Origin of the sequence: Paenibacillus sp. PastM-3 (genome assembly GCF_029893965.1) — a bacterium.
Classification (GTDB): Bacteria; Bacillota; Bacilli; order Paenibacillales; family Paenibacillaceae; genus Paenibacillus_AQ.
Genome location: NZ_JARXXP010000034.1, coordinates 1 through 48,810, shown reverse-complemented (window position 1 = coordinate 48,810; position 48,810 = coordinate 1). Strand labels below are relative to the sequence as shown.

General features: G+C 51.5%; 45 protein-coding genes. 32 read left to right on the top strand and 13 right to left on the bottom strand.

Annotated elements, in window-relative coordinates; all coding sequences use genetic code 11:
• Positions 1 to 130: 130 nt before the first annotated feature.
• The gene (locus M2108_RS27905; protein WP_277472676.1) at positions 131 to 535 is read right to left on the bottom strand and encodes a CBS domain-containing protein; all 405 of its coding nucleotides are present in this window, start codon (positions 533 to 535) and stop codon (positions 131 to 133) included.
• Positions 536 to 751: 216 nt separating this feature from the next.
• A complete protein-coding gene (locus M2108_RS27900) occupies positions 752 to 1,183 on the bottom strand; it encodes a VOC family protein (RefSeq protein WP_277472675.1) in 432 nt (143 codons plus the stop codon).
• Positions 1,184 to 1,303: 120 nt separating this feature from the next.
• Between M2108_RS27900 and M2108_RS27895 the strand changes: the two genes are divergently transcribed.
• The 5 genes from M2108_RS27895 (at position 1,304) to M2108_RS27875 (ending at position 10,959) form a co-directional block, all read left to right on the top strand.
• Positions 1,304 to 2,152: a hypothetical protein gene (locus M2108_RS27895; protein ID WP_277472674.1), complete on the top strand. Its 849-nt coding sequence runs from the start codon at positions 1,304 to 1,306 to the stop codon at positions 2,150 to 2,152.
• 148 nt (positions 2,153 to 2,300) lie between these two features.
• On the top strand, positions 2,301 to 2,669 hold the full coding sequence (locus M2108_RS27890; protein WP_277547426.1) for a GNAT family N-acetyltransferase: 369 nt from the start codon (positions 2,301 to 2,303) through the stop codon (positions 2,667 to 2,669).
• 98 nt (positions 2,670 to 2,767) lie between these two features.
• Positions 2,768 to 3,934 carry a small-conductance mechanosensitive channel gene (locus M2108_RS27885; protein WP_277472672.1) on the top strand — a complete coding sequence of 389 codons (1,167 nt, stop codon included), beginning with the start codon at positions 2,768 to 2,770 and terminating at the stop codon, positions 3,932 to 3,934.
• A gap of 13 nt (positions 3,935 to 3,947) precedes the next feature.
• Positions 3,948 to 9,377, top strand: coding sequence for a diguanylate cyclase (locus tag M2108_RS27880; RefSeq protein WP_277472671.1), 5,430 nt, complete (start codon positions 3,948 to 3,950; stop codon positions 9,375 to 9,377).
• A gap of 115 nt (positions 9,378 to 9,492) precedes the next feature.
• Positions 9,493 to 10,959 carry an amino acid permease gene (locus tag M2108_RS27875; protein WP_277472670.1) on the top strand — a complete coding sequence of 489 codons (1,467 nt, stop codon included), beginning with the start codon at positions 9,493 to 9,495 and terminating at the stop codon, positions 10,957 to 10,959.
• A 152-nt stretch (positions 10,960 to 11,111) separates the two neighbouring features.
• Here the strand turns inward: M2108_RS27875 and M2108_RS27870 are convergent, their stop codons facing one another.
• Positions 11,112 to 12,149 (bottom strand): asparaginase, encoded by a 1,038-nt coding sequence (locus M2108_RS27870; protein WP_277472669.1) that lies wholly within the window; start codon positions 12,147 to 12,149, stop codon positions 11,112 to 11,114.
• 149 nt (positions 12,150 to 12,298) lie between these two features.
• Here M2108_RS27870 and M2108_RS27865 point away from each other — a divergent pair, with 149 nt between their 5' ends.
• The 6 genes from M2108_RS27865 (at position 12,299) to M2108_RS27840 (ending at position 17,855) form a co-directional block, all read left to right on the top strand.
• Positions 12,299 to 13,243 carry an MBL fold metallo-hydrolase gene (locus tag M2108_RS27865; RefSeq protein WP_277472668.1) on the top strand — a complete coding sequence of 315 codons (945 nt, stop codon included), beginning with the start codon at positions 12,299 to 12,301 and terminating at the stop codon, positions 13,241 to 13,243.
• A complete protein-coding gene (locus M2108_RS27860; RefSeq protein ID WP_277472667.1) occupies positions 13,243 to 14,094 on the top strand; it encodes a GNAT family N-acetyltransferase in 852 nt (283 codons plus the stop codon). Before M2108_RS27865 ends, M2108_RS27860 begins: the two co-directional genes overlap by 1 nt.
• Positions 14,084 to 14,629, top strand: a complete 546-nt coding sequence (locus M2108_RS27855; RefSeq protein WP_277472666.1) for a hypothetical protein — start codon at positions 14,084 to 14,086, stop codon at positions 14,627 to 14,629. The genes M2108_RS27860 and M2108_RS27855 overlap by 11 nt, the downstream gene beginning before the upstream one ends.
• Before the next feature lie 128 nt (positions 14,630 to 14,757).
• Positions 14,758 to 15,963 (top strand): helix-turn-helix domain-containing protein, encoded by a 1,206-nt coding sequence (locus M2108_RS27850; protein ID WP_277472665.1) that lies wholly within the window; start codon positions 14,758 to 14,760, stop codon positions 15,961 to 15,963.
• Positions 15,964 to 16,005: 42 nt separating this feature from the next.
• Positions 16,006 to 17,046 (top strand): ABC transporter substrate-binding protein, encoded by a 1,041-nt coding sequence (locus M2108_RS27845; RefSeq protein ID WP_277472663.1) that lies wholly within the window; start codon positions 16,006 to 16,008, stop codon positions 17,044 to 17,046.
• Positions 17,043 to 17,855 carry an alpha/beta hydrolase gene (locus M2108_RS27840; RefSeq protein WP_277472662.1) on the top strand — a complete coding sequence of 271 codons (813 nt, stop codon included), beginning with the start codon at positions 17,043 to 17,045 and terminating at the stop codon, positions 17,853 to 17,855. The genes M2108_RS27845 and M2108_RS27840 overlap by 4 nt, the downstream gene beginning before the upstream one ends.
• A gap of 135 nt (positions 17,856 to 17,990) precedes the next feature.
• Here the strand turns inward: M2108_RS27840 and M2108_RS27835 are convergent, their stop codons facing one another.
• A complete protein-coding gene (locus tag M2108_RS27835) occupies positions 17,991 to 18,419 on the bottom strand; it encodes a PH domain-containing protein (protein WP_277472661.1) in 429 nt (142 codons plus the stop codon).
• Positions 18,420 to 18,551: 132 nt separating this feature from the next.
• On the opposite strand from M2108_RS27835, the gene M2108_RS27830 reads away from it, so the two are divergent.
• The 6 genes from M2108_RS27830 to M2108_RS27805 all read left to right on the top strand — a co-directional run bounded on the left by M2108_RS27830 (position 18,552) and on the right by M2108_RS27805 (position 25,041).
• Positions 18,552 to 19,511 carry an ATP-binding protein gene (locus M2108_RS27830; protein ID WP_277472660.1) on the top strand — a complete coding sequence of 320 codons (960 nt, stop codon included), beginning with the start codon at positions 18,552 to 18,554 and terminating at the stop codon, positions 19,509 to 19,511.
• Positions 19,512 to 19,534: 23 nt separating this feature from the next.
• Positions 19,535 to 20,410 (top strand): tetratricopeptide repeat protein, encoded by an 876-nt coding sequence (locus M2108_RS27825; protein ID WP_280777277.1) that lies wholly within the window; start codon positions 19,535 to 19,537, stop codon positions 20,408 to 20,410.
• Between the two features lie 297 nt (positions 20,411 to 20,707).
• Positions 20,708 to 22,297 (top strand): methyl-accepting chemotaxis protein, encoded by a 1,590-nt coding sequence (locus M2108_RS27820; protein WP_277472657.1) that lies wholly within the window; start codon positions 20,708 to 20,710, stop codon positions 22,295 to 22,297.
• 23 nt (positions 22,298 to 22,320) lie between these two features.
• Positions 22,321 to 22,746, top strand: coding sequence for a chemotaxis protein CheW (locus tag M2108_RS27815; RefSeq protein WP_277472656.1), 426 nt, complete (start codon positions 22,321 to 22,323; stop codon positions 22,744 to 22,746).
• 16 nt (positions 22,747 to 22,762) lie between these two features.
• Complete coding sequence (locus M2108_RS27810; protein WP_277472655.1) at positions 22,763 to 24,736, top strand: chemotaxis protein CheA; 1,974 nt, start codon at positions 22,763 to 22,765, stop codon at positions 24,734 to 24,736.
• Positions 24,737 to 24,858: 122 nt separating this feature from the next.
• The gene (locus M2108_RS27805; protein ID WP_277472677.1) at positions 24,859 to 25,041 is read left to right on the top strand and encodes a hypothetical protein; all 183 of its coding nucleotides are present in this window, start codon (positions 24,859 to 24,861) and stop codon (positions 25,039 to 25,041) included.
• Between the two features lie 90 nt (positions 25,042 to 25,131).
• On the opposite strand, the gene M2108_RS27800 is transcribed toward M2108_RS27805, so the two are convergent.
• Entirely contained in the window at positions 25,132 to 25,500 is a 369-nt protein-coding gene (locus M2108_RS27800) for a hypothetical protein (RefSeq protein ID WP_277472654.1), read from the bottom strand.
• Between the two features lie 208 nt (positions 25,501 to 25,708).
• On the opposite strand from M2108_RS27800, the gene M2108_RS27795 reads away from it, so the two are divergent.
• From M2108_RS27795 to M2108_RS27785, 3 genes are all read left to right on the top strand, one after another.
• Positions 25,709 to 26,860, top strand: a complete 1,152-nt coding sequence (locus M2108_RS27795; RefSeq protein WP_277472653.1) for a copper amine oxidase N-terminal domain-containing protein — start codon at positions 25,709 to 25,711, stop codon at positions 26,858 to 26,860.
• A 49-nt stretch (positions 26,861 to 26,909) separates the two neighbouring features.
• Positions 26,910 to 27,461, top strand: a complete 552-nt coding sequence (locus M2108_RS27790; protein ID WP_277472652.1) for a hypothetical protein — start codon at positions 26,910 to 26,912, stop codon at positions 27,459 to 27,461.
• Between the two features lie 105 nt (positions 27,462 to 27,566).
• Positions 27,567 to 28,340: a CPBP family intramembrane glutamic endopeptidase gene (locus tag M2108_RS27785; protein WP_277472651.1), complete on the top strand. Its 774-nt coding sequence runs from the start codon at positions 27,567 to 27,569 to the stop codon at positions 28,338 to 28,340.
• A 637-nt stretch (positions 28,341 to 28,977) separates the two neighbouring features.
• Here M2108_RS27785 and M2108_RS27780 read toward each other — a convergent pair.
• Positions 28,978 to 29,922, bottom strand: coding sequence for a serine hydrolase domain-containing protein (locus tag M2108_RS27780; protein ID WP_277472650.1), 945 nt, complete (start codon positions 29,920 to 29,922; stop codon positions 28,978 to 28,980).
• A 264-nt stretch (positions 29,923 to 30,186) separates the two neighbouring features.
• Here M2108_RS27780 and M2108_RS27775 point away from each other — a divergent pair, with 264 nt between their 5' ends.
• From M2108_RS27775 to M2108_RS27765, 3 genes are all read left to right on the top strand, one after another.
• Positions 30,187 to 30,738, top strand: coding sequence for a polymer-forming cytoskeletal protein (locus M2108_RS27775; protein WP_277472649.1), 552 nt, complete (start codon positions 30,187 to 30,189; stop codon positions 30,736 to 30,738).
• Between the two features lie 128 nt (positions 30,739 to 30,866).
• Complete coding sequence (locus M2108_RS27770; protein ID WP_277472648.1) at positions 30,867 to 31,667, top strand: YhfM domain-containing protein; 801 nt, start codon at positions 30,867 to 30,869, stop codon at positions 31,665 to 31,667.
• A gap of 2 nt (positions 31,668 to 31,669) precedes the next feature.
• Positions 31,670 to 31,951, top strand: coding sequence for a GNAT family N-acetyltransferase (locus M2108_RS27765; protein WP_277472647.1), 282 nt, complete (start codon positions 31,670 to 31,672; stop codon positions 31,949 to 31,951).
• 8 nt (positions 31,952 to 31,959) lie between these two features.
• Here M2108_RS27765 and M2108_RS27760 read toward each other — a convergent pair whose 3' ends face one another.
• The 5 genes from M2108_RS27760 to M2108_RS27740 form a co-directional block, all read right to left on the bottom strand.
• On the bottom strand, positions 31,960 to 33,756 hold the full coding sequence (locus M2108_RS27760; protein ID WP_277472646.1) for an ABC transporter ATP-binding protein: 1,797 nt from the start codon (positions 33,754 to 33,756) through the stop codon (positions 31,960 to 31,962).
• The gene (locus M2108_RS27755) at positions 33,753 to 35,555 is read right to left on the bottom strand and encodes an ABC transporter ATP-binding protein (RefSeq protein ID WP_277472645.1); all 1,803 of its coding nucleotides are present in this window, start codon (positions 35,553 to 35,555) and stop codon (positions 33,753 to 33,755) included. Before M2108_RS27755 ends, M2108_RS27760 begins: the two co-directional genes overlap by 4 nt.
• A gap of 53 nt (positions 35,556 to 35,608) precedes the next feature.
• Positions 35,609 to 36,727 (bottom strand): ArsR/SmtB family transcription factor, encoded by a 1,119-nt coding sequence (locus M2108_RS27750; RefSeq protein WP_277472644.1) that lies wholly within the window; start codon positions 36,725 to 36,727, stop codon positions 35,609 to 35,611.
• A gap of 126 nt (positions 36,728 to 36,853) precedes the next feature.
• Positions 36,854 to 37,774 (bottom strand): DMT family transporter, encoded by a 921-nt coding sequence (locus tag M2108_RS27745; protein WP_277472643.1) that lies wholly within the window; start codon positions 37,772 to 37,774, stop codon positions 36,854 to 36,856.
• Complete coding sequence (locus M2108_RS27740; RefSeq protein ID WP_277472642.1) at positions 37,771 to 38,625, bottom strand: AraC family transcriptional regulator; 855 nt, start codon at positions 38,623 to 38,625, stop codon at positions 37,771 to 37,773. Before M2108_RS27740 ends, M2108_RS27745 begins: the two co-directional genes overlap by 4 nt.
• A 60-nt stretch (positions 38,626 to 38,685) precedes the next feature.
• Between M2108_RS27740 and M2108_RS27735 the strand changes: the two genes are divergently transcribed.
• The 3 genes from M2108_RS27735 to M2108_RS27725 are packed head-to-tail and all read left to right on the top strand — an operon-like array spanning position 38,686 to position 40,966.
• Positions 38,686 to 39,255, top strand: coding sequence for a hypothetical protein (locus M2108_RS27735; protein ID WP_277472641.1), 570 nt, complete (start codon positions 38,686 to 38,688; stop codon positions 39,253 to 39,255).
• A 17-nt stretch (positions 39,256 to 39,272) separates the two neighbouring features.
• Positions 39,273 to 39,962 carry a response regulator transcription factor gene (locus M2108_RS27730; RefSeq protein ID WP_277472640.1) on the top strand — a complete coding sequence of 230 codons (690 nt, stop codon included), beginning with the start codon at positions 39,273 to 39,275 and terminating at the stop codon, positions 39,960 to 39,962.
• Positions 39,959 to 40,966, top strand: a complete 1,008-nt coding sequence (locus tag M2108_RS27725; protein WP_277472639.1) for a sensor histidine kinase — start codon at positions 39,959 to 39,961, stop codon at positions 40,964 to 40,966. Before M2108_RS27730 ends, M2108_RS27725 begins: the two co-directional genes overlap by 4 nt.
• Here the strand turns inward: M2108_RS27725 and M2108_RS27720 are convergent.
• On the bottom strand, positions 40,958 to 41,896 hold the full coding sequence (locus M2108_RS27720; protein ID WP_277472638.1) for an amidohydrolase family protein: 939 nt from the start codon (positions 41,894 to 41,896) through the stop codon (positions 40,958 to 40,960). The genes M2108_RS27725 and M2108_RS27720 overlap by 9 nt on opposite strands.
• 213 nt (positions 41,897 to 42,109) lie before the next feature.
• Here M2108_RS27720 and M2108_RS27715 point away from each other — a divergent pair, with 213 nt between their 5' ends.
• From M2108_RS27715 to M2108_RS27705, 3 genes are all read left to right on the top strand, one after another.
• On the top strand, positions 42,110 to 42,865 hold the full coding sequence (locus M2108_RS27715) for an ABC transporter ATP-binding protein (protein ID WP_277472637.1): 756 nt from the start codon (positions 42,110 to 42,112) through the stop codon (positions 42,863 to 42,865).
• Entirely contained in the window at positions 42,862 to 44,802 is a 1,941-nt protein-coding gene (locus M2108_RS27710; protein WP_277472636.1) for an FtsX-like permease family protein, read from the top strand. Before M2108_RS27715 ends, M2108_RS27710 begins: the two co-directional genes overlap by 4 nt.
• A gap of 186 nt (positions 44,803 to 44,988) precedes the next feature.
• Positions 44,989 to 45,876 carry an alpha/beta hydrolase gene (locus tag M2108_RS27705; protein WP_277472635.1) on the top strand — a complete coding sequence of 296 codons (888 nt, stop codon included), beginning with the start codon at positions 44,989 to 44,991 and terminating at the stop codon, positions 45,874 to 45,876.
• On the opposite strand, the gene M2108_RS27700 is transcribed toward M2108_RS27705, so the two are convergent.
• Positions 45,868 to 46,683, bottom strand: coding sequence for an alpha/beta fold hydrolase (locus M2108_RS27700; protein ID WP_481856955.1), 816 nt, complete (start codon positions 46,681 to 46,683; stop codon positions 45,868 to 45,870). The two genes, M2108_RS27705 and M2108_RS27700, sit on opposite strands and share 9 nt — an antisense overlap.
• 92 nt (positions 46,684 to 46,775) lie before the next feature.
• On the opposite strand from M2108_RS27700, the gene M2108_RS27695 reads away from it, so the two are divergent.
• The 3 genes from M2108_RS27695 to M2108_RS31710 all read left to right on the top strand — a co-directional run.
• Positions 46,776 to 47,465 (top strand): HAD family hydrolase, encoded by a 690-nt coding sequence (locus M2108_RS27695; RefSeq protein ID WP_277472633.1) that lies wholly within the window; start codon positions 46,776 to 46,778, stop codon positions 47,463 to 47,465.
• A 212-nt stretch (positions 47,466 to 47,677) separates the two neighbouring features.
• Positions 47,678 to 48,454 (top strand): SDR family NAD(P)-dependent oxidoreductase, encoded by a 777-nt coding sequence (locus tag M2108_RS27690; RefSeq protein ID WP_277472632.1) that lies wholly within the window; start codon positions 47,678 to 47,680, stop codon positions 48,452 to 48,454.
• Positions 48,455 to 48,701: 247 nt separating this feature from the next.
• A partial coding sequence (locus M2108_RS31710) for a helix-turn-helix domain-containing protein (protein WP_481857223.1) occupies positions 48,702 to 48,810 on the top strand: 109 nt, incomplete at its 3' end.

Below are 48,810 nucleotides of genomic sequence, written 5' to 3'. Positions count from 1 at the left end.
TCTCCCACCCCCTGTTTTTTTTTTTTATTTCTTTTTTTCTTCTCTTGTCCACACCCAATTAAAACCCCCCCCCCCACACACAATAAAACCCCCCCCCCCCCCCCCCCGCCCCTGTTTCCCTGTTTCCCAGTTAGTCTGTTATATTCCTTGTGTAGTACTCAATAATATCCTTACGTCGGATAATGCCGAGAAAAACGCCTTCACGGTCCACGACCGGTACGAAGTTCTGGTCTGCAGCAAGCGTCAGCATATCCTCCATTTGCGCTTTGATGTAGACACTCTCATTATGCACATGCCGCTGGATGTCGCTGACTTTAACCTCACGCATGTTGTCGAAGCTGAGTCCTGCCGTATTTTTCAGCTTCCAGAGCAGGTCTCCTTCAGCCAGTGTTCCAACGTATTTCCCCTCGTGGTCAATGATCGGTATGGCGGAATAATAGTGCTGCTCCAATTGCTCCATTGCTTCAAGCATAGAGATTGAGGAGGTAATATAAGCGACCTGATCCTTGGGCAGCAGAAAGGCAGAAATTTCCATGGCTAGTCTCCTTTACATTAGAATGAGTGCTAGGCAGTATAATCATTAAACCACATATTCTCTTGTAAGCGCATAATTATTTATGAGGCAGGGCCGGAAAATATACAGCGGCCGTCGTGCAACAAAAAAGGATACGCCACACTAAGGCGACGGTCTTGCCGCTGCCAAGCATGTCATATCCCTGTTATTTTTAATCATGAAGCTGGACGGTATAGCCTATTGGGCTGCTGCTTCCGTGCTTTCAAGGCTAACCTGCCATTCAATGCCGAATTTATCCTTCAAGCTGCCATAGAGTTTGCTCCAAAAGGTCTGCTGCAAATCCATCGTCACGGTTCCGCCTTCCTTCAGCTGATTGAACCAGGATTTCACATCCTCCTCGCTTCGTGTAACCAGCGCAAGACTGATGTTATTGCCTTGTGTAAAGGGCATTCCCGGGAACACATCAGAGAACATGACGTTGCTGCCGTCCACGTTCAGCCGTGCATGCATAACCAGGGCTTTTGCTTCTTCCGGAAGCGGGTAGTCGGGGTTCGGCGGTGCTTCGCCAAAGGTCATAATCTGCGGATCACTGTTACCAAATACCTTGGCGTAAAATTCAACAGCTTCACGGCAGTTTCCATTGAAATTCAAATACACATCAACTGACACTGGCTTCACTCCCTGGTTGATAAATTAAGGCAAGCACTTTATTTCCACATTGTAGCATGGCCTTGTCCAAAGAGAAATATACTTTTGCGGCCTGCAGCTGCCTTGGCAGGAGCCGGATGTATGCTTAGTATGAATATGAAGGGGGAGTGGGACAACATAATCATTTACGGCTGTGATTTCAGCGGAGCGAAGAACCCGGAAGGCAAAATATTCGTAGCCTCGGGCCGGCTGGACGGTGACAGCTTCACCGTGGAAGAGGTGTCCAGCTGTGAGGACAGACTGGATTTATACTATCTTATCAGGAACAGCAGAGCCCCGTGGGGCGTAGATTTCCCTTTTTCCATTCCGGAGTATTATCTCGGGCAGCATTATGATTCCTCATGGGACAAGTACATCCAGGGAGCTTATGAGGATAGCCGAGAGCAGTTCAAGCAGCGCTTCGGCCAGATTCACAGCGGCAAAAACAGCCGGGATCTCCGGGTGACAGACATCGCTGTGGACGCCAAAAGCCCGGTATCCTCCACGCCGATTGCGATGCATGCCATGCTATATGGGGCGAGGCGGCTGCTGCACAATCTGCGCGGAGAAGCAGCGGTCTACCCTTTTCAGCCGTACCGGGCCGGGGTTCCAAGGTTGTATGAAGTTTATCCCGGCCACGGCTGGAAGGCATTGAAGCTCAAGAGCAGTGCGCCTGATGCGCTCCGCGGTATTTCCGCCAGCTTTAAAGCACAGGTAGACAGCGAATTTGAGGTTACCATCAGCCCGGAAGCTGCTGCAGCGGCAGCGGATGCCCGCGGACAAGCCAATCTGCATGCCAGAGACGCCGTGATGGCCTGTATTCAGATGGCTTATTGTCTGCGTAAATATAAGCTGGAGAGCAGCGAAGAAGAGTGCAGGCCGGCATTCGCCTCCCAGGAAGAATGGGAGAAGCGCATGCTTGAAGGACTGGTTGTGCGGATGTCTCCCTGAAAGGTCAGGCTTGGAAGTAATGGTAAAGACACTAGAAATAACTGGTGTCTTTTTATTTTATATTGGGTAAAATTAACTCTGAAACAACATATTCAACATAAGCACAGGAGTTACTGAATCTGCTGTTACAGTAAAGGAGATGCATGAATTGCTGGACATTGCTCAGCTCGTTCCCGGAGAGGAATCTGAAATTGTTAGCCTTATCCGGGAACGTTTGAACAGCGGCAGTGTCATTTATATTGCCGGAACCAGCGGTACACCCGCTGGCGTAATTGAAGTGTACAATAACAGTCATATTTTCCTGCTGTTCATAAGTAATGAAGCGAAAGGTACCGGCGTCGGGAAAATACTGCTTGGTTATGTAAAAGGCAGGCTGGCACAGCTAGGAGTAGAGAGGATTACCGTGAATTCATCGCCTAACTCTGTAGGCTTCTATAAGTCTCAAGGCTTCCTACAGCTTGCCGGGGAAGAAGAAGTGCACGGAATCAGGTCTGTAAAAATGCAACTTTTGCTCTAGGTCACGGGGAAAATAAGCAGGAATAATCTGGAGGCGTAGCGAATAGATAACGGTCAACAAAATTCGACTTTTAGACTACGTATTAGAGGGGCATGGTCGTGAAAAAAGGGCAGAAAACATTTTTCTTGATTACAACGTTTATTTTGATTTTTTTGCTGCCGCTGCTTGGCAGTCTGGCCAAGTTTAAGGGCTTGCCTCCCGGTTACGGGGAATTTCCTGCGCAAAAAGTAGAAGCTGATCCCGGGTTCAGCCAGCTGTATTTCATCCTTGCCTGTATCGTAGCCGTTGTTATAACGCTGGTGCTTGTATTTCCCCGCATGTTCGGATTCAAAAAAGTCCCGCCGGCACCGCAGCCCCGGGCAGGCAGCACCGCTTATCCCGTGTGGTTCTGGTGGAGTTTACCCGTGCTTGCACTCAGCTGGTTCCTTATGTGGGCACGTCTGGACCTGCTTGAGCCGGTCGGAAATTACACCTTTGTCCCGTTGTGGTGGTCCTTCATTCTGATTCTGGACGGGATCGTATATAAGCGGACGGACGGTAATTCAATTCTATCCCGCAAGCCTAATCTGATGCAGCTGCTGGCCGTAGTTTCCTGCTTCAGCTGGTTTGCGTTTGAATACCTGAACTTTTTTGTAGTAGAGAACTGGTATTATCCCAATGAGGACGTATTCTCCAACTTCGGCAATGTCTTCTGGTTTTCATTATCTTATACAACCGTGCTTCCGGCGATAGTGGAATGGTATCTGCTGCTGCGCACCTTCAAAGGGCTCAAAGAGCGTTACAGCAGCGGGCCTAAATTTAACGTATCCCGAACTCTTTTGATCCTTTATTTTGTAATCGGGTTATTTCTGGCGTTCGGTATGGGTTATTATCCTTATCTGCTCTTTTGGGTGCTGTGGGTCGCCCTTGTGCCGATGCTTTCGGCTGCAATGGCACTCTGCGGCTACTGGACGCCGTTCAGCCCGATTAAGAACGGTGACTGGTCACAAATTATCCTGATTGCGCTTGCCACCTTGTGCAACGGGTTCTTCTGGGAGTTTTGGAATTTCGGCAGTGAATGGTTCCATGATTCCTTGCCAACCAATCCGAATTATTGGAAGTATTCCGTGCCGTATCTGGATAAAATTCATATTTTCTCTGAGATGCCGATTCTGGGCTATTACGGATATCTCTTCTTTGGGGTAAACTGCTGGATTGTGTGGCTGATTGCTGCCTACGTATTCAAATTTGATGCTGATTTCGAGTTAAAGGGAAAGAATCGCTAAAGGTGGAGTGGGCATGATTGCGTTGGACAACTATCAGGTTTTGGAAACCATTTCGGATCAGTATGCGAAAGCGGTGTACAGATGCAAGGATGCTCTTACCGGAAATACAGTCATTATAAAAGTATTAAAAGCCGAATTTACCGGACCAGAGGCCGTAATGCGTTTCAAACAGGAGTACAGGCTGCTCAAGGAGCTCAACGCACAGATTGAAGGGGTAATAAAGCCCCATATGCTTGAAGAGAAGAACGGCTATTATACGATGGTGCTGGAGGATATCCGCGGGCGCTCCCTGAAAGAGATCACGGAGTCCGATCCTCTGGATACGGCAACCATTTTGAGGCTGGCTATCAAGATTGTGGATATTCTCGGTGCGGTGCATGAGCATAACGTTATTCACAAGGACATTAAGCCCTCTAATATAATCTGGAACAGGGAACAGGACGTGGTGCAACTGATCGACTTCGATCTGGCCGTCAAGCTGCCGAAGGAGAAGCAGGAGTTCCAGAACAGCGGGGTGCTCGAAGGCAGCATCCAGTATATTTCGCCCGAACAGACCGGACGGATGAACCGCAATATCGATTACCGGAGCGATTTTTACTCTCTGGGTGTTGTGCTCTATGAGCTTATTACCGGAAGCAGACCCTATGCTGCGCAGGAAATGCTCGAGCAGATTTACTCTATTATCGCCAAAGAAGCCGTCCCGCCCCGCCAGCTGACCGGGGGCAGGGTATCATCCGAGCTGTCGGATATTATTATGAAGCTGATGGAGAAGTCTTCTGAGCAAAGATACCGGAGTGCTTACGGGATAAAGTCCGATTTGAAAAAAGTGCTGGCCGGTGAGACCGGCTTTACCATTGGAGCGGATGACCGGCATAACATGTTCCGGATTCCGCAAAAAATATACGGCCGCGATGCAGAGCTGGCCCGGTTGACGTCGGCCTTCCGCCAGAGCATAAGCGGGCAGCCGCAGCTGATGCTGGTCACCGGAGAAGCCGGTGTGGGGAAGACAGCGCTGGTACATGAGCTGTACCAGCCCATCAGTCAGGAAAAAGGGCTGTTCGCCGAAGGAAAGTTTGACCAGTATAACCGGAATATCCCGTACAGCGCAATTATCCAGGCTTTCCGCCGGCTGATCAGCCAGCTGCTGGATACGCCTGACGGGGAATACAAGCGGCAGTTAGCCCAGTCTCTGAGCGATGAGCTGGACGGCAACGGCAGTCTGATCGCCGGACTGATTCCGGAGCTTGGCGACTGGATCGGGACACAGACTGAAATGGAGCCGCTAAATCCCGCTGAGGAGACGAACCGGTTCTTTTTAACCTTTGCCAAGTTTATTGAAGGCATTACTTTCAATGAACAGCCGCTGGTGCTGTTCCTGGATGATCTGCAATGGGCGGATTTCTCCAGCCTGCAGCTTGTCGAACGGCTGCTGCTGGATCATCAGCTGCGCAGACTGTTCATTGTCTGCTCCTACCGGTCCAATGAGATCCATGAGGGTCACCCCCTGTTTGCTTCTCATGCCAAGATTGAAAAAAGCCGGGAAGTCGGCATTATCAGGCTGGAGCCGTTGACGGTCCTGGATGTGAATCAGCTTATTTCGGATACCCTGTACAGCCCCCGCGAGCGTGTAGACATGCTGGCGGAAGTGATTTTTAAACGGACCAAGGGCAATTCATTTTTTATCAGTGAACTGCTCAAGGATCTGTACCGCAGCGGTTATTTATATTTAGATGAGCTGCAGGGAAGCTGGAGCTGGCGGCTGGAACAGATCCTGAGCCAGCCGGTGAATGAGAATATTGTTGAGTTCCTGATGATCAAGCTGAACAATCTGCCGGAGGAGACCCGCACCACGCTGATGCTGTGCGCGGCAGCAGGCAGCAGGTTCGACCTTAGCGTGCTGAAGCTAATCAGCGGGGAGCCGCGGAGCCGGATTGTCAGAGCAATTGCCGCAGCTGTTGACGATGAACTGATTGTACCGTCCGATGCCGGCTATGCCATGTTTTCCGGTTATCTGGACGAGACCGAAACCGATACGGAACCGCTGCAGAATATCAAAATTTCGTTCCGGTTTGCCCACGACCGGATTCAGCAGGCCTTTTACCAGATGATTGATGAGCAGGAGAGTAAAGAGCTGCACCTAAGAATCGGGCGGGTGCTGCTTGCGAATCTGCCTCCGGAGGAAGCGGAGGAGCTGATCGTTGATATTGCCGCCCATATGAACAAAGGGATGGAGTTCATCCGCAGCCGGGCGGAAATGAACGAGGTGATCCAGCTTAATCTGCGGGCTGCCCGCAAGGCAAAGGCGGCCTTCGGTTACGACTCCGCGTATGCACTGCTGGAAGCGGCTTTGCCGCAGCTGCCGGACAACGCCTGGGAGAATAACGAGCTTCCGGCAGCGGAGATTTACCGGCTGCTGGCCCAGTGCGGGTATCTTACTCATCATATTAATGAAGCGGATGCTGCATGCGCGGTACTCCTGGAGTATACAGCCGGAAAAATGGACCGCGCCGGGATTTACGAGCTGCAGGCTGACCATTATATGTATCTCGGGATGATGAAGGAAGCGATCGCTGCCGGGAGACAGGGCCTGCAGGAGATGGGCATCCAGATCCCTCAGCGTGTGGGGATGGCTTCCGTGCTCAAAGAGCTGGTAAAGGTCAAGACCGCACTCCGGGGCAGAACAGCCGATGATATCTTTGCCTGTGGTGAAATGAAGGACCCGGAAATGCTGCTGGTCATGAGACTGCTGATTAATTTCATCCCGCCGGCTTTCATCTCCGGTGAGACTTCGCTATTTGGCCTGGCTGTACTCAAGAAGGTCGGCTTGACGCTGAAATACGGCAATTCCCCTGAATCGGCATTAGCCTTTATAGGTTATTCCATGCTGCTGTCCGGTTTCGGTGATGTGAAGGGGGCGTTCGAATTCGGCCGGCTTGGCATCAGAATCAATGACAAGTTCAATGACCTGCAGTGGCGGGGCGCGGCGCATGTGCTGTACACCCTGTTCAGCCACGCCTGGACAGAGCCTTGGGACACTCTGCAGGACTGGTTCACCACCTCGATTGAAGCCAGTCTGCGGACTGGAGATCTGCTCTACCTGGCCCATTCCTGTTTCTATGTCAATCTGTGGAATCCGGAGATGGATTTGCTTACGAACCTGCAGGAAAGCAGCCGGATGATTGCCATGATTGAGAGCACCAAATATAAGGAGTCTCTGGCGACTGCACTGCTGGTCCGGCAGTATTACCGCAATCTGCTGGGGGAAATGGGCGATAACCGCTCGTTCAGCGACGGCTCTTTTGATGAAGAAAGCATGCTGCGGGATCTGGAACAGGCTAAATACAATTCCGGTATTGCGATTTATTATATCTACAAAATGAAGCTTTTGTTCACCTATGAAAGCTACCAGGAAGCTTTAGTGTACATCGACAAAGCCTACGATATCATCGGGGCGCTTTCCGGGTCTGCTTTTATGGAGGAATTCTCCCTTTATACCTTTCTGAATCTGTCTTACAGCTATCCTAACCTGCGCGGAGGGGAGCGGAGTAAAGCAAGAAGAAGAATGAAGAAGGAGCTGGGCAGGGTCCGTAAATGGGCCAGGCATGCACCCGGTACCTTCAGGCAGCATGAAATGCTGATGAAGGCGGAATGGGCCCGGATCTCGGGCCGGGATGATGAAGCAGGGAAGTATTACGATCTGGCGATTGAGGCCAGTGAGCAAGGGACGTTCGTCAGGTATAAGGCGCTTGCCTACGAGCTTGCGGCTAAATTTTATTACACCAAGCAATTTAACGAGTTTGCCGCTTATCTGCTCAGACAATCCGTTTATTATTATTCAGTGTGGGGTGCCAAGGCCAAAATCCAGTTCCTCAAGGAGCGGTATCCCGATATCATCCGCAAAATCAACACCAAGGAGTTTCTGCATGGACGGACGTTGTCGGATTATACCGAAAGCATCGATCTTGATTCTATGATCATGGCTTCCCAGGCGATTTCAAAGGAAATTGAGCTGGACAACCTGCTGGAGGCGCTTATGCAGATCGTCATTAAGAATGCCGGGGCACAACGCGGCTGCATCCGAATGACCGGAGGCTCAGGTCTGCTGGTAGAGGGCGAATATCTGGCGGATGAGGATAGAATTTCTGTTGGAATCCAAAACCGGAAGAGCTGTAACAATCTGCCCGATTCCATCCTGCGTCAGGTTGAGGAGAGCGGCGAGACGCTGATTTACAATGACGCTTTTTCAGAAACGCAGTTTGTTAATGATCCGTATATCGTTAGGCATCGCCCCAAATCTATGGTCTGTATGCCGCTTATCAACCAGAACAAGACGGTTGCCGTCATCTATCTGGAGAATAATCTGCTAACCGGCGCATTCACCAAGGAACGGATGAAGATCATCAACCTGCTGTCCCGGGAAATGGTGTTCTCTCTGGAGAATGCCAGCCTGTACTCAGAGCTGGAGCGTTCAGAGGAAAAATACCGCGAGCTGGTTAACAATATGCAGGACGGAATCTTCATTACACAGAACTTCATATGCAAATACGTCAATGAGGCGCTGGCCGGGATGCTCGGCTATGAGGTGGAGGAGATGCTGGAGCAGCCGTTTGAGAGCTTCCTCAGTCCGCCGGAGCGGGAAAAGGTTATGCATTATTATAACCGGAGGGTAGAGGGCAAACCCTCGCCCTTCGAGTATGAGACCAGACTGCTGCATAAAGACCAGGTTCGTGAAGTTATCGTCATTCATAAGGTTACGCTGATCAATTATATGAACAACATGGCGATTCAGGGAACGGTAAAAGATATCACCCAGCGCAAACAGGCGGAGGAAGAGCTGCTGCGGCACAAGGAGCATCTGGAGGAGCTGGTTGCCGAACGGACAAAAGAACTGGAGCTGAACAACGAGGAGCTCAACCGGTATATCGGAATGATTGAGCAAATTTCCAATACGGACGAGCTGACCGGCCTGTATAACCGCAGATATTTCAACAAAGTCTTTGCAGAGGAAGTTGAAAGAGCAACGGTTACGCAAAAGTATCTGACCTACCTGATGCTCGACATCGATTATTTCAAAAAATATAACGATACCTACGGCCATTATGAAGGCGATAAGGTGCTGCGCAGAGTGGGCGGTTTGCTCCTGCAGCTTGCGCAGCGGGCTGACGGCTTTGCCATCCGGCTTGGGGGTGAAGAGTTCGGCATTATACTCACCGGCTTCACTCCTGTGCAGTCCCGGGAATATGCGGAGACCATCCGCCGCAGCATCACCGATTTAAAGATACCGCACGCCCTGAGCCCGCAGTTCGGCATTGTGACCGTTTCGATCGGTATCGCGTGTGTCCAGGTAGGCGATGCCGGGGAAGAGGATGTTTACAAGCTGGCTGACGATGCCCTGTACCAGTCCAAGGCCGAAGGCCGAAACCGCGTTACGCTGTTCCAGTAATGTACCCAAACCCTCCGGTGCTTTTATGCCGGAGGGTTTGCTGTGCTGGAGTGGTTGTGTGTAAAACTCCCGGTCTTTGCAAATACTTTCCCTAAAAGACCGGGAGGCTTACATTATGAAACAAGGGGAAAAGGGGTTATCGGTATGGCATCTGACGATGCTCGCACTTGGGACGGTAGTTGGGGGTTCCTTTTTCCTCGGCACATCGGTGGCAATCCGTGCAGCAGGGCCTTCTGTCATACTGGCCTATGTCATTGGCGGGATTCTGGTTTACTTCATTCTCTCGGCCTTGTCGGAAATGACGGTAGCGAGTCCGGCAGCAGGCTCATTCCGTACCTACACTGAACAGGCATTTGGCAAGGGGGCAGGGTTTACCGTAGGCTGGGTATACTGGACAGGTCTCGTGCTGGCGATGTCCAGTGAAGCAACAGCAGCATCCATTCTCCTGCGCGGCTGGTTCCCGCGTCTTCCTCTGGGATTGCTCGGTGCTGCAATTATAATTGCTGTTACCCTGTTGAATCTGCTGGGGGCAGCACGGCTTAGCAGGCTTGAGAGCGGGCTTGCAGCCTTTAAGCTGCTGGCCATTGCCGGCTTTATCCTAGTTGCTGTCAGCATTGCAGCAGGGTTATGGTCAGGGGGACAACAGAACGCAGGTGTACAGGTTCTGCAAGGGCAGGCCTGGATGCCGGGAGGCATTGCCGGGATCGCCGGGAGCATGCTGATGGTTATGTTTACCTATGCCGGATTTGAAGTACTCGGGCTTGCCGCCTCGGAAGCAGGCAATCCGGGTGTGACGATTCCCAAGGCGATCCGTTATACCCTCGTGCTGCTGGTCGGCTTATACATCGCAGCAATAGTAGCCCTGTTCCTCCTGCTGCCAGCAGCCGCTGTCTCCGAGCAGGTCAGTCCGTTCGTGACAGCGCTGAGCCGCTTCGGTCTTGGCTGGGCAGGCAATGTAATGAATGTTGTCCTGGTATCCGCTATCCTGTCTACCATGCTGGCTTCGGTCTTCGGCCTGGGCCGGATGCTGCGGTCACTGGCTGAGGAGGGGCACACTCCGTCCTGGATGCGTGACCGGACGGATATCCCGTACCGCGGTATTCTGATCTCCGGCGGCGCAATGCTCGCTGGACTTGGTCTGGGGATGCTGCTCCCGCAAGGCGTCTACCTGTTTCTGGTAAGCTCAGGGGGATTCTCCCTGCTGTTCTCTTATCTGATCATTATGGCCAGCCATTACCGGCTGCGCAGACGCCATGGCAGCCCGCTTACCGGGCGGCGCGGCTTACGCGGCTATCCGTACACGTCATGGCTTGCGATCGCAGGTCTGCTTGGCATCCTGGCAAGCATGCCTCTGATCCCCGGTCAAGGCGGCGGGCTGGCGGCCGGGTGCACGCTGGTTGCGTTCTTCGCCGCGGTCTATGCGGCAGGCAGGCTGCGCCGCAGGGTGGGCGGACACAGCCAGGTCAACCCTGGAGCAGGTGGGGACGGCAAGGTACAAAGGCCGCAGCTGCTTGTGCCCGCTGCCCGGGCGCAGATGGAGGCCGGGGAGGAGCCCGGGAGGAACAGCAGGGACGGCGAGTGAGCGGGGGTTGGGCGGGAGCCAAGCAGCCCGAGCGGCTCAACGGGCGAAATGAAGGGCAAAAATGCCCTTGAATTCGGCCCAAGCGGCCTAAGAGTAAGGAGCAATACCAAAAAATAAAGCCGCCCGTTCAATTTCAACGGGCGGCTTTATTTTTAATACACATTAAACATCGCGGCGATTTCATCGTAATGCGTCGTCTGGGTCAGAGCCAGCGAGAGCAGGATGCGCGCTTTTTGCGGGACCAGGCTGTTGCAGGGAATCGAGTTGGCAGAAAGGTCGATATAGGTATCTTTAAGGGTGATACCGCTGGAAATCCGCGAGCAACGAACAACCGGGATGTTGTTATCCTTGAGCTCACCGACTTTATCAATCCACGGCTTACTGTAGATGCCGCCGCCTGCTCCGGCGATGACAATCCCTTTGGAGATCGTGGACAGGTAGTCGAGTATGCCGGGATCGGCATCGACATGGAAATAGGCGACGGACACCTCAGGCAGCCCGCTGAGCGAGGCTACATCGAACTGGGCGGCGGTGGTATGCTTTTTCAGGGAACGGGTATAGAAAAAAGCTTCACTGTCACGCATATATCCCAGGCAGCCAAAGTCCCGCTCATCAAAAGCGTTGGCTTTGAACGTATTGACCTTCTGCACGTCCCTGCCGCTATAAATGCCTTCTGCGAACACAACCATGACACCCTGACCGGTCGCCTCCGGATTGGCAGCGAGAGCAACCGACTGGAACAGATTCAGGGGACCGTCCGGACTGATGGCGGTAGCAGGACGCATGGAACCGGTGATAATGACCGGCTTATCGGTTTTGATGACGAGATTCAGAAAGTAGGAGGTTTCATCGAGCGTATCGGTTCCGTGGGTAATGACAAAGCCGTGGATATCCTCCCGCTGCGCCAGCGTGTTAATAATGGAGGCAAGCGTCAGCCAGTGCTGGCTGGTGATGTCGGCGCTGCCTAAGTTACTCACCTGAATACCGACACAGTTGGCTACACGCTCCAGGTGGGGCACGCTGTCCAGCAGATCCTGGATTGGAAGGGCACCGGGCTCGTAATTTAAGGTTTTATGCGCTTCGCCGCTTCCGGCAATCGTCCCTCCGGTGGCGAGAATAACGACATTCTTCAGATTGGGATTATAGAAGGGGGAGGCTGTAAAATTGACTTCCGGCGTTGGAATGATCATGTGTACGTTCCTTTCGGTCTAAACTATTATGTGAGAAAGCTAACTTATAATAAGAAAGAAGTCAACTGATTTTTGTTAAAGGAAAAAATTGCCTTACTGCCGAATATATAGAAAGGTAAAATCCATGAGTTAGGCTAAGGGGGCTGGGCATGAATCCATTTTTTAATTTACATACAGTGGCAGATGGAGTCTGGGCGGCAATAGTTGTCCCAGGCAGCGGTGCATTAGGAAATGCGGCGATAATTGATCTGGGAGACAGCACGGTAGTTGTAGATACCTTCAGTCTTCCGCAGGCGGCGGAGCTTTTGAAGCAGGCGGCTGAGAAACTGACTGGAAAACCGGTACAATACGTTATAAACACCCACTATCACGGGGATCATCATTACGGGAACCAGGTTTTTACGAACAGTCAGATTATAACGACAGGTATAACCCGTGATTGCCTCACCAAAGAAGCTGCTCCAACTACGGAAGCTTGGCAAGAGGGATTACAGCAGGTAATTACTACCTTGGAAAAAGGCAGACAGGCTGCGCAGGACAACAGGCTGCAAACGGCCTTTGCCAATGAAATCGCGGATAAAAAAGCTTTGCTGAGAGCTGTTCCGGATATCCGCAGAGTGACGGCATCCATAACCTTTTCCGATAAAATGATAATTCATGGCAGTGCGCGCACCGCTACCGTGCTAACTTTTGGCGGAGGACATACAGAAAGTGATGCGATGGTGTACGTAGAGGATGCTGGCGTATTAATTGCCGGGGACCTTGTACTTAGCCGGACACATCCGGCTATGCTGAGCGGCAGTCTGGAGAATTGGCCGGGGATTGTTGAGCGGATCGGGCGTGAGCTTGAATTCAGCAAGCTGATCCCCGGACACGGGGAAGTGACGGACCGCAGCAGTCTCGGGGAAATGATCCGTTACCTGACTGCCATTCCTGAGTATGCCCGGCAGGCGGCAGCAAGCGGTGAGACGGAAGCTTATTGGCTCGAAGGCGGTGTACCTGAACCCTTTGCGGCATGGGAAATGTCCCATGTATTCGGCTGGAATTTCCGCTGGCTGTACCAGCAGTATAAACAAGGAGAAGGGGTGAAGTAATGATTGAACTGGAAACCGGCAAGTACGCACAGGTTCTCCCGTTGCTGGATTTAGTAGAGATCAACACCTTGTTCGCAAGAGCGGTTCTGGAGCATACGATCACAGGTAAAGTCTATACGGACAACCCGGACGATCCTCGCGCTTATTATATAGCTCATCCCTACGGGATGTCGCTTGTGCTTGGGGATACCGGTAATGATGCTTTTGTTGGCGCGGTCTGTGAGTACATAACGAACAACAAAGGCGGCAGGCGTACGGCAGAATGGCTGCAGGCAGATCCGGCAGGAGAGTGGACAGGGATTATCGACGCCGCTGCTGCCTTACATAATAGTACAATTGGACTGGGTGAAGGCTTCACTGCAGAGAACTGCTCCAGAGCTGTCCAGTGCAATACAAGAGTCAATTTTATCCTGGACCGCACCGCCTTCGCAGCTGCCAAAAAAGCTGCCGGCAGGCAGCCAGCTCACATCGCACGTCTGGATGGAGAGCATTTTACGGCGCTGGAGCAGGGAGTGGTTCCCCGCTTTTTTTGGCGGGATGCTGCACATTTTACGGCGGAAGGGGCAGGCTTCGTACTGCTGACAGAGGAGGGGGATGTGGCTGCCGCCGCGTTCTCTTCCTGCCGTGCCGGGGGCCAGCTGGAGATTGGGATTGAGACGCTGCAGGCACACCGGGGAAAAGGATACGCTTTTGCGGTCAGTCTGGCGCTGATTGAATATTGTCTGAATCACGGTCTGGAGCCGGTCTGGGCCTGCCGGCTGGAGAATACCGGATCATACCGTCTTGCGCAAAATCTGGGCTTCCGCCCGGTGCTGACCCTTCCTTATTACGGTTTGGCTTATGAAGCGTAGCTTATGTGTACTGCTGCTGTTTGTCCTGACGGCCTGCAGCCCGTGGAATCAGGAGGAGGATTCAGCAGGAAGGGCGGTTACCGTAGTGGCGGACGGCGCTGAATTTCCGCTGGCGGTCCGGGCGGCGGGTGACGGGCAGACAGACCGGGAACGCCATGAGCAGCAATACCAGGCCCTTGTTGAGCAGATAGAACCGGGGGATATCCCATATATTCAGCTTGGAGAGCCGATCGAGGTCCATCTGGCGGAGGAAGAGGATGCTGATTATGAGCTGACAGATGTAATTCTGCTGCCGGACGGCAGCTACAAATACAAAACGCCCGATAACAGGCCTCAGACGGTTGTGATTAGCGGAGGGTCAGGGTCTTTTGAGCTTGGCATCAATCCGGCTGCCTTTTTAAGCTCAAGTGCATCGGATTATGAGCCTGGTGCCACTCTCCGCGGCTTCCGCCTGAGCGGGATGGGCGGGGGAGAGCTGCAGAACATTTATTTTGTGCTCCGGACAGATGCCGGAAGCGTCGGACCGAGCCTGTAATAAACAGCGTATGTTCATATTATGATAGGAGAGGGGCGCCTTGGGGCGTTCTTTTTTATTGAAATCTGTTAAGATAATGATTATCATTATCACTAACGAGAAGCTGTGTTTTGAATGGAGGGATACCAATGGAGCGGGTGCAACCGCTTGATATAAGCGATACAGACACTGGTGAACGGAGTGGCATGGCTGGTATCCGGGCTTTTATGGCGAATCACTTTCATGAGCCCTTGTCCATTGATCAGCTGGCCGCTATGGCCGGCTTCAGACCGAAATATTTTAGTGAGCTGTTCAAAAAAACATACGGGCAGAGTGCAATGGACTACCTGACCGATCTGCGGATCAGCAGGGCAAAGCAATATTTGCAGGAGTCCGGCTATCTGCTGCGGGAAATCGCCCATAAGGTCGGGTACAGTGATGAATTCTATTTCAGCCGGAAGTTTAAAAAAGAGACCGGGGTACCGCCGTCCGCCTTCCTCCGCCGTCAGAAGCAGCGGATTGCCGCCTGCTCTGCTGCGGCCACCGGACAGCTGCTGGCGCTGGATATCATTCCGGCGACGGCGCCGCTCGATGCGAAATGGACCCATTATTATTACAACAAATATTATTCCCTTATCGAGACCCATCTGAGGGTCGATCTTCTTGAGCAAGAGACGGAGGTTGACAGGCTGATCCGGTCGAGGCCTGATGTTATCATCGGACATGCCGGGATGGCTGGGGACTGGCGGGAGTCGCTGCTTCGTAATGCTCAAACCCTGTTCATTCCCGGAGAGCAGGGCCGCTGGGACGAACAGCTGCTGGAGCTGGCGGTTTTTCTGGACAGGGAGCAGCAGTACAGGCAGTGGTTAGAGCTGTATGAGCAGAAGGCAGAGCAGATTACACATCAGGTATCAAAAGCGGTAGGCCGGGACAAAGTGATTGTTCTGCGGCTAAGCGGCGACCAGCTGTATGCCTATTGTAACCGGGGGATAAAGGCCGTACTGTATGAGCAGCTTGGATTCTGCCCGGCTTATAACCATTCAAGCGAGCTTTATAATGAACCTGTCTCTATTGATGAACTTCAGGCCCTGAACCCGCAGCGGCTGCTGCTGCTGATCTGCCCGGATTCCCGGACAAGGATGAGCTGGCTGTCCCTGCAGCACAATGAGCGCTGGTGCTGTCTTCAGGCAGAACGCAACAGGCAGGTTTATCTGCTGCCCTCTGACCCTTGGTTTGAATACTCGGCGGTGGCAATCGACCGGATGCTGGAGGAAACACAGCTGATGTTTACCGGAAATTGTCCAAACCCGCAGGAGGACAGAGTCCATGGTTACCCGCAGGCCTATCCTATATAATCTCCATTAATGAGAACGATTATCATTAGGGGGAGATCAGACATGCAAGACATAACCGTATCGGCAGGTAAAATTAGAAAGGGATTGCTGCCCGCTTCACTCAGCCTGCTGCTGGCAGCTGCGCTGCTGAGCGGCTGCAGCTCAGATTCAGCAAATCACGGGGCAGACAATGCAGCCTCGGCAGCTGCTGCCGCAACCGCACAGCCTACTGCTGAGCCGTCTGAAGCTGCAGCACAAACAGCTGAAACGGTATATCCGCTCGCTGTTACAGATGAGCTGGGCCATGAGCTGACATTGGAAGCGGCGCCGCAGCGCATTTTTGCCCCGTATCTGGAAGATTCTCTCGTTGTGCTTGGCGTCAAGCCTGTGGCCCAGTGGGCGAACAACGGACAGGGGCAGGCCTATCTGCAGGACAAGCTAGCCGGCGTGCCGCTGCTTGATTTCAACAGCGGTCTGCCTTCACCGGAGGTCGTTATGGATCTGCAGCCGGATCTGATTGTGCTGCATAACGCCAATTATGCCGAGAACGGGGTATACGAGCAGTACTCCAAGATTGCCCCGACCTATGTATTCAAACAGGCGGCTGGTGATTTGGACAGCTCTGTAACGATGCTGGGTGAACTCATCGGGAAGCAGGAGGCGGCAGCTGAAGGGCTGGCTGCCTATCACCGGAAGGTTGAAGCTGCCAAAGCAGCACTTGCTCCGCATATGGACGGCAAAAAAGCGCTGATCATCCGCTTCAATTCGCGTGGAATGTTCCTGATGGGCGGAGTATACGGCGGGTTCGTGCTGGCGGATCAGCTGGGCATTGCCAAAAGCGATCTGGTTGCGACAGAGAACAGCCTGGAGCTGTCGCTTGAGCTGCTGCCGCAGATAGATGCCGACTACATCTTCCTGGCCAATGACACTGCTAACAGCGGGGAGAATTTCTACAAGGAGCTGACGGAAAGTGCCCTCTGGAAAAGCATCCCTGCCGTTCAGGCCGGGCATGTATACAATGTGGATGACCGGTACTGGCTGGGCGGGGGAGTTGTCGCCTACAGCAATGTTATAGATGATGTGCTGGAGATTATCGTGCCATGAGCAGCGTGAAGGAACTAACCTATCCGCATCAGGGCTGTGAGGAAATTGTCATTACCGCCGGTCCGCATAAGGCCGAATACCGGCTGCTGCTCTCACATCCGTCCGGTGAAGCTCCGCCGGACGGTTACCCGGTGATTTACGCGCTGGACGGGCACGCTGTATTTCATACCCTGGCGGAAGCCGCACGGCTGCAGACCCGCAAGCCGCACGGCTTCGACCCGGTCCTGATCATCGCCATCGGCTATCCGTCCGGTGAGCCGTTTGATATGACCCGCCGCTGCTACGATTTCACGATGCCTGTAGAGGAAGAGACATTGCTCAAGCGGCCGGACGGCAGCGCCTGGCCGGAGCACGGCGGTGCAGGCAGCTTCCTGGATATCCTGCAGAAGGAGATCATGCCGATGGTTGCCGGCCTGTTTCCGGTAGATCAGCAGCGGCAGGCTGTATTTGGCCATTCCTTTGGCGGTTTGTTCGTCCTGCATGCCCTGTTCACCAGGCCGGAATTGTTCACCCATTATGCGGCCGGCAGTCCATCCGCCTGGTGGGGGGATTATGAAGTGCTGCGGGAGCTTGAGGCCTTTACGGCTGAGTATCCTCTGCTTGCCCTGCAGCGGAAGCTGCTGATTACAATCGGGACCGACGAGCTTGACCATATGGTCGAGGATGCCGGGAAGCTTCCCGTGCTGCTGGAGCCGCTCGCCGGGCAGGGACTCGAGGTCAGTCTGGCCAAATTCTCCGGGGAGAATCATGTCAGCGTCCTGCCCGCAGCGCTCAGCCGGCTGCTGAAGTTTGCGCTGGAGAAGCAGTAGGGCTGGCTGCAGCCGGCAGATCAGGTCTGGGAACCTCAAAGGAAAGCATCAAAAAACCTCTCTTTATCAAATGGTAACTGTAATACTGCCATTTGTATAAATGAGAGGTTTTCTTTTTTTCTCTTAATTTTTTAATTAGCCATTCAACCGTTTATGATTCTCATGGGCGATGCTGATAAGGGCAGTATAGAGCGGCTGTACGTTGAACTTTTTGCCGAATTCAAATTTATAGGCTGCAGTCTGCAGATTGTTGGATTTATGGTAGGGAGAGGTAATATAGTGCAGGTTGATTTCACAATCATCGAACCCTGTACCCCCGGTTTCCATGGTCACTTCATAAATCGAACTGAGATGTATGGAAGCAACCCGCGTTTTCTTGCCGGTAACCCCCTGATGATCAATCAGAATCAGCCGCTCATCTGTAATGATGAACGCATCACGGACCAGCTTGAAGCCTGTGCGGATCTGTTCCTGGGGCATCAGATAAGCCCCGTACTGGTTCATGAGCTCCGGAATCGTCACCTCTGAATAATTGCCCATTAAACCGCCAAACAAGTTAGCCATTATATTCCCTCCTGAGTCCACCGAGGTGGAAATGCTGGTGCATAGTTTCCTGTTAATATTCTCCAAACTCATGACTAATCCTGCCTGGAATTATGGTAAACTTATTTCAATAATGATAGGGGTGAGAGGCATATGGCGGACGAACATGATAAGCTCGCGGAGAAAAGACGCAAAAATCTGAAGCTCATACAGTTCAGTAAAGAGGACGATGCGCTGATTGAATCGGACAAGCCTAAGGAGACCTTTGCCGATGTTGGCGGGCTGGAGGATGTGAAGAAGAAGATCCGGATGAATTTCATCCTGCCACTGCAGCAGCCGGAGCTGTTTGCCGCTTACGGCAAAGAAGCGGGAGGCAGCCTGCTGCTCTACGGTCCTCCGGGCTGCGGAAAGACCTTTTTGGCCCGGGCTGTAGCCGGAGAGATCGAAGCTAATTTCATGCATATCGAGCTTCAGGCAATCCTTGCTATGTACGTGGGACAGAGTGAGAACAATCTGCACAACATTTTTGCAAAGGCACGGGAAAACAAGCCCTGCGTCATCTTCATTGACGAGCTGGACGCCATGGGAGGCAGCCGTCATCAGATGCGCCAGCACCATGACCGGATGCTGGTGAACCAGCTGCTGCTGGAGCTGGACGGGCTGCAGGCGGAGAATGACCAGGTGTTTGTGATCGGCGCGACCAATACACCGTGGTATCTGGATTCGGCGCTGCGCCGTCCGGGGCGTTTCAACCATCTTGTATTTGTTCCGCCGCCGGCGGAAGCGGAGCGAGAAACCATTCTCGGCCTGAAGCTTGCCGGCAAGCCGGTTGAACCGCTCAATCTGTCCAGGCTTGCGGGTGAGACCAAGTTTTTCTCAGGCGCTGATCTGGAGCAGGTTGTAAGCGATGCCGTTGAGACGGCGATGGAGCGCACCTTTGAAACCGGGGAGATTCAGCCGATTACGGCGGATGATCTGCGGCAGGCGGCCAAATCCCGCAAGGCGACAACACTGGAGTGGTTCGCCACAGCAAAGAACTATGCCACGTTCAGCGACGTGAACCGGGATTATCAGGTTGTTCTCGACTATGCCAAGAAGCATGGCATCAAATAGTACAGGCGAGGCAGGAGGTCCTGATGATGGGGTATGAATCGAGCGGCTACGGTTTGGCTGCGGTGCATGAGCTTATGGGAATGAAACGGTACAAGGAGGCGCTGGCTGAAGCCGAGCAGGTACTGCGTGAAGACCCGGAGGACCCGGATATTTATGCTGTTATCGCACAGATTCAGCTATATCTGGGGGAATACAACAAGGCAATGCACTGGGCGGGAGAAGCGCTGCAGCGGGATCCCGAGCAGCAGCTGGCCTGGTTCGTAAGAGTTAATGTCTACTATGATACACAGGACTATAAAGCGCTGATAGAGGCAGTAGCAGAAGCGATGCGGATCGACCCCTATGAGCCTCATTATTACTTCCTCAAGGCTAATGTGCTGAACAAACGGGCCAAATACAAGGAAGCGAAGGAAGAGCTGCTGCAGGCGCTGGAGCTGAGCCCCGAGAATGCTGTCTATCTGGCTACACTGAGCTATACTGAAGCCCTCCTTGGCAACATGGCTGAATCGGTCAGTCTTGACAGGCAGGCGGTACAGACCGGGATAGAGAATGAATATGTGCTGCTATACCTGGGCTGGGCTGCGGGACACCGCGGGGATTACAGGCTGAAAGAAACCTATATGAGAAATGCCGTCCGGCTGGATCCGGATGACAAGCAGCTGCGGGATGAGTTTCTGGAGTCGCTGCAGCAGACCAATAAGCTGCTGGGCCTCTTCCTGTGGCCGACCAAGTATATCCGCAGGCTGAAGCGCTGGCAGCTTCTCACGGTCTGGATTGTGGCCTGGGTGGTGTTCAGGCCGCTGGTGCTTTTACTGCTTCTGCTGTATATCATCGCCAATGTGGTGACCAAAGCGATCGTTCATGTGCAGGTTTACGGCTGGCGCAGAAGAGGGAAATGACACGGAATTTTGTATAAGAAGCAGGGCACTGACGCTCAGTCAGTGTCTTTTTTTGCAAGTATATATTTACTTTGCTGTCCCCGCAAAGGTCTGTGTAAACACCAGAGCGAAAGCCCCATTTTGTGAGAGTAGTTAGTGATCTCTAAAAATGTATATTTATAATTTTTATCTATTAAAAATTGCACGAAAAATGTCGAAGAATATTTAGGTTGACTGAAAGGCATGGGGAGAAGTGGCTTTTCTTCACAAGCGTAAGCAACATTTCAGAACACAAAGATTGTATCAGGGGGAGTACACATGAAGTGGTACGCAAACATGAAGACAGCTAAGAAGATCATCTCCGCATTTTTGCTCGTAACGATTATTTTAGCGGGACTTGGGGCTTATTCCATTTCCAGCTTACACAGCATGAATGAGAACACCAATCAAATGTACAGTAACAATCTGATTTCGGTAAGGGATCTATCTGCAGCTCAGATCAGCTATCAGCAAATGCGTGTGTATCTGCGTGACATGAGCACTGAGAACAGTGCTGATGAACTGGCGAATTTCCACTCGGATATTGCTGCAGCCCGTGAAGACATCGACAAGAAGCTGGATACCTACCGTCCATTGGCAGTTACTGCCGGTGAGCAGAGTCTGCTGAAGGATTTTGACACCGAATATGCTTCGTACCTGATGCTGTATGATCAAGCACTTACGCTCGCAGAAAAGGATGATCTGACGGCGTTCAATGCGTTCAACAAAACAGAATTGAGAATCCAGGGGGGGAAGGTTACTGATATTCTGACAGAGCTGATCAGCTTCAATGTGAGCCTGGCTGAAGAAACGAATCAGCAATCGGAGCAAACGTATTCTTCCTCGCTTATTATTACTATTTCTGTAGTTGTAGGTGCCATTATCATCAGCGTATTGATCGGGTATCTGATTGCCCGTTCGATTTCCAGACCGCTGCTCCAGATGCTGGGTCTGGCTACAGAAGTAGCGAATGGTAACCTTACCCGTAGTGCGGATATTAATACGAAGGATGAGGTCGGGCAACTAGCGGCCGCGCTGAACCGGATGGTCAGTAATCTGCGGGAGCTGATTAACGGAATTGTCTTGAATTCACAAAGTGTAGCTGCCTCCTCGGAAGAAATTTCAGCCAGTACACAGGAGATTTCAAGCACCAGTACGAGTCAATCCGCAGCGGCTGCGAATATTACCGAGTTATTCAGAGAATTGTCAATGGCCATTAATTCGGTGGCTGCCAGTGCAGAAGAGGCTGCGGAATTGTCCAATGATACAGTCAGAACCGCCCGTGAGGGGGGCTATGTGGTCGAAAGCTCGCTCCAAGGTATGCAGGCTGTCAATCAGAAGATGACCCGGCTGGAAGAGGATTCAAGTAAAATCGGCGACATCATCGAGGTGATTGACGATATTGCCGAGCAGACGAATCTGCTGGCACTGAACGCAGCGATTGAAGCAGCACGTGCCGGCGAGCAGGGCCGGGGTTTTGCGGTCGTGGCCGATGAGGTCCGCAAGCTGGCTGAACGCAGCAGTGACGCTACCAAGGAAATTACGAAAATTATCAAAGCGATGCAAGAAAATACGAAAGAGAGCGTCCGCGCTGTTGCCGAGAGCGTGCAGCAGTCAGCAATGACAAGCCAGGCCTTTGAACAGATTATTACAATGGTTAACAACTCATCGCTGAAGGTCAATGAAATTGCTGCTGCCTGCGAGGAAGAATCGGCCCAGGCCGCTGAGGTCATGAATTCGGTTGAAGCGATTTCTGCTTCCAGTGAAGAGTCTGCCGCTGCCTCTGAGGAAACTGCGGCAACCTGCCAGTCACTCGCTCAGTTGTCCGAAGAACTGGCCAATTCTGCAGCCGCATTTAAAACACACTAATCCTACAGACAGAAGGTGAAGCCATGTCCTCGCTGCAGAAGGAACAATATATTGAATTGGCCGTGGGTGCCGAGAACTGTGCAATCCGCATCGAAGAGATCCATGAGATTATCAAGATGCTCAGTATTACGGATATTCCCTTCAGCCGTAGTGAAGTTAAAGGCGTTGTTAACCTGCGCGGCAAGGTAGTCTGTGTTATGAGCCTGCGTAATCTGCTGGGGATGCCCGATGAGCCATATAGCAGAGAGACACGGATTATCGTGGTCCGTTACTGTGAGGAATTCGTCGGTCTAATCGTTGACAAGGTTCATAAAGTAACGACTTACGAGGAGATTCATCCGTCCTCCGGAAGTAACAGCCGCAGCAGGGAAGCCATCTTTGAGGGCATTGGCCAGCAGGGCGAACGGCTCGTAGGCATCCTGAAGCTTGAAGAAATTTTGGGCGGATAGGAAGGGGTAGAAACATATGATGGAGTTGTCGGCCTACCGTGATATTTTTATAGAAGAGCTTAATGACCAGCTTGAGCGGATGGACCAATCCCTGCTTGCCCTGGAGCATTCCGCGTCCCCTGAGCTGATCCAGACTCTGTTCCGCGCAGCGCATACGATAAAGGGATCATCCTCAACGATGGCCTTCAGGGAGATGAGCGATCTGACCCATGAGGTCGAGTATGCGCTTGAATGGGTCCGGGAGAAAAAACCGGAAATCAGCGCGGGACTGATTGATACATTATTCCGGGCTATGGATACGATGAAAACGCTGCGCACCCAGTATATAAGTGGGGAGTCTTATGCTGATTGCAGTGCTGTCGTCTCGGAGATCAAGGCACTGATCAAAAAGCCTGCGGCAGCGCCGCCGGTCTCTGCCCTTGTTCTGGACGCTGCGGAAACGCTGAAGGCAGAGGAAGCTGCCGCTGCCGGGATGCAGCTGATCATGCTAAACGTAATGCTGAAGGATGATTGCCTGATGAAGGCGGCAAGATATTTCATGCTCCAGCAGCGGATTGAAGATGTCTGCGGAGCAGTGATTTCCTCCCGGCTGTCAGATGAGTCTGCCTCGGGTGAAGAGGATGACCGTTACGGCAGATTTGCCGTGGTGGCGGCTACAGAGAAGGAGTTCCAGCAGGTGCAGTCGCAGCTCGAAGGTGATTCGGATGTGCAGACCATGGAGATCATACCCTATTTATTGAAGGCTTCGGTCCTCAGCATCGTAACGGTACAGGAAGCAGCGCCAGCCCGGGGGCCCTCAGAAGAACGGGCCAAGGGCAGTCAGCCAACAGTGCGGGTCAGCGTGGAGCGCTTGGATCACCTGATGAATCTCGTCGGCGAATTGCTGATCGACCAGACATCACTGGCTGGCTTGAATGCCACCAGCTTGCGGAATGATCCCGCCAGGGTGCTGCAGAATATAAGCAATGTGTCCGATCATATGGGAACTGTCATCAAGGAACTGCAGGAAGGTGTCATGAAAACGCGGATGCTGCCGATCGACCAGCTGTTCAGCCGTTTTCCGCGGATGGTTAGAGACCTTGCGCATAAGCTGGGCAAGGAGATTGAGCTGCAGGTGCAGGGCGGCGAAACAGAGCTGGACCGGATGATTATTGAGGAGCTGAGCGATCCGCTGATTCATCTGATCCGCAATAGCGCTGACCACGGGGTGGAGTCTCCGGAAGTCCGGGCAACGCGCGGCAAGCCGCTGAAGGGACGGATTACCCTGACCTCCTATCACGAAGAGAACCATGTGGTCATACGTCTGGAGGATGATGGCCAGGGAATCGATGCTGAGCGGATCAAGGCCTCTGCGGTTAACAAAGGAATTATCAGCCCGGAGAAGGCAGCGCTGTTATCGCCGCTGGAAGCGGTACATCTTATATTTGAACCCGGCTTCTCAACTGCCGCTGAAGTGAGTGAGGTCTCCGGGCGCGGTGTCGGGATGGATATTGTCCGCAGCCAGATCGGCCGTTTGAACGGTATCATAGATATTGATACAAATCCCGGTCAGGGAACCCGCTTCACAATCCGGCTGCCGCTTACGCTGGCAATTATTAAGGGGCTGCTGGTCAAAGTGAGCGGCCGGGTGCTCATCCTGCCGATGTATAATGTAGCGGAAATTATACGGATTCTACCGGAAGAGATTCAGACGGTCCAGGGGGAACGGGCGATTATTAATCACGAACGAATTGTTCCGTTCTCCTGGCTGCGCGACAAGCTGCATTATCCCCGTGCAGAGCGGTCTTCCCGGACCATTCCGGTCGTCATTGTCCGATCGGTTGACAAAATCGCTGCTTTTGCCGTGGACGAGATTATTGGCAACCAGGAGGTTGTCATTAAGACACTCAGCTCTTACCTGGGTCCGATGAACCACCTCTCAGGAGCGACGATTCTGGGAAACGGACGCGTTGCTGTTATTTTGGATGCCGCGTATCTTGTAAGTCATTAATTATAAAGTGAGTGCTTCAATCAGCCGGATATACGGGCTGCTGAAGCACTCATTTTTCATTTTGGCGGTGTATATAAATCCAATTGTTGGTTGAGAATAGAAAATAACTTAAACAGAAGGGAGTGGCAAAGCTGGATATTACATTGGGATCAGATGAGGTCATCAGCCGGATTAAGCAGCTCCAGTCGGGCGGAGGAAGCATCAACAAGAAGCAGGTTAAGCAGCATGACCCGGAATTAATGCGGAGTGCCCTGTACTATTTTCCAAGCTGGGAACATGCTGTGAAGAACGCGGAACTGCTGTAAAGAACATGTCAAACACAAAAGAGCCGGGACTGCAGAACTATCAATATAGTCTGTAATCTGCGGCTCTTTGTGCTTCAATTCACGTTGTGGCTACTCCGGTTGCTTGAAATTCTCAGGGCAAACCGTCTGCCGCTGGATCGCTTTCATGTTCAGATGAAGCTCATTCATGTATTGGTTAATTTTGAGCTGCAGCTTGCGGAGCATTTCGATCTGCATCTCATTAATACGGTCCTCCGCGCAAAAGGCTGAGCAGGACAATTGCCCGGCGCTATAAGACTTTGTTTCATCGACAACGGTATTAAGTTTTTCTTTGTAAATCCGCTTTACCGGACCCTCTTCCCCTCTAATCTCATAATAACGGCTTGTCTCCAGCAGAAGTTTCCAATGACTTACCTTAACGGCAAATTCATCCTTTTCGATTGCTGCCGAAACTTTCACAATTTTAATATGACTGTTCATGGTAACAATTCCTCCTGCACCCTACACCAAAACGGGATTCATTTCGCGGCAAAACTATTAGCGATTATATCATGCAGTACTGGCTTTTCCTACTGGAAGTTATGGTAAGTGGTCCGATTGAACTAAGTCTAAAGAACCTGTGAGTATCCAGGCGTTATCTGCAACTTTTTCCTGTTTCTGGAGTCCAAAGAATAGGTGGAATCAGAACATGAAGAAAGGGTTGATATTTATGAAAAAGAGCTGGCTGTTTTTGCCTGTTCTAGTGTTATTATTGGTTTTTCCTCCGGTAACCTCTGCTGCTTCAACCGCTTATTGCACATTATCCTGGGAAAACGGAGGCCAGTCAACAAGCCCGGCACTGCTGAAAGAAGGGACTGTTTATACCCGTGCCAACATCCTGGAGTCGGCTGGTCTGCAGGCTTTCCGGAGCAGCACACGCAGCGGGACAGTATACACGTATAGCGGATGGAAGAAGACGGTGACTGTAACAACAGCAAGTACAAAGGGAAAGCTGGATGGTCAGACTGTCAGCCTGGGCGGCCGGCCTTTTGTATATAAAGACGAGCTGTATCTGCCGGCCCGGTTCGTAGTACAGGCATTGGACGGAGAGACGGTAAGCTGGAACGCCAAAAGCAGGGTATTCACCGCCAAAAATCTTCAGTTCTTTTCAAGTGCCAGTGCTGTTTACGGAGGCGTTTCCTATACTATTGATAAGCAGACGGGAAAGCTGTATGCCCAAAGTCCGGCAGGCCAGCCCCGGCTGATTGCCAATCTTGGCTCCGAGCTGTACGACATGGTTCATTTTGATTTCCGCAAGACGGACGGAGGATTACTCTACCTGACAATCACCGATGTTTACGGAGAACCGCATATCAATAACAAGTGGTATACCCTGGTCATTAAGGACGGGATGGTGATCCGGCAGGCCAGTGTGGGCTATTGGATCCGTTACGGGGATAATGTGAAAATATACGGCGATAACCTGATTTTGACAGATGGCAGGCAGCTTAGAGTAATAGAGGACGGGACCGGAAAGGTAAAAGAGACGCTGGATCTGGTCAAGCTGGGCGGGATTGATGATAAGTATCTGGTCGAGGCCATGGATGACGACTTCCTGCTGATCCGTCCCAACCAGAAAGGGCTGCTTATGCTGATTGACCGCAAAACCGGGAGCAATACGCTGCTCTACAAGGAACTGCTCGACGCTGACCAGCAGCTTTATGCTGAAACCAATGACGTTCCGTTTTACGGGGATCAGCTTGAATTTATCCGGCGCACCGGCAATCTGCTGCAGTTCAAGAATCAGGCGGTTCTGGACGGCCGGATTTACGAATATGATCTGTCAAAGACTCGGCCTTAGGCTGAGTTTTTGACATTAAACCATGCTGCAGGGAGGTGCTAGAGCGGTTATGGAAATGCTGTACCATTATTACGAAAAAGCGCTGGGCCCCTTCCGGAATCTCTCGGATTTACCGGCTGCAGAGGCGGAAGAAGTACTGCGAACAATCCGTCAGGACAAGAAAGTCATGGCTTCGCGCAGACCTGAAGGTTACCTTGAGCGAAGAAGAGAGCTGGAGCAGCTCGCCAGGGAGCTGTTTACTGCAAAAGGCGGGAAACCCGTCCGCACAGTGCCGCACTATATGGTATTCGGCGAATGTGACTGGCTGAAATCATGGTACGCTGAGGGAGAAGCGGTTCAGCTGCACCTTTCAAGCTTTGACACCGATACACTATCATTCTCTTACGGCGATTTATTTCCAACTTTTAGTTCCAGGGTGCAGGACGGACGGGAATATCGGGGTCAAGTGTATACATACTATGAAATATTGCAGCTTATTAGAAAGTATGGACTGCCGCAGATCTGGAATAAAGACGGGACTGGCGGTCCGGAGCGGTATATTGAGGTACAGGTGTGGGATGAGGGTCCTTTGAAATCCCTGTTAGAGGAAATCAAAGACTGATCAGAATGGATTGTAAAAAAATTACGCATTTATAACGGAGGTGTAGTACAATTCATTAAGTTGCCCGGTCCGGGCATCTATTACATGGATTAAAGGAGACATATGATGACAAGGACTTCTAAAAAGGCTCACCCGATTCTATTTTCGCTCATGCTTGGCATTCTGCTGACCTTTCTGATTTCAGCCGCCTCCGCCGCCGCAACCATTATGGAATTAAACGACAACGGGGTAATAGCGGCCCAGGGAGCAGCTTTTCTGGTAATGGCAGTCATTGTTGCTGGTTATATGACGAGAGGCAACCGTTCGCTGGCGCAGTTCGGGTTCAGGCCCGTTCGTGCAGCAGAACTGCGGGACTCGCTGTATTACATACCGCTGGTAATCATTGCTCTGGTTCAACCGGTTATGGGCGGGCTTAATGTACAGCTCACTGCGGCCCAAGTACTGCTGTTTCTGGTGTTTACCCTGTTGGTCGGTTTTACTGAAGAGACTATCTTCAGAGGTATCATAAGAGATAAGCTGAAGGTTAAGGGGCCTGTATTTTATATCGTTTTTTCTTCGGTATTCTTTGGAATTTTACATATGGCGAACGCGTTAAACGGAAAAGATCCTTTGAGTGTCGTGCTTCAGGTAATCAATGCCTTCCTGATCGGCTTAATTCTTGCTCTGCTAATTGAGACGACGGAGAATATTATTCCGCTGATTCTGTTCCATTTTGTCTATGATGCCCTTGCTTTCATGACCAAAGAGAATCCCGATAAAGAGCTGACGGTGGTTATTGTACTAAACGTCCTGTATTTGCTGTACGGCCTTTACCTGGTATATAATCTGCGCCGCCGTTACAAGCTGGGCACTGCGCCGGCGAACCGGTTGAGCGTTTAGCCTGTGATCATCGTAAATTTACAATTGTAAAAGTGTAAAATCTGCGTAAAACCGCAAAAAAAGCAGCAATTTTCAGCCTCGGAGAGCCCAATATCCGGGGTTGGGAATTTCCGGGGAATACGACAAAATACGAAAAATTTTGGAAGTTTAAAATTTAGCAGAAATGCGCTACTATAGTGACATCACCAACAAGTAACTGCACAGATAACCGCTAAGCGGCTATCCTTTAAGCTTACTTATGGTGAGTACTCAAGGAAGGAGAGATTCCCAAAGAAACCATGAACCAGGGACAAGCTTTTCAGGCAAGACACATCTTGCAGTCGAAGGAGCGTGATTCCGTTGAAGCAGGTTAGCGAAGCGTACAATTACGGTTGACACAGTAGGGAAAACGTCCGTGAAAACGTTTTTCGTGTAATCGTGTACGTGGGGAACTCATCCCATATGCAGGACATGGGGCAATACTCCTTATCAGGAGCGAACGGGAAATACCGAAATTGAATGAACAATAACCATGTCAGGGATATGGATTGTGGCTGGAGGAAATGATTGAATTGAATAATGGATTGAACACATAAATCCCCGTTACCTAGGTTGATAAGGTAGTCGGGGATTTATGCGTTTATGCTAATAAAAGCTGTCAGGTTGCAGTTAATATAGGTAAGACCGATTCACGAAATACATCTGCAGCGCGTTTCTGCTTGCCGCGATTATCCTGGGTCAGGACAACAACGGTTTCCAGCTTCGGCAGAACATAAATAAACTGCCCGCCGTATCCCCGGGCGTAAAAATAATGAAGTTCTGATTCCGCAGCAGTATCAACGGATTGAGTATAGCTATCCGTCCACCAGTGCCAGGCGTAACCGCCGCGGCGGGGAGCTTCTGCCAGGAGGGCGGTTTGCGTAGAACGGTCAACCAGCTCTGAAGCAATCAGCTGCCGGTGGTCCCATTGTCCGCGCTGCAGATAGAGCTGGCCGAACCTTAGCAGATGAACCGGGCGCAGGCGCAGCCCGAAGCCGCCGGTATGAATACCCTGCGGGTCCTGCTCCCATTCATATTGTTCTATGCCCAGCGGACTGAACAGCACGGACTCCGCAAACCGGGCAACCGGCATCTCTGTACCTTCTGCCAGCAAAGCCGCCAGCAGCTGGGAAACACCGGAATTGTACTCCATATGCTCACCGGGATTGTGGGACAGCGGTTGCTCCAGCACATAATCTATCCAGTTCTCTGAGCGCGTCATGCGCGGGAAGGAGTTCTGGCCGCCAAATTCGGTCCAGTTAAAGCCTGGTGACATGGTTAGCAGATGCTCCAGTGTTATTGCAGCTTTGCGCGGGTCCCGGTCCTGCCGGAGCCGGGGATAAAATTCCGCCAGGAGCGTTTCCGGCTGCGGCAGCAGTCCTTTTTGCATGGCGATGCAGACGAGAGCAGACAGGATGCTTTTGGTACAGGAGTTGATTTTGGCGAGTTCACCGTCTGTGCCGGTTTCTCTATAATGTTCAAAGACCAGACGGCCTTCGGAGCTAATCAGACAGCTGCGTAACTGGTAGGGTGCGAGCGCTGCGGAAAGTTTGGATGTATCCATTTCTTGAGTTCCTTTCTTATGCTGCCGGATGGCGTAATCCGTTATTATATTTGTACATATCTGTTAACAGTGTACCAGCCTTATTGCAAAAAACGAAATGGGTGAAGAATTTTTGAGGTCTATCAACGCCATGTGCTCTTTTTGCGCAAAATAAATAGTAATAGACACAAATTTGTGAAAAAGTTCACGTAATAATTATCAAATTTTAATATATAATATGGTTATCAAAAAGAAATTAAATAAAAATTTATTGGGGGAATTGAGATGAAATTTGTAAAAAGTTTGCTGGTTGCCGGTATTGCTGCTGCGTTGTTGTCGGGTTGCGGTTCGAATAGTGATAATGCGGGAAATGAAGCGGCTGCCACTGCAACTGCTGCTGCACAGACCGATGCGGTATCGACAGCTTCCATCGTGAAAGAACAGGATCCGTTCCTGAAGGCAGTAAGTGCAGAAGGTAACTGGATCGTTGCGATCCTGAATGATCTGACTGTGGATCAGGATGTTGTTGTAGCCGGAGAATTCCATGATAAAGGCGCTGCCGAAAATGCAATTTACCGCAAGCTCGCCCTGTACGCACAGGATGCTGATCATAAGGTAACTGCTACTTATACGCTGACTGCACCAAAAGTGACTGTACAAAGCGAGAACTTCAGAGTTCAAGGCGGTACAATCAAAGGTGACGTATACGTAGAAGCGAACGGCTTTAACCTGTATAAAGATGCTACCATTGACGGTAACCTGTACTTTGCCAACGCAGACGTTCAAGCATCCGCTGTTATTGAAGGTAAAGTAACTGGTGTTACTGAAGTAAAATAATAATGTTCTGATCCGCAGATGATATTATAAATGAGGCCTGTGCGCTGACCCGAAAAGGGGTTGGTTTGCAGGCTTTTTTCTGTTTATATAGAAATATGTGGGAATGAGTCTATAAAGGGGGAATTGTTATGCTGGGACGATGGGTGCCGCTGCTCATTTGTTCATTATTTTTAATAATCCTGGGCTGCAGCAATCTTAAAGCTAGTGAGGTGTCCAGTATTAGGATCGAGTGTGTGGATATATGCAACAGGGAAGATTCGCAGGCAGAACCTTTTACCGAAAAGACCTTTACGGACCCGGAGGCGATTCGGGCTTTTGTAAATGCGGTCAATAAGGCAAGCAGGATAAAGGGAGAACTGGATTATGGTGTGACGTTCAGAATGTATGCAGCTTATAAAAACGGTGGAGAAAAAGTCTACAGCCTCAACATTTCTGATTCAAAAAAGGAGGGGATAAGGGGTCTGCTGGTGGACTCTAAAGATAGCGGAAAAGGCTACTCGATTCCTTCTAAAAATCATGAGGAGCTGCGGAAGCTTATTTATGGGGAGGACGCTAATTATAGTCAGATGAATGGAAACGAGGGGATTACCATCCGGCTGCAGTGTGTAGACTTATGCAAAGGCGAGCAGAAGCCGGCAGGGCTTTTCACCGAAAAGACCTTTACAGATCCGGATGAAACAAGCGAATTTATAAACGCCATTAACAAGGCCAGCAAAATGAACGGAATGTTAAATTACACGACTAACTTCCTGATGTATGTATCTTATCCAGAGCCGGAGGCTGCAGAGAAAGTATATGTACTGAATATCGCCAATGTGAAGGATGAAGGAGTCAGGGGGTTACTGGTGGACACGATGGATAGTGAACAAGGGTATGAGATCCAACCAGAATTCCATGAGGAGCTGCGGAAGCTAATTTATGGGGAGTAGTTTTGAACGGAGGACAGATCGGATTCGGCTGCGCCCGGAGCTATAACTCCTTTTGCTACAGTGAGGCTTGCGGTGAGACTACAGAAATGTACATTGAGCAAGCTTACAGGAGAAAAGGGGCTGCGACGGCATTGCTTAATCTGCTTGAAAAAGAGTTAAGCCGCCGCAGCGTGGTTAGTGTGAGGATTCTGACAGGCAGTAATAATCATTCGGCTCTGCGACCCTATGAAAATAACGGTTATTCGAGAGACAATGAGGCAGTGCTAACCAAGAAGCTTCTCTGATCAGAGCTTCACAGGACAGCTTCAGCCTCCGGTTCCTTAAATTGCAGCCGGTACAGCTCCGCATATACTCCGTTGCTGGACAGCAGGCTGTCATGAGTGCCTTCCTCGGCGACAGCTCCCTTATCCAGCACGATGATCCGGGTGGCGTTGCGTACAGTGGATAGCCGGTGGGCAATCACCAGTGTGGTCCGGTTCTGCATAAGCCGGTCAAGGGACTGCTGAACAAGCTGCTCCGATTCATTATCCAGGGCGGAGGTCGCTTCATCCAGCAGCAGAAGCGGTGCATTCCGCAGAAAAGCCCGGGCAATGGCGATCCGCTGGCGCTGCCCTCCCGATAAGCCTGTTCCGTGTTCACCGATCAGGGTCTCATAGCCTGCGGGCAGCTTTTGAATAAAGTCATCTGCTCCGGCAAGTCTGGCCGCTTCCCTGATCTCTTCATCACTGGCCATATCGCTGCTGAACGCGATATTGTCCTTAATTGATCCGGAGAACAGGTAAGGGGACTGCGGCACATAAGTAATCTTGCTTCGCAGCTCTGCAAGCCCGCCGGATGCGGATTGGCCGTAAACGGAAATATATCCGGCATCGGGCCTGAGTAACCCGCAGCACATCCGCATAAGGGTTGTTTTGCCGGAGCCGCTTGGACCGACCAGCGCAACCGTTTCGCCATGCCGGATGTGCAGATTCAAATCTCTGAACAGCTGCATCTGATCATCAGGTGCTGCGGAGTAGCTGTAGTATGCACCATGAATAGTTAATGCAGCAGATTCATCCGGATCAATCTGTAAGTGGAGGCTCGGGTGCCCATGCGGAATGTCATCCTCGGACGGTGCATCAAGAACAGAGAATATGCGGTCTGCCGCGCCAAGCGACTGCTGGACACCGCCCCAGGTCTGTGACATATGGACGAAAGGCCATTGAACACGCCCCATCAGAATGATGAAAGCAAGCACTTCCCCGGCAGAGGTCCCGCCCTTGATTGCCGAGTAAGCAATAAAGCCTGCGCAGACGACCATCACCAGATTGTTGATAAAAGCGGCGCTGTTCCATAACAATGTCGTTAACAGCGCCCGCTGCAGCAGCAGACGGTTCAGCCTCGTGCGTTCTGCCGCATATTTGTCCTGCAGCATCGTTTCCAGCGAAAAAGCCCGGACGATCTTCACACCCTGCAGGGTCTCCTGCAGAATGCCGCGCAGCTGGGCTTCAGCCTCGTAAATCCGGGTTGACAGCTGCCGCAATTTGCGGTCAAAAAAGCGGCTGGAGAAAAAGACGACCGGCCCGGAGCCAAGCGCGAGTAATGCGAGCCACACATCCATGGAAGCCAGGTAGAGAAAAGAAACAAAGCAGAGCAGAAGATTGTAGCTCAAATCGTAGATAATACTGCTGACTGTGCCCATCGCGGCTTCTGCATCCTTGGTGTTGCGTGAGGTAAGGTCGCCGGAATGCATGGACTGAATCTGCCGGAACGGCAGGCGGTGGGTCTTGTTAAACAGCGCTGCCCTCAGATCCCAGGCCATCCTGCTCTGAACGACAAACCGGTAATAATGCTGAAGCATCAGGCAGAGAATGATCAGGACACAGGCAGCGGCGACAATAACGCTCAGCCGGAGAAGTGAATCCATATCTGCGCTGTTAATGGTGTCAATGAACAGCTGCTGGATGGCTGCCAAACCGATGTCCATCACCAGTCTGGCGGCAAGCAGCAGGGTAGCCAGCAGCAGGCCAAGCCGGTAAGGAGAGGCATAAGGCAGCAGCCGGCTCAGAACGGTGCGAAGCGGTAACTTTCCGGCTTCTTTGGTCGTCATATCTGATTCTCCTCCGGCACAAGGGAATGATCCGTCCGGTGGACGGACTGTACCATATTGTAATATTTGCCCTCCATTGCCATCAGCTCCGGATGGGTTCCTTCCTCAACAACCGAGCCCGCCTCCATATAATAGATCGTGTCGGCATTACGGATCGTCGACAGCCTGTGGGCGATCACTACAGTTGTCCGGCCCTGCATCAGCTTTTGCAGCGCCTGCTGGACAACCTCTTCACTGTGGCTGTCAAGTGCGGCCGTCGGTTCATCCAGCAGCAGCAGCTCCGGCCCGCGGACAAAGGCTCTGGCAATGGATAGCCGCTGCCGCTCCCCGCCGGACAGGGTGATCCCCCGTTCACCGATGACAGTCTCATACTGCAGCGGAGTGCTCATAATGAACTCATGTATACCTGCATCCCGTGCAGCTTGTATAACTTCCTCTTTGGCAGCTCCGGATCTGCCCCAGGCAATATTCTCATACAGGGTGCCTGAGAAAAGATAAGGCTCCTGTGATACGTAAGCAAGACTGCTGCGCCAGACCTGCGGCGAAAGGGTTCCTAACGGCTGTGACCCGCAGCAGATGGTGCCGTTGTCGGGCTCGTATTCTGCCAGCAGCAGGCGGAGCAGGGTGCTTTTTCCGCTTCCGCTTGGTCCGGCTAAAGCGGTCACTTTGCCAGGCTCAATAGCAAGCTGCACCTGCTGCAGGACAGGATTGCCGCTGTAGCTGAAACTTACATTGTTAAAGGAAATGGGCAGTCCTTTGAGACTTGCTGTTACATTGTCCTGCTGTTGTCCGGGCGTCTGCTTCTGTACGCCTTGCTCCTGCCCGGGCTGTTCATTGTGCAGCTCAAACAGTTCAAAGATCCGGCTGCCCTGAGCCAGGGAGGTTTGCAGCTGTGCCCAAAGATTGGAGAGCCTGGAGACCGGATTCGTAATCTGCTCGAAGCTGATCAGAAATGCTGCCACCGCCCCCACATCAAGCCGTCCGCCAATGACGAGGTATCCTCCATAAGTAAGCAGATACAGCAGACCGCCTAAGATAACGGTAAAGTTCATATTATAGCCAACCGCTTCTGCACGGGAGAGCGGAACATGGAACTTGAAGTAATGCTGCACCCGCTCCATGAATTGCTGCTGCAGCCGTGAAGCCAGAGAGAAGGCGCGGACGACTTCAGCACCCTGTACGGAGTCCTGAATCAGCACTTGCTGGGCGGCTTCCACTTCCTGTCTTTTCCGGTACAGGCTGCGGATTCGTGAGGTGAAAGGCAGCATCACCAGCGGCAGCAGGGCGCAGATCAGCAGTATGCCCATGGTGAGCGTGAAATGAAGGGACATCAGGTAGGTAAGCAGAAAGAGGATCTGCAGCAGGCTGCTGAACAGCTCGACCGTCTTCAGGTTAATGCCTTGCTGCGCCGCAGGTGCGGAATCGTGAATACGGCTGATGAGATCGGCGGAATGATAGCGGTCCAGATCTTTCATCTTCACCTTCAGCAGTTTGTCCAGCAGGGTCAGCTGCAGCCGGGATGTGGATTTATACTCAAGCACTGCGGATAAATAGCTTTTTAGAAAATTAAAGACAACATCGACAAGTACAATAGCTAAAGCGAATATAGCGCTGGAAGCCAGGCTGGATATGTTATGCTCCGTGGCTGCATTAATAATCCGCCGCAATGCCTCAGCTAAGCCGACAGAGGTCAGTGATATAACGGCAGCAGCCAGACAAAGTGCAATGTACCAGCCGATATACGGCCTGCCGAGCTTCACTAAACGGATGAATGTGCCGGAAGCTTCTGATCTCTTCAATGGAGACCCTCCCTGATATCAGATGTAACCCTTGCAGCCGTGCACTGCATAGCTCAGTTCTCGTCGAGCATGACTTTTGCAGTTAAAGCCAGCAGCTCCCGTAACCGCTCAACATTCAGATGATAATACATGCGGTGATCCTCCCTTTTCACACTGATCAGATCCAGGAAGAACAGGAAGTTGGAATGATAATTCACGGCTGCCGGTGTAATGCCAAGCGCGGAGGCGATCTCCTGCCCGTAATGCGGGCGCTGCTTCAGTAATAGTACGAAATCAAGCCTCCGTTTATCAGAAAAGGCTTTCAGGAACAGCTCAGTCTGTTCTCGGTCAGCAGCCGGTCCGAATACCCGCTCATTATGGATACCGAAGATAACCCAGCCTACATTGCCGGCCGCAGTAGTAAAGTTCAAGAAATGATTACCGACCTGTGAAGCCTGGCTTACGTGAAAAGCAGTGGGGAAAGAGAGGAAAATTTCAGGCTCATTTTTGTGGATTTCACGGATAAACTGCTCAGGCTTGGCGGCGAATAGCGTCTCATAATGAGCAGAAGCCTGTTCAGAACGTTCCTTCAGCTGCTCCTTCCAGCAGATAAAGACATCCTTGTAGAACCGGCGGAGAAGCTGCATGTACCTGAGCTTGCATTCCTCCGGATGGGCAAGGCATTCCAGCAGCGGCTCCTGCGTAAGAATGACCTCCTGATGCGGGGGAGTATCCCTGACTAATGCGGCCAGCAGGCTGAGATTGCCTTTTAATGCTTCCCAATCCCTTCCTTGCAGCAGCTCCTCCAGCTTATCGTGATAAACCCCGAATACCATCTCTGTCAGCATCCATTCAGCCGGTATGGTCTCCAGTGATGTAATCCAGTCTTCCGCTGATTGCGGCTCAGGATTACTGCAGATGGACACATAGAAACCAAAGTCCAGCGTTTTATGAAGAAAATTGTGGCCGAAGAAAAACTGCAGCTCACGGAAAGTATGCGGTGACAGCCGGGCCTTGGTATCCTCGTAGAAGGAATCAGCCATGGAGTCCATTTCAATCTTATAATCCTGAGCCATGGCATACATCTGCTCTCCGCAAGCCGCCATGCCCATCGCCACGATAAATTCCAAAGCCTCGTTATAGGCGAACCGGATATTTTGCTGAAGTTGTTCGTTAAGCGTTTGTCTTTCCATCTGGACCTCCATTATAAAGTTAAGTGAAAATTAAATACTTGATTATACTCCACAATATTAAGTTATCACTTAATGTTAAAATAACCCATACCTGAAAAAGCGCATAGGATAAAAAGTCACTCCATATTATTTTTGGACAGCAGTTTCTTTGCCGGGGGAACGTTTGGGTTTATGTTCTGAGAGAGCAGAACCCGTTAAGGTAAGCGCAGTACCCAGTATAATAGCCCAGGTGAGCTGTTCCTGTAGAAACAGTACAGCTGCCGCCACGGTGATAACCGGGACAAGATAGATGTAGACACTTGTTCTGACTGCTCCGAGCATACCGACTGCCCGGTTCCACGTTACAAAGCACAGCGCGGAAGCTCCCAGACCGAGGAACAGCAGGTTCGCCAGATTGGCGGGATCACGGAACCGGTCCAGGCCGAAGCGGAAATCGAACAGCAGCAAAGCGGGCAGCATACCCAGCAGACCATAAAAAAACACTCTGCGGGTCACGCCGATGGTATTGTACTGGAGTGCGCTGATTTTGCGCATCAATACAGAGTACAGAGCCCAGACGACAGGAGCTAGCAGAGCCAGCAGGTCACCGAGCGGATTCAGCTGTAGCCGGAGGCTTCCGTTTAGAAGAATGCAGCCAATGCCGCTCAGGGCGATCAGAAATCCTGTGATGAAGGCGGGAGTAAGACGTTCGTCCGGTAAAGCGAAATGGGCAATCACTGCGGTGAGGAACGGGGCGATGGACACAATTACACCGACGTTAGAGGCGGAGGTGTAGAGAAGCGCAATATTCTCGATCAGAAAATACAGGGTCACACCACAGAGCCCGGCCGCAATGAATAACCCTTCTTCTCTAAAAGAGCCCGTCCGGATCCGCCGCGGATAGAGCAGGCACAGAACAGCATAGCCCAGAATAAAGCGGAAAAACAAAATCTCCAGCGGTGTAAGCCCTGTCAGCAGCAGCTTGGTCGAAATAAAGGTGGTCCCCCAATTGAGAATCGTGATAAAAGCCAGCAGATGACCGGTGACGGCGCTTCGATTAGCATTCATGATGAGGTCACCGCATGTGCCAGCATTTCCGCCGGGCTGGTAAAGATCCGCAGATATTGCTTAGGCGTTAAGCCGATCAGTTTTTTGAAGAAGTTACTGAAATGGCTCTGGTCGCTGAATCCGGTCCGCAGGGCCACCTCCATCGGCAAAATGCCCTGCTCCAGCAGCCGCTTGGCCTGATTGATGCGAATCGTCTCCAGGTAACGGTATGGGGAGATGCCTTTTTGCTTAGTGAACATACGCAGCAGCTGGTACTTGCTAAGTCCCGTCAATTCCGTGAGCTCGCCCAGTGTAATAGTGTCTGTATAATGATCCTCTATGTACCGGCAGACCTTTTTGATTTCTGCAGTAACCTCCCCGGCGGGACCGGCCGTACCGGCTTCTTCCGTATATTCCTGCAGCAGCAGCTCCAGCAGAAACAGCAGCAGCTCCTCCTTCTGAAAATCTGCCTGCTCCTCTAACAGCATCTGGTGCAGATCATGCAGCGGTGCAGCCAGTTCGCTCTGGAACAATACGGCTTGTGTAAAGCGCGGCAATTCGCTTTTTCCCGTAATCTCCTGCACATACTGGCGCATGATCTCAGGCTGAACGTTGATACAGCGGTAATCCAGCGTCCGCCCGTCCACCTGTTCACAGGAGTGCGGGTCCTGGGGGTTGAAAATAATGACATCTCCGCTGTTCAGAACATATTCCTCGTTGCCGCACTGCAGCAGTCTTTTGCCCTGTTCAATAAAACCAAGGACATAATAGTCATGAAAATGATTAGGGAACTTCTGCATAATCCCCTCAAAACGGTAAGCTTCCAGCTTCAAATCCTGATCAAAAACGACGGTCCGTACCTCACGGGACAACAGCTTCACCCTCTTTTTATATAATGTAAAGCAAGTATAATACAGGATGCTCCCCGGTTCTTGAATGATATTGCGGAGTTGGGGAAGGTTCGCGACCGTTTTTTGCCAGTTTATAGTATAATGTTCGGAGCAGGAAGGTCTGGGGAAAGTAGTGGAGAGTCTGAGCAGGAGGAGATGTACATGAACAATCCAATAGTACGCACAGCCAGGGCTCCCGCAGAAAAAAGGCTGCTTATAGGGATAAGTATAAATGTAATGTTGTGGATTTATATTTTGATTAACGGAAATATTCAGAACAACTTTGTAACATCGGCGATTCTTGCCCTGTTTGCTGCTGTTGAAATTATTTTGATATACCGTGCTTTTGCAGCCAGAAGATCCTTTGACATCATTCTTAATGAGGATAACCTTGTTATTGACAACCGGCAGATCCCGGCAGACAATGTCAAGACTGTTTTTGTAAAAGGCTACTTTACACCTGTTATCGGCATCAGACCTAAGGGAAAAGTGCTGGTTCCATATAAAAATTGCTTCCGTTTTAAAAGTGATAATGATGTAAAAATAATGACAGAGTGGGCGGAGCAGAGGCGGATTAAGGTAGCCCATAAAAATTTTAGCCGCTGGCTGTAAGAAACGGAGTGCCCGATATGTTCAAAATCATGCTGATTGAAGACGATGTTACGCTATTCACCGAAATTAAGGAACGCTTATCCCAGTGGTCGTATGATATTTACGGCGTCACCGATTTTGCCAAGGTGCTGCAGGAGTTCACGGCGGTTCAGCCGGAGCTGGTCATCATTGACATTCAGCTGCCGCTGTTCGACGGGTTTCACTGGTGCCGGATGATCCGGGCGCATTCCAATGTGCCGATTATCTTCCTGTCCTCGCGTGATCATCCGAGTGATATGGTGATGTCGATGCAGCTGGGGGCCGACGATTTTATGCAAAAGCCGTTCCATTTCGATGTGCTGATCGCCAAAATCCAGGCTACGCTCCGGCGGGTGTATAACTACAGCACCGAACGGACAGAGCTGAGAGCATGGCGCGGCGCCACGATTGAATATGTGAAGAATACCGTAACCAACAGCCAGGGTGCAGCTCTGCTGACCAAAAACGAAATGTTCATCCTCAAAATTCTGATTGAGCACAAGGACCGGATTGTGGACCGTGAAGAGCTGATCAAGAATCTGTGGGATAATGAGCATTTTGTGAGTGACAATACCCTGACCGTGAATGTGAACCGGCTGCGTAAAAAGCTGGAGCCGCTCGGGCTGGACGCTTTTATCGAAACCAGGGTCGGACAGGGCTACATGGCTACCGAAGAGGCGGCCTTATGATTGTCAAATACATAGCTGAAAAAAGAAGCTGGCTCTGCCTGCTGGCCGGAATGCAGCTGCTGATTCTGTTCGTGGCTTTTGTCGATGCGTCGATCCCTTTCCTGCCGGTGCTGTATATTGTGCTGTTGAATGTACTCGTCTGCACGCTGTTTGTGTTCTTCCGGTATCAGAAGGAGACCCGGTTCTACAGGACAATGGAGGCCTGGGATCAGGTGTATGATCTGGAGGCATTCCGGGAGGCGGACAGTCCGTTTGAGCACATCGTACAGGATGCGGTAACCCTCCAGACGGAGCGCTACCGGCGGGAATCTGCGGTGAACTTCCGGTTGCTGGAAGAGGAAAAGGACGATCTGCTGGCCTGGATTCATGAGGTGAAGACGCCGCTTACGGCAATGCAGCTGATGATCGAGCGTCTTCCGGATGAAACATTGCAGAACCAGATGATGTACGAATGGCTGCGGATTCATCATCTGCTCGACCAGCAGCTGCACCAGAAGCGGATACCTTTTATGCAGAACGATCTATTCATTGAGCATACAGCGCTTGAGCCGATTCTGAATAAAGAGATCCGGGGGCTGAGAACCTGGTGTATCCCGAAAGGCATCGGGTTCGATGTAGAGCTGGAGGCGGAAACCGTGCTGACGGACGGCAAGTGGCTAGGATTTATGCTGCGGCAGCTGCTGACCAATGCCGTGAAATACAGTGAAGCTTCAGATATTGTAGTACAGAGCCGGGAGCAGGACGGGCATGTGGTGCTGAGGATCAAAGACGAGGGTAAGGGAATTAGTCCCAAGGATCTGCCGCGTATTTTTGATAAAGGGTTCACCTCGGTGCTCGGACGTCAGGAGGGGGCGGCTACCGGCATGGGCCTGTACCTGACGAAGCAGGTGGCGGAGCCGCTGCTGATCAGCCTTGGCGTGGAGTCGGAGCCCGGAAAAGGTACAGCCTTCACGCTGACCTTTCCGCGGGCGAATGATTTTGTGAAGACAGGCGGGTCAGCCTGAACGGAGTCCGCATTCACGGATTTCGTTCAGCTCCACCGCCGACATTAAGCCGCACAGATACAAGTTAAGATATTCCTCAGACACACTTTGGTTAAAAATCAGCAAATCGTCAGTATTGATGGTCACCGGAACGCCGGCATCATACAGCGTTCTGACTGGATGGCTGGTATAATCCAGGGTACGGCCGAGCATCACATTGCTGGTTGGGCATACGTTCAGCCGGATGTGATGATCAGCCAGCCAATGCATGATCTGCGGGGAGGCTGCTGCGGCGATGCCGTGGTGCACCTCCTGGAGCTCCAGTTCCACGGCTGCTTCCAGCACGTCGTCGGCAGTGCCGAATTCGCCGGTATGGGCTTTGAGCACCAGTCCCGCAGATTTGGCTTTACGGTAGATGGAGCGGAAATTCCGGATCGGCTGCGCCAATTCGGGGCCGCAAATGTCAATGGAGCGGAACCATTGACAAGAGAAGATTTCATCCAGGCGCTCGTGAATGGTATCCGTATTACCGGCTCTGTCCAAAGAAAGCTCCGGCAGAAACGCAGTCTCTGGAACATAATGCTGACGCAGTCTGTCCATAATCCGGATAAAGGACTCCATGCCGCCGAGCGAGTCGATCTCATCTATCCCGAAGCTGAGTGCAAGCCGCTCAATTCCGTCGTCTGCAGCCTGGACAAAAGCGGCTTCGATTCGTTTAAGATAGCCTTCAATTCCGGGGCAATGGCTTTTCACGCTGCGCACGAACCATTCCTGCATTTCATCGAGTGAGGCAAAAGTTCCCGAATGAGGCTGGATCGTGATGTTAGCCCAGGCTTCTATGTACTTTAAATTTCCGCCCCTACCGGCGTGATTGTGCAGATCGCTTTTTGGGACATTACGCAGATCATCCAGCGAACGGTTCTCCAGGGCAGCGATAAATAGCTGTTTCATGGCCTCCTCCTGACAGACAAAATGACTACAAATGACTACAGGGAAAATATGGGCTTGGTTTCGTACCCTGAATATAGCACACCGGCTAACGACGTACCAGATAACGGGCGTGTGACAATAATGTCACATGCCCGTTCATATTGTTAGGTGAAACGCAGGAACATAAGCCCTGGCCCCGGTATGATTGAGGTACAGAAAAGGAGTGGTTGCGAAATGGTCATTTTACAAGCCAATAAAATTTACAAAACCTACGGAAATAAATTTAACAAGCAGGAAGTACTGAAGGGAATCGACCTGCAGGTGGACAAAGGCGAGTTCGTCGGCATAATGGGCGCGTCCGGATCAGGAAAAACAACCCTGCTGAATGTGCTGTCCTCCATCGACCGGGTCAGCCAGGGGACAATTGAGATTGAGGGCAAGGAATTTACCGGAATGAAGGAGAAGCAGCTGGCGGAGTTCCGCAAGCATCATCTGGGGTTTATTTTTCAGGAGTACAACCTGCTTGATACATTGACCGTCAAAGAAAATGTGCTGCTGCCGCTCTCGATCACCGGAATCTCCAAAAAGGAAGCACATCAGCGGTTTGCGCAGGTAGCGGGGGAGCTGGGGATTGCCGAGCTGCAAAATAAATATCCGGCAGAAATTTCCGGCGGACAGAAGCAGCGGACCTCGGCAGCGCGGGCGTTCGTGCATGAGCCGAGCATTATTTTTGCCGATGAGCCGACCGGGGCGCTGGATTCCAAATCCGCCTCTGACCTGCTGAACAAGCTGTCGGATATGAACCGGGGACGCCAGGCGACCATTGTGATGGTTACGCATGATCCGGTGGCGGCGAGCTATTGCAGCCGGGTGGTGTTTATCCGCGACGGGCAGATTTACACCCAACTCAGCAAGGGGGATGAACCGCGGCAGTCCTTCTTCAACGATATTATCAAAACCCAGGGCGTATTGGGCGGTGTCCAGTCATGAACCTGAATTATATTGTGTACCGCAATCTCAAAAAGAACATTAAAAACTATTACCTGTACGTCTTTGCCCTTATATTCAGTGTGGCATTGTATTTCTCCTTCGTTACCCTGCAGTTTGATCCTTCGATGGACGAGGTTGCCGGTTCGGTAAAAGGAGGCGCAGCGATCGGAACCTCTTCCGTTCTGCTGGTAGCCATTGTCGCGATCTTTCTGCTCTATGCGAACACGATTTTTATCAAGCGGCGCAGCCGGGAGATCGGATTGTTCCAGCTGATCGGACTTACCAAAGGCAAAATTTTCAGGCTGCTCAGCGCCGAGAACCTGATGCTCTATTTCGGATCATTGGTTGCCGGGATTGCCGCCGGATTCGCCATGTCGCGCCTGATTCTGATGATCCTGTTCAAAATCCTGGAGATCGACGCGATGGCCGAGCTGCGGTTCTCGTCAGAGGCGCTGGGGCGGACGATCATCGTTTTTGCGGCGATCTATGTGCTGATTATGCTGATGAACTATACTTTTATAAAAGGGCAAAGCATCCTGTCCTTGTTTAAAGTCAATGCAACCACGCAGACACGCATCCGCAAAATGCCGCTATGGGAGATTGTTCTCGGACTCCTTGGCATTGCCTTTATAGGGGGCGGCTATTATATTTCAACCCAGCTGTTCAGCGGAAAATATACTGAAATGTCCGAGCTGATGATGGCGATGATTACGATTCTGGCCCTGGTCATTATTGGAACCTATCTGTTCTATAAAGGCTCGGTCAGCTTCCTGTTTAATGCCATCCGCAAGAGCAAGCAGGGCTACCTGTCAATCAATGAGGTGCTCTCCCTGTCCTCTATCATGTTCCGGATGAAGTCGAACGCGCTGCTGCTGACGATCATCACGACTGTATCGGCACTGGCTATCGGACTGCTGTCCCTCAGCTATATCTCATATTATTCGGCTGAGGCTACCGCTAAAGAGAGCTCACCGGATGATTTCGGATTCGCAAGTGTGGAAGCGAAGGAGAAGTTTGCCCAGGCGCTGGATGCACAAAAGATTAAATACAAAGAGATTTACATGAAGCCCATTATGATGGAAGTGGATTCCAGCGGGATTGTGGAGAAGTCTGCTTTTAAATCCCCGGATGATCGTCTGCTTCTAACCGCTGTACTTAGTGAAAAGGACTTCGAGGGTATGGATTTGCAGCCGGAAGAAACAACGATTGTCGGTTACGGCGGGGCACTGCAGCGTTTCATGTCGCTCAGCGAAACGGGTGAAGTCGAATTTGACACAATAAACGGACCTGTCAGCCTGCAGGTTAACGGCAGCTCCTCTGAAGCTGTTTTGCCCTATTACTACGGCGGGGGCGGTGCTATTTTTGTAGTGGATGAGAGTAAGTATGAAGAATTTGTCCAGGCCCGGAATCCAAAGGTGCAAAGAGGAGAAGGGAAAAGCGATTATTACGGGATCGAGCTGGCCGACCGTTCACAGCGGGCTGAGGCCAATGAGATTTTCACGGAACAGAAGCCGGAGTATCCGAGCTTTTCCCAATATGAATATGAACTGAACCAGCGGAGCAATATGGGCCTGATCATGTTCATTGTCGGCTTTCTCGGCCTGACCTTCCTGATTACCTCGGGCTGTATTTTGTACTTTAAGCAGATGGATGAGGGCGAGGAGGAGAAGGGTGGCTATACCATTCTGCGCAAGCTGGGCTTTACCCAGGGCGATCTGCTGCGCGGCATCCAGTTCAAGCAGCTGTTTGGCTTCGGCATTCCGCTCGTAATCGGCCTTTGTCACAGCTATTTTGCGGTCAAATCCGGCTGGTTTTTCTTCGGTACGGAAATGCTGACGCCGATGATTCTGGTGATGGTGCTGTATACGGTGCTGTATTCGATCTTTGGCTTCCTGTCCGTGCTGTATTACAAGCGAGTGATCAGAGAGTCACTGTAACCGGTTCTGATGAAAAGAGGCAGTTCAGCCCGCTCCCGGCGGATGCTGGGCTGTCTTTTTGTGCTGCGTATAGCAGAAATATAGTTGACATTTTCCTGAATATTACATATCTTTACGGGATACGCTGACGATACCAAATCTTCAAGCGGTGCATAAGCAAGCAGTACATAGGAGGTATATCATTTTATGGTTGAGGACATCATTCAGGTGGGTCAAATCGGGCTGAACGTCATGCATTCAATACAAGAGGGCAGAGAGACCGTGTTATTCCTTCATTTCAGCGGAGGCAATCTGCATATGTGGAACGGTGTGCTCCCGCAGTTTGCAGAGCGGTACAGCATCATCGCGCCGGAATTCCGCGGACACGGCAAATCGGATAAGCCGCATACCGGCTATCATATCGACGGCATGGCACAGGATCTTTATCTGCTGCTCCGGGAGCTGCAGGTGGAGCGTTGCCATGTTGTCGGCAGCTCGATGGGGGCAGAGATCGGCCTGAGCCTGGCTGCCGCGCATCCGGAGCTGGTCCAGTCGCTGATTCTCGAAGGGGCGCTCTGCAATGAGTTCGGTGAGCACGGCTTGTTTAACGGAACAGCGGAGGAGATTGAGGAGAGGAAGAAGCATATGCGGGCTGAGCTGGCAGAACGGCAGGAACGTGTGTTTACGAGCAAGGCGGAATATGTCGCCGAGGAACGTGCCGGGCTGGAACAAGAGGGTCTGTGGAATGAGCATTTCCAGCCGTTCTATGAGAACGGTCTGCAGCAGCTGGAAGACGGTAGATATACCTACTGCTACCTGAACCGTGTGCGTACAGAGTATATTCAGAAATTCTGGGATTTGAAGTTTGAAGCTTATTACCGGCAGGTAGAGTGCCCGGTGCTGTTTCTGCCGAGTGAAGCGGAGTGGGCGAATGAGCGGGTCCGCAGCAGCCTGGATCACTTTGCCAGTCTGGTACAGCAGGCTGAAATTAAGAGGATTTCGGATTCGATTCATGCCTATGTCTGGCTGCTGCAGCCGGCAGAAGCTGGACAAACGGTACTGCGGTTCATCGCCAGGCATTCTGTATCAGGTTAAAGGGACAGGTACCGCTGCTGGAATGGTGGCCGGACAGAAACCGGGATTCGATTGGCACAGCTGCCCGGCATACGCCGGGTCCAGCTTGGCAAACTCGGCAAAGTAGCTGCTGATGATGTGATTCAGGCCGACCGCTCCAAGCTGGAAGGTGAGTGTGACAAGCTCGGGAACGTGGCTGTAATAGAATCTTTTATCGCGTTTTGGCAGCTTGTAGACTGTGGGCGGGACAAAGGTTACAGCGTCAAAAGTATTGGCGATGCGGTAGCTGGTACGGATATACGAGTTGAACACTTTTTTGAAGGCAGGGTCCCCGACTCTCGGTGAACCATAAGTGAACAGTGCAGGTGACGTGAAGGTCGTATTGGCAGCTGCATCAACCGCACACAAGGTGGCAAGTGCTGCACCGAGACTGTGGCCGGTGACGGTTAAGGGCTTGCCGGATGGCAGGGCGTGGAGCGCGGATATCAGCTCATTTCTGGCGGTGGCGTAGATATCGGTAAATCCCCGGTGGGTCAGGCAGTCCTGCTTAATATATTTGAAGCTGCGCTGCGAGGCGATCAGATCGGATATCCAGTCGGCTTGCTGGCTGGTGCCGCGGAAGGCAACGATAATCTCATCCGGAGATTCCAGTATAAAGCCGAACCGTTCGCGCCCGCTGCCGAAGGATTTGGCATAGATGGTATGTCTCAGCGTATAATTCTGCGGAATCACAAATAAGCCGTCCGGATTATTCAATTGTACATATGTCTGACTGCATATGGCTGCCAGGAAAATCGCCCGCTGCTCAAACCCGCTATTGTTCCTCACCCGCATCCCGCCCTTCTTATTACCACTATGTATGTTGATATGGGCGGATTGGTGCCTGTAAGTAACTTGTAATTGGAAGAAGGAGGCTGGCCATGAAAGCCGTTGGTTTCGATCTTGGTGATACGTTGATTTATTATGAAAATGTACCGCTCAGCTGGAGGAACCTGTACCGGTCAGCGCTGATTCAAATCATGCAGGCCATGCAAGTCCGGTTTACCGAAGCACATATCCTGCAGGCTGAGCAGGTGTTGTCCCTGTATAATACCCGGATATATCCCAGGGATTTCGAAGTGACCGACCTGGAGGTTTTTGATAAAGTACTTGCAGCATGGGGAATTAGCGGCAGGAAGGCGGATGAGGCTGCCAGCATATTTTTCAGCTTTTTTCAGCAGCGCTCCAAAGCGTACACTGATGCGGCAACTGTGCTAAAAGAATTGAAGCAGAGAGGCTTGCCCGTGGGAATTTTAACAGATGTTCCCTATGGGATGAGCATGAAATATGTTCAGCAGGATGTCGAACCTGTCCGGGAATATATCGATGTCATCCTGAGCTCTGTTGAGATCGGGTACAGAAAGCCGCGGACTGAAGGATTTATACGATTAGCCAAAGAGCTGGGAATAGCTAAACAGAATATGCTTTATGTTGGTAACGAGGAGAAAGATATTATCGGGGCTAATCAGTCTGGCATGGTTTCTGTATTAATGAATAGAGATCAGCTGTTAAAAAACTGGGGGCAGCAAATCACAATCCGTTCCCTTACCGAAATATTGAATTATATTTGACGCATGAGCAGATCTGCAGCATATTGAGAACGATCAGTAAAAATAATTCTTTACCGTCCGTTCCCGTTATGCTAAACTGAGTACAGATAAGGGAAAACGGGCAGTCAGCTTTTATTTTTTTGAATAATTTAGAATGATCGTTCCCGTATAAGCCATCATTCTCTGATCTGTAGGTCATATCACCGCTATATTACAAAAAAGGAGTGTAAGAGATGGGAAAACTGGATGGAAAGGTAGCTTTGATTACCGGAGGAAACAGCGGTATCGGTCTGGCGGCAGCCCGGTTGTTCGTCAGTGAAGGTGCCAAGGTGGTTATAACGGGCCGAAATGCCGGCACACTGGAAGCAGCTGTCCGAGAACTGGGCAATGAGTCTGCGCTTGCGGTGCAGGCAGATGCGGCTGATCCGGACAGCTCAGCCAAGGCTGTAGCAGCTGCAGTTGAAAGGTTCGGCAGACTTGATATTGTCTATGCAAATGCGGGAATCAGCGGCTCAACACCGCTTGGCAGCACGGAGCTGTCTGCATTTGAAGAGGTGCTGAGAGTGAACGTGACAGGGGTATTCTTCACCGTTCAAGCGGCACTGCCCTATCTGCAGCACGGCGCTTCAGTAATCCTGACCGGGTCCGTATTGGCAGGGGCAGGCAGACCGGGCGGCTCAGCCTATGCGGCCAGTAAAGGTGCAATCAGCAGTATGACCAAGGTACTGGCCGCTGAGCTGTCACCGAAGGGGATACGGGTTAATAATGTCGTGCCTGGGGCTACCCGAACGCCAATTTGGGGCCAGTCTACACCGGAGGGCTGGGCTCAGCTGGAAGCCGGCATGTCACGCTCTATCCCGCTTAACCGGCTCGGAGAGCCGGAGGAGATCGCGAAGGTGGCCTTGTTCCTGGCGTCTGACGATTCTTCCTTTATTCAGGGTGCCGATATCAGCGCTGACGGGGGAGCGGGAGCAGCGCCGCTGGGTGCACCCATTTATCGTCAAGCTTAATAAAGGAAGATAAGAACATAGTCCCAAATGAACCTGCGCCCAGCGCGGGTTTTCGGTTTTAAGAGACCAAGATCTTGTCCTTTGGGCTGGACAAGATCTTGGTGCTATTGCCGATATGATAATTATCGAAAGTATAAGAAAGAAAAGGGCAATTTCTAAAATGAAACTTTTATCTAAAAAAGCTGAGAATACTCCACCCTCGATAGGGTGGGGATGAATCTGCGGTTTTTGACTTCAAACCGAACGTATGTGCTATAATAGGAATAATATTACTAAAAATGAGGTGTCGCACATGCTGATTCATCGAGCCTATAAATACCGGATTTACCCTACAGCGGAACAACAGCAACTCATAA

Bases quoted from the DNA above. Each gene is read 5' to 3' on its own strand.
- M2108_RS27905 (WP_277472676.1), bottom strand. From the start codon at position 535: ATGGAAATTTCTGCCTTTCTGCTGCCCAAGGATCAGGTCGCTTATATT.
- M2108_RS27895 (WP_277472674.1), top strand. From the start codon at position 1,304: ATGCTTAGTATGAATATGAAGGGGGAGTGGGACAACATAATCATTTAC.
- M2108_RS27880 (WP_277472671.1), top strand. From the start codon at position 3,948: ATGATTGCGTTGGACAACTATCAGGTTTTGGAAACCATTTCGGATCAG.
- M2108_RS27875 (WP_277472670.1), top strand. From the start codon at position 9,493: ATGAAACAAGGGGAAAAGGGGTTATCGGTATGGCATCTGACGATGCTC.
- M2108_RS27870 (WP_277472669.1), bottom strand. From the start codon at position 12,149: ATGATCATTCCAACGCCGGAAGTCAATTTTACAGCCTCCCCCTTCTAT.
- M2108_RS27865 (WP_277472668.1), top strand. From the start codon at position 12,299: ATGAATCCATTTTTTAATTTACATACAGTGGCAGATGGAGTCTGGGCG.
- M2108_RS27860 (WP_277472667.1), top strand. From the start codon at position 13,243: ATGATTGAACTGGAAACCGGCAAGTACGCACAGGTTCTCCCGTTGCTG.
- M2108_RS27855 (WP_277472666.1), top strand. From the start codon at position 14,084: ATGAAGCGTAGCTTATGTGTACTGCTGCTGTTTGTCCTGACGGCCTGC.
- M2108_RS27850 (WP_277472665.1), top strand. From the start codon at position 14,758: ATGGAGCGGGTGCAACCGCTTGATATAAGCGATACAGACACTGGTGAA.
- M2108_RS27845 (WP_277472663.1), top strand. From the start codon at position 16,006: ATGCAAGACATAACCGTATCGGCAGGTAAAATTAGAAAGGGATTGCTG.
- M2108_RS27840 (WP_277472662.1), top strand. From the start codon at position 17,043: ATGAGCAGCGTGAAGGAACTAACCTATCCGCATCAGGGCTGTGAGGAA.
- M2108_RS27835 (WP_277472661.1), bottom strand. From the start codon at position 18,419: ATGGCTAACTTGTTTGGCGGTTTAATGGGCAATTATTCAGAGGTGACG.
- M2108_RS27830 (WP_277472660.1), top strand. From the start codon at position 18,552: ATGGCGGACGAACATGATAAGCTCGCGGAGAAAAGACGCAAAAATCTG.
- M2108_RS27825 (WP_280777277.1), top strand. From the start codon at position 19,535: ATGATGGGGTATGAATCGAGCGGCTACGGTTTGGCTGCGGTGCATGAG.
- M2108_RS27820 (WP_277472657.1), top strand. From the start codon at position 20,708: ATGAAGTGGTACGCAAACATGAAGACAGCTAAGAAGATCATCTCCGCA.
- M2108_RS27815 (WP_277472656.1), top strand. From the start codon at position 22,321: ATGTCCTCGCTGCAGAAGGAACAATATATTGAATTGGCCGTGGGTGCC.
- M2108_RS27810 (WP_277472655.1), top strand. From the start codon at position 22,763: ATGATGGAGTTGTCGGCCTACCGTGATATTTTTATAGAAGAGCTTAAT.
- M2108_RS27800 (WP_277472654.1), bottom strand. From the start codon at position 25,500: ATGAACAGTCATATTAAAATTGTGAAAGTTTCGGCAGCAATCGAAAAG.
- M2108_RS27795 (WP_277472653.1), top strand. From the start codon at position 25,709: ATGAAGAAAGGGTTGATATTTATGAAAAAGAGCTGGCTGTTTTTGCCT.
- M2108_RS27790 (WP_277472652.1), top strand. From the start codon at position 26,910: ATGGAAATGCTGTACCATTATTACGAAAAAGCGCTGGGCCCCTTCCGG.
- M2108_RS27785 (WP_277472651.1), top strand. From the start codon at position 27,567: ATGACAAGGACTTCTAAAAAGGCTCACCCGATTCTATTTTCGCTCATG.
- M2108_RS27780 (WP_277472650.1), bottom strand. From the start codon at position 29,922: ATGGATACATCCAAACTTTCCGCAGCGCTCGCACCCTACCAGTTACGC.
- M2108_RS27775 (WP_277472649.1), top strand. From the start codon at position 30,187: ATGAAATTTGTAAAAAGTTTGCTGGTTGCCGGTATTGCTGCTGCGTTG.
- M2108_RS27770 (WP_277472648.1), top strand. From the start codon at position 30,867: ATGCTGGGACGATGGGTGCCGCTGCTCATTTGTTCATTATTTTTAATA.
- M2108_RS27760 (WP_277472646.1), bottom strand. From the start codon at position 33,756: ATGACGACCAAAGAAGCCGGAAAGTTACCGCTTCGCACCGTTCTGAGC.
- M2108_RS27750 (WP_277472644.1), bottom strand. From the start codon at position 36,727: ATGGAAAGACAAACGCTTAACGAACAACTTCAGCAAAATATCCGGTTC.
- M2108_RS27745 (WP_277472643.1), bottom strand. From the start codon at position 37,774: ATGAATGCTAATCGAAGCGCCGTCACCGGTCATCTGCTGGCTTTTATC.
- M2108_RS27730 (WP_277472640.1), top strand. From the start codon at position 39,273: ATGTTCAAAATCATGCTGATTGAAGACGATGTTACGCTATTCACCGAA.
- M2108_RS27725 (WP_277472639.1), top strand. From the start codon at position 39,959: ATGATTGTCAAATACATAGCTGAAAAAAGAAGCTGGCTCTGCCTGCTG.
- M2108_RS27720 (WP_277472638.1), bottom strand. From the start codon at position 41,896: ATGAAACAGCTATTTATCGCTGCCCTGGAGAACCGTTCGCTGGATGAT.
- M2108_RS27715 (WP_277472637.1), top strand. From the start codon at position 42,110: ATGGTCATTTTACAAGCCAATAAAATTTACAAAACCTACGGAAATAAA.
- M2108_RS27710 (WP_277472636.1), top strand. From the start codon at position 42,862: ATGAACCTGAATTATATTGTGTACCGCAATCTCAAAAAGAACATTAAA.
- M2108_RS27705 (WP_277472635.1), top strand. From the start codon at position 44,989: ATGGTTGAGGACATCATTCAGGTGGGTCAAATCGGGCTGAACGTCATG.
- M2108_RS27695 (WP_277472633.1), top strand. From the start codon at position 46,776: ATGAAAGCCGTTGGTTTCGATCTTGGTGATACGTTGATTTATTATGAA.
- M2108_RS27690 (WP_277472632.1), top strand. From the start codon at position 47,678: ATGGGAAAACTGGATGGAAAGGTAGCTTTGATTACCGGAGGAAACAGC.